Here is a 53,996-nt window from a genome sequence, read left to right as displayed (position 1 = left end):
CAGATGCTCGACCAGAAGGTCATGGTGCCGCAAGCGATGGAATGCGCTGTCGTGGTCCAGGTGTCGGCTCCCGCCGTGACATGACAGTGGACCGCGCGACAATCCCGCCTGGCCTCGATTTGGAGGAAGCCGCCATGCCCCTGCCAAACCGCGTCAAACCCGATGGCACGCTCTTCTCGGACCCGGCGCGCGGGTTGTTCTACGGCAATCGCGGCGGCCGCTTCCACGATCCGGCGACGACAGCCGTGCCGGTACGGCTCTATGCGAACCCGCATTGGCTCTGCTGCCTGCTCGCCTTCAAGGGGCGGAGGCGGCAGCTCTGGGGCAGGGGCTTCACGGAGCTCTTCTTCTGCGACGAGGTCACCGCGCTCGCTGCCGGCCACCGGCCCTGCATGGAGTGCCGGCGGGCGGACGCTCTCGCCTACCGCCGGGCGCTGGTCGAAGGACTCGGGCTGGAGACGACGCCGCCCTTTCCGGAGATCGACCGCATTCTCGATCGCGAGCGCAGGGTCGGGCGGGCGAAGCGGCTGCATCGCCTTGCGGCCGAGGACCTGCCCGATGGCGCGATGATCGAAGCGAGCCCGGGCGAATGGCTGGCCTTGAGCGGAAAGCAGGCGTTGCTCTGGTCGCCGAGCGGGTATCGGGCGTCCCGTCCCAGGCCGTCGGGCATCGTCAGCGTCCTCACCCCGCCAGCGACCTTGGCGGCGCTGGCGAAGGGGTTTCGGCCGCTCTGGCATCCGAGCGCCGCAAACTAAAGATCCGATTTACAGCTTGATCTTTCGATTGCCGGTGAAGGCGTGGAACTTTTTCCCCGAGTGGAGCGTTGCTACGGCACGATTTAACAAACGGGGGTTGCTCCAATGCGCTCGATCGCTCTCTGGTTGCTTGGCGTTCCGATTCCGCTGATCATTCTGCTTTGGTTCTTCATGCGCTGAAGCAGATTATTTCTGTCGATCAACGATGGCCGGGCTTGCCCCGGCCATTTGCGTTCGACTGCTGACAAGAGCTGACAGGCGCGCTCGTGTCTTCTGCCGCGCTCGCGACGCATGACGCCGCCATCGCATCCTCACTCCATTTCGCCTATATCCCCGCCATGTCAGCGATCATCTCAGTTTCGAAACTGTCCAAGACCTATGCCTCGGGCTTCAGCGCCCTGAAGTCGGTCGACCTCGATATCCGCCGCGGCGAGATATTCGCCCTGCTCGGTCCGAACGGGGCCGGCAAGACGACGCTGATCAGCATCATTTGCGGGCTGATCAACCCGAGTTCCGGCACCGTCACCGCCGATGGGCACGACATCATCAAGGACTACCGCGCGGCCCGCGCCCGGATCGGCCTGGTGCCGCAGGAGCTGACGACCGATTCCTTCGAGACGGTCTGGGCGACGACGAATTTCAGCCGCGGCCTGTTCGGCCTGCCGAAGAATCCAGCCCATATCGAGCGGGTGCTGAAGGACCTCTCGCTCTGGGACAAGCGCGACAGCAAGATCATGACGCTGTCGGGCGGCATGAAGCGGCGGGTGCTGATCGCCAAGGCGCTCTCGCACGAGCCGCAGATCCTGTTCCTCGACGAGCCGACGGCGGGCGTCGATGTCGAGCTGCGCCAGGACATGTGGAAGATGGTGCGCCGGCTGCGGGACGACGGCGTCACCATCATCCTGACCACGCATTACATCGAGGAGGCCGAGGAGATGGCCGACCGGATCGGCGTGATCAGCAAGGGCGAGATCATCCTGGTCGAGGACAAGGCCGAACTGATGCGCAAGCTCGGCAAGAAGCAGCTGACGCTCGCCCTGCAGGAGCCGATGGCGGCCGTGCCTCCGACACTGTCCGCCTATGACCTCGCGCTCGGCGCCGGTGGCGAAGAGCTTGTCTACACCTATGACACCAAGGCGGAGCGGACGGGCATCACGGCGCTGCTGCAGGATCTCTCGGCGGCGGGCATCCGCTTCAACGACCTGCGCACCAGCCAGAGCTCGCTCGAGGACATCTTCGTCAGCCTGGTGAGCGAGCGGCATTGACCATGACCATGAATCTTCAAGCCATCCGCGCGATCTACAAATTCGAGATGGCGCGCACCTTGCGCACGCCGCTGCAGAGCGTCGTCTCCCCGGTGATCTCGACCTCGCTCTATTTCGTCGTCTTCGGCGCGGCGATCGGCTCGCGCATGCAGGCGATCGACGGCGTCGCCTATGGCGCCTTCATCGTGCCGGGCCTGATCATGCTCTCGCTGCTGACGCAGAGCATCGCCAACGCCTCCTTCGCGATCTATTTCCCCAAATTCGTCGGCACGATCTTCGAGCTGCTCTCGGCGCCGGTGGCATGGTGGGAGGCGGTCATCGCCTATGTCGGGGCGGCGGCAACCAAATCGATCGTGCTCGGCCTGATCATCCTGGCGACGGCGACGCTGTTCGTGCCGCTCCGGATCGAGCATCCGGTCTGGATGGTGCTCTTCCTGGTGCTGACGGCGACCACCTTCAGCCTGTTCGGCTTCATCATCGGCATCTGGGCCGACGGGTTCGAGCGCCTGCAGGTGGTGCCGCTGCTGATCGTGACGCCGCTGACCTTCCTCGGCGGCTCGTTCTATTCCATCGACATGCTGCCCGGCTTCTGGCGGACGGTGGCGCTGTTCAATCCCGTCGTCTACCTGGTGAGCGGCTTCCGCTGGAGCTTCTTCGGCGTCTCGGAAGTCGGCATCGGCATCAGTCTCACCATGACGCTGGTCTTCCTGGCGGCCTGCATCGCGGGGGTCGGCTGGATCTTCAGGACGGGCTATCGGCTGAAGAACTGAGGGCGATCCCGCCAGCCGGCGAGACCGCCCGTCCGGGCCTTTCGAACCCTCAGATATTGCCGCGCGTGGCGCTCCAGGGCTGCTCGGCTCCGCCGCTCCGGCTGGTGCCGCTGATGCGCCCATCCTCGACGCGTCCGGTGTAGCTGCGGCCGCCCGCTGTGAAGGAGATCTCGGCGCCGTTCATCTTCGCGTCGCTGATCGCCACCGGCTTGCCGCCGAGAGAAAGCGTGCCGCTCAGCGCCTGGAACTTCTGGCTCAGGCGCAGCTCGCCGTCGGGCAGGCGCCAGTTGCCGCCGACCTTAGCGGGCACGATCCACTTATGCGCCCGGCAGAAGGAGGAGCAGTCGTTCGAGATCTCGATGCTCTGGTCGGGCTCCCACTCGTCCATGGTGAAGGTGTTCGAGATGACGCGCGTGCCCGGCTTCATGTCGAGAATGGTCGGGCGCAGCCTGACATTGAGCTCCGGCAGCAGGAACAGGGTCAGCACGGTGGCGTCCGAGAAGTCGGTCTCGAAGATATCACCATGCCGGAAGGTCGCCTTGTCGGTGACGCCTTCCTTCTCGGCATTGCGTTGCGAGAGCGTGACGAGGTCGGGATTGTATTCGATGCCATGGGCGCGGATGCCGCGCTTGGCGGCAGTGATGACGGTGCGCCCGTCGCCGGAGCCGAGGTCGATCACGTAGTCGGTCGGCGTCGCGCCGGCCATGTTCAGCATGGTGTCGATCAGCGCCTGTCGCGTCGGAACCCAGACCACGTCCTTGCCCTCCTGGCCCGAGACCGGCTCGTAGTCCTTGGCGGGAGCCTGCGTCGCCGGGGCGCCGGTCGCGGGGGCAGGAGCCGTCTGGGCCCAGGCCACCCCGAGCGAGAGGAGCGAGGCGGCGCATGCGGCGGTCAGGGTGCGCATCGGTTTCATCGGTCGTGTCCTTTTGGGGTGCGGAGGGGTCAATCGGAGGCGGCGGCAGGCTGGAGCCGGCCCGGGACCGGGACCGGCTCGGAGGCGGGCGCTCCGGCTATCGGCCGCCGGAAGAGCAGGAGAGGGGCGCCGGCCGCGACGACGGCGAGGCCGAGCAGCGCGCCCCTGCCGGTATAGGCGAGGCTCGCATGCAGCATGTAGGCGCAGCTCAGGCAGAACAGGATCGGCGTCAGCGGGTAGAGCGGCACGCGGAAAGGCAGCTCCCGGTCCGGCTCGCGCCAGCGCAGGACGAAGAGCGCGATGCCGACGAGCAGCAGGAAGGCCCAGAAGACCGGCGCCGTGTAATCGACCATCGCCTGGAAGCCGTCGCGCGTCGCCGAGCCCAGCACGACGAGCAGCAACGCGACCACGGCCTGCAGGACGAGGCCGTTCGCCGGCGTGCGGCCGCGCGCATCCCATTCGGCGACGCGCGGCAGCAGCGTCAGGTCGCGCGCCATCGCGTAATAGACCCGCGCGCCGGTGAAGATCGTCGCGTTGAGCGTCGAGAAGGCCGCCGCGACGATGGCGACGCTGACGAGCAGGGCGCCCGGCTCGCCTGCGACCGCGCGCATCATGTCGGTGGCGACGGCGCTGGAGGCGCGCAGCCCTTCGAGGCCCAATATGTCGAGTAGCGCGATATTGGCGAGCACATAGAGCGTGGTGATGACCGCCGTGCCGATCACCAGGACCTGGGCGATCTTGCGTGGCGCGTCGCGCAGCTCGCCGGAGAGGTAGGCCGCCTCGTTCCAGCCGCCATAGGTCAGCAGGACGAAGATCATTGCCATGCCGAGGGCGGCGCCGCCTGTCGAGCCGGGGTCGGAAGCGGGCGGGGCCGCCGCCGGCTCTCCGCCGACGAACAGGCCCAGCAGGATGATCGCGCCGATGGCGCCGATCTCGACGAAGGTGATCGCGATCTGCGTCCGCTTGCTCTGCACGGTGCCGACGATGTTGAGCCCGGTCAGCAGGAGGATGGCGAGCGCGGCATAGATCGCCGTGCTGTGCGGGCCGAGCGGCCAGAGCTGCGTGGCATAGTCGCCCAGCACGAAGGCGACGGCGGCGATCGCGCCGGTCTGGATCACCGAGCCGCGGGCCCAGCCGAACAGCATCGCGACCGGTCGGCCAAAGGCCCGGGACAGGAAATGGTATTCGCCGCCGGCGTGGGGATGGGCGGCGGCGAGCTCCGCATAGCAAAGTGCGCCGATCAGCGTGACGAGGCCGCCGACGAGCCAGGTCGCGATGAAGGCGAACTCGCTCTCGACATTTCCGGCCACCAGCGAAGGCGTCTTGAAGATGCCTATCCCGACGACGATCCCGACCATGATGATGACGGCATCGAACACAGAGAGAATGGGTTGCGGCTCGGATCGACTCGATGGTGGATTCTGCATCAGCGCCTCGTTGTCGGTCGGGCGCTCAGGGTGGACGAGCGAATGCGGCGACAACCTGTCCGTGCAGTCACGGTGCCGTGAGGCCGGCGCGGCCTTCGATCACGGTGTCGTCAGGACGGTCCCGGCCGGCCTCCGTCCGGGGTGCGATCTGGCGAAATCATTGACTTCAAGCGGCGCATCCTGTCTTCACACCGGCCATGACCGATATCTCGACCTTTGACGCTCCGGCGGCGGCCGGCGCCCCGCATGCGCGCCGGCGCACTTTCGCGATCATCTCGCACCCGGACGCCGGCAAGACGACGCTGACCGAAAAGCTGCTCTATTTCGGCGGCGCGATCCAGCTTGCCGGCGAAGTCCGCGCCAAGGCCGGGCGGCGCCAGACCTCGTCGGACTGGATGAAGATCGAGCGCCAGCGCGGCATCTCGGTGGTGACCTCGGTGATGACCTTCGAATATGGCGGGCATGTCTTCAACCTGCTCGACACGCCGGGCCACGAGGACTTCTCGGAGGATACCTATCGCACGCTGACCGCGGTCGATTCCGCCGTGATGGTGATCGACGCCGCCAAGGGCATCGAGGCGCGGACCAAGAAGCTGTTCGAGGTCTGCCGGCTGCGCGACATCCCGATCGTCACCTTCATCAACAAGGTCGATCGCGAGACGCGCGACCCCTTCGACCTGATCAACGAGATCGAGACGACGCTGGCGCTCGACGTCGCGCCGATGACCTGGCCGGTCGGGCGCGGGCGTGAGTTCGTCGGTACGCTCGACTTCGCCTCGAACACTTTTCGCCGCAACCAGAAGGGCGACGAGAGCGATGCCGGCACGCCCGTCGCCGGCGAGGATGATCCGCTCTTCGACGAGCTCTTGCCGAACGGCCTCGCCGAGACCTGGCGCGAGGAGGTCTTCCTGGCCCGCGAGGGGCTGAAGCCCTTCGACCTGGATTCCTTCCGCGAGGGCCATCTGACGCCGGTCTATTTCGGTGCGGCCCTGCGCGACTACGGCGTGCGTGACCTGATCGACGCGCTCGGCCGCTACGCGCCGAGCCCGCGCGCGCAGGTCGCCGACAAACGCGCGATCGAGGCCAGCGAGCCGAAGATGACCGGCTTCGTCTTCAAGATCCAGGCGAACATGGATCCGAACCATCGCGACCGCATCGCCTTCATGCGGGTCTGCTCGGGCAAGCTCTCGCGCGGCATGAAGGCGAAGCTGGTGCGGACCTCGAAGCCGATGCCGCTTAACGCGCCGCAATTCTTCTTCGCCCGCGACCGCTCGATCGCCGAGGAGGCCTATGCCGGCGATATCGTCGGCCTGCCCAACCATGGCACCTTGCGCATCGGTGACACGCTGACCGAGGGCGAGGATATCGTCTTCAAGGGCGTGCCGAGCTTCGCGCCGGAAATCCTGCGCCGCGTCAAGCTCAAGGACGCGATGAAGGCGAAGAAGCTGCGCGAGGCCTTGCAGCAGATGGCCGAGGAAGGCGTCGTCCAGCTCTTCCTGCCGCATGACGGCGCGCCGGCCATCGTCGGCGTCGTCGGCGCGCTGCAGCTCGACGTGCTGAAGGAGCGGATGGAGGCGGAGTATTCGCTCCCCGTGGATTTCGAGCCGTGCCAGTTCGCGATCGCACGCTGGGTCTCCTCCGAGGATCAGGCGGCGCTGGCGAAGTTCGTGGCGTTGAAGCCCTCGTCCATGGCGGACGATCTCGACGGCGACCCGGTGTTCATGGCCTCGTCGCAGTTCACGCTGAAATACGATGCCGAGCGCGCGCCGGAAATCAGCTTTTCCGATGTGAAGGACTATCAGAAAGTCACGAAGGGCTGAGCCAGGCTCAGGGCTTGCGCTCGGCGAAATCGAGCGGAATGGCCGTCGTCGATTTCAGCTCCTCCATGGCGAACATCGAGGTGACGTCGCTCAGGTCGATCCGCGAGATCAGCTTCTTGTAGAGCGCGTCATAGGCGGCGATGTCGGAGACATAGGCCTTGAGCAGGTAATCGATGTCGCCGCTCATCCGGTAGAAATCGACGATCTCTGGCAGGTCGTGCACGGCCGAGTGGAAGCGCTCCAGCCATTCCATCGAGTGCCGCGCCGTCTTGACCGCTATGAAGACCGTGACGCCGGCATTGAGCTGGTCCCTGTCGAGCAGCGCGACGCGGCGCTTGATGTAACCTCCGGCCTCGAGCTTCTGGACGCGCCGCCAGCACGGCGTCGGCGAAAGCCCGACCACCTCCGCGAGCTCGGCAAGCGGCAGGGTGGCATCCTGTTGCAGCTGCTCGAGGATGCGAAGATCGAAGACGTCCAGCTTGCTCATGTGACCTCAATCGCTTCTGGACGCAGTTTCTCTCCTTGGCGAAGGGTTAACAATAATTTTCTCACTTTTTCAAGATATTGAGTAACTGGTTTCATTTTTTCACCAATCGGCCGTGAGATCGCAAACTGCTTTCAGCGCCCGCCGCTATCATGGAATTCACGATGGATTCGATGGAGCGGCGAGATGCAGGGTGTTCTGAGCGCGGAGCGGCGGGGGGCGGTGCTCCGCAACCTGCGGACCGATGCAAGCACTCTCTCGCGCGACTATCTCGCCGCGGCGCGCGGTGTGCTGCAGGAACTCGTGGCCATGCCGGACCTGATCCAGCGCCTGCCGCTGGAGCGCAAGGCGGGCACCTACAGCCGCAATCTGCTGGCCGGCGACGGGGTGGTCAGCGTTTGGGCGATGGTCTGGGGCGAGGGCTCGACCACCTGCATCCACGACCATCATTGCTCCTGCTGCTTCGGCGTCGTCTCGGGCACGGTCACCGAAACCTGGTATCGCGCGATCGACGCCACCCGCGCCGTTCCCACCGAGGAACAGGAGCGCCTCGCCGGCTATGTCGCCTGCATGATCCCGTCGGGACCGAACATTCACCGCATGCGCAATTTCGGGCCGGGCGAGGCGATCTCGATCCATATCTACGGCTACGACCATGAGGCCCATGCCTCTTCCGTCGAAACCGAATATACCGTTGCCGAGGGCTGATCAGTCTCGGCTGCGCGACTGCCGGGGATAGAGGCGCGTCCTTATCCCCGCTGCGCGCGACGGCGCGATGATGGCGCTCCCCCTGTCGTGGAGCAGCCCAGCGATGTCGATATTCGGTTCCACCGCTTCGGCCCTGCCGGAGAGCGCCCATTCCTTCGCGGTGACCCCGGACCGGCTGCGCCGGCTTGCGCCCGGTGGCAAGGCCGCGCTCATCGCGGGCGTCGCCGCGGAATTCGACGGGTTGGCCACGCGCCATGAGGTCACGACGCGCCTGCGCCTCTGCCATTTCCTGGCTCAGGCCGCGCATGAGACGGACGGGTTCAGGACGCTGGAGGAATATGGCGGGCCTGCTTATTTCGCCCGCTATGACGGCCGGCGCGATCTCGGCAACACGCAAGCCGGGGACGGCGCGCGTTATCATGGCCGCGGCGTCTTCCAGCTCACGGGCCGCTGGAACTACCGGCGCTTCGGCAGCCTGCTCGGCATCGATCTCGAGGGCCATCCGGAGCTGGCGAAACGGCCGGACATCTCGCTTGCCATCGCCTTTGCCTATTGGCGCGAGCGCGGCCTCAACGACGCGGCCGACGCCGACGACGTGGTCCGCGTCACGAAGCTGATCAATGGCGGGCGTAACGGCCTGGCAGAGAGGACACGGCTGCTGGCCGTGGCGAAGGGGATTTGGGCGTGACCATAGGGCGTGGGATCCCCTCTCCTGTAAGGAGAGGGGTAGGGGTGAGGTGTCGGCCATTTGACGTTGTCGTTGTGACCTAACGGCGGCTCCGCTTCCAGCTCACGGGTCCAGGGGCCTACACCTCACCCTGCCCTCTCCTTACAGGAGAGGGTTCCCCGCGCGTTTTGCGGTTACCCAGAAGCCAGACTTACGCGTGCCCCGCCTTCAGCGCCTGGTCGAGATCGGCATAAAGGTCCTCGACATCCTCGATGCCGGTCGAGAGCCGGAGCAGGTCGGTGGGACAAGGCGAGCCGGCGCCCTCGATCGAGGCGCGATGCTCGATCAGGCTCTCGACGCCGCCGAGCGAGGTGGCGCGCTTGTAGAGCTCGACCTTGGCCGCGCTGGCAACCGCCGCCTTCTCGCCGCCGGTGACCTGGACCGACAGCATGAAGCCGAAGCCGCCCTCCATCTGACGCGCGGCGATGTCGTGGCCGGGATGCTGCGGCAGGCCGGGATAGAGCACACGCGCGACCAGCGGGTGAGCCGAGAGGCGCTGCGCCAGCGCCATGGCCGAGGTGCTCTGGCGCTCCTGGCGGACGTGAAGGGTGCGCATGCCGCGCATCAGCAGATAGGCCTCGAAGGGGCCGAGGATCCCGCCCTGCATCTTGCGGACCGTCTTCACGCGGTTCCAGAACGCGTCATCGTCGCGGGCGCAAAGCGCACCGGCGACGACGTCGGAATGGCCGTTCAGCACCTTGGTCGCGGCGTGCATGACGATGTCGGCGCCGAGCGTCAGCGGGCGGGTATGGACCGGCGAGGCGCAAGTCGAATCGACCGCGAGCTTGGCGCCGGCGGCATGGGCGATCTCGGCGGCGGCGGCGATGTCGGTGATGGTCCAGAGCGGGTTCGAGGGCGTCTCGGCCCAGACCAGCCTGGTGACGCCCGGCTTCACGGCGGCCTTGAGCGCGACGAGATCGTCGGTCTCGACGAAATCGATCTTCAGGCCCCAGCGCGTCGCTTCCGTGAGCAGCCAGGAGCGCAAAGCCCAATACATCACCTTGGAGGCGACGACATGGTCGCCCGGCGACAGCGCCTGGAAGACGGCGGTCGCGGCCGCCATGCCCGAGCCGAAGAGCAGCGCGCCTGCCTTCGCCTGCTCGAGCATGGCGAGCACGCTCTCGGCCTCGCGCACCGTCTCGTTGTCGGGCCGGCCATAGACGAAGCCGGAGGAATAGGCGTTGTCCTCGTCGCGGATATAGGTCGTGGCGATGTGGATCGGGGTCACGACGCCCTTGGTCAGCGGATCGACCTTGCCCATGGCCTGTGCGGCGAGCGAGCGGGGATGAAGCGGGCGCTTGGTCATGGCGGTGCGACTGGTTCCGAGAGGGACTGCAGGCGCTCATGTGGAACAGGTGCAGGGGCAGAGGCAAGGGCCGGTGCTCTGACGTCGACGCAGACGCGCCATGCCGCGGTCCGGAGACCTTGGAACGGTTCGTCAGCCGAATGCCAGGTCGAAGAGCAGCTTGATGTTGAGCACGATGATGATGGCGGCGACGATCGCCGCGCCCGCCGTCAGCCAGCGCGGCGCGACGAGCTCGCCCATCTTGGCGCGGGAGGCGGTGAGCATCACCAGGGGAACCACGGCGAAGGGAAGCTGGAAGCTCAGGACCACCTGCGAAAGAATGAGCAGCTTGCCGGTCTGTCCTGCGCCATAGATCAGCGTCACCGCGATCGCCGGGATGATGGCGACGAGCCGGGTCACCAGCCGGCGCAGCCAGGCCGGCAGGCGCAGGTCGATGAAGCCTTCCATGACGATCTGCCCGGCCATGGTGGCCGTGACCGTCGAATTGAGGCCGCAGCACAGAAGCGCGATGGCGAAGAGCGAGGGGGCGATCGAGGCGCCCAGCAGCGGCGCCAGCAGTTCATGCGCGCGCCCCAGTTCCGAGACCTCGTGCTGGCCGGTCTTGTAGAAGGTCGCGGCCGCGAGGATCAGGATGCCGGCATTGATGGCCAAAGCGAAGGTCAGGGCCACGGTCGAGTCGAGCGTGGCGTATTTCAGCGCCTCTCGCTTCTCCGGCAGGCTCTCGCCATAGGCGCGGGTCTGCACGATGCCGGAATGAAGGTAGAGATTGTGGGGCATCACCGTCGCGCCGATGATGCCGAGCGCGAGATAGAGCATGTTGGGGTTGGTGACGATGTCGGTCGTCGGCGCGAAGCCGCGGACGACCTGGCCCCAGTCCGGGTCGGCGAGCGCGATCTGGACCGCGAAACAGACGGCGATGACGCCGAGCAGCGTGATGATGAAAGCCTCGATCCAACGAAAACCCTTGGTCTGCAGCCAGAGGATGATGAAGACGTCGAGCGCCGTGATCAGCACGCCGATCTCGAGCGGAATCCCGAACAGCAGGTTGAGGCCGATCGCGGTGCCGATGACTTCGGCGAGATCGGTCGCGCAAATGGCGAGCTCGGCCAGAAGCCAGAGCGGCCAGGCAGCCCAGCGCGGATAGGCGTCCCGGCAGGCCTGGGCGAGGTCGCGCCCGGTCGCGATGGCGAGGCGCGCGCAGAGCGACTGCAGGATGATCGCCATGATGTTGGAGACGAGCGCGACGACCAGCAGCGCGTAGCCGAACTGGGCCCCACCGGCGAGCGAGGTCGCCCAGTTGCCGGGATCCATATAGCCGACGGCGACGAGATAGCCGGGGCCGAGAAAGGTCAGGAACTTGCGCCAGGGAGAGGCCTTGGCCGCGACCGGGATCGACCTGAACACGTCGAGCAAGGACGGCTCGCCGCGCTTGCGAAGCCAATCGGGCTGCTTGGAAGCGCTCGCAGTCTCGATCGCCATGGCGCGCCTCACTTGCAATTCGTTTGCAAGAGCGACGGTGGCACGCTCGCGAAAGGCCGTCAATGCTTTTGCAAACGAATTGCAATAGATGCAAAGCCGCCATGCGATCCGCGTTGATGGCGGCGTGCGGAGGGCTCGCGGCTCAGCCGATCGAGCGTTCGATCACCCGCAGCACGGTGGCGCGCAGCTCGGCGATGGTGAAGGGCTTGGTCATCACCTCCTCGACGATCGCCTCCAGGCTCTTGGCGCGCTCGCGCTGCTCGGCATAGCCGGTCATCAGCATGATCGGGAGCTCGGGGAATTCCTGCTTGGCGGCGAGCGCGAGCGCGATGCCGTCCATCAGCGGCATGCGGATATCGGTGAGAAGGAGGTCGAACCGGCCCTTCTCGGCGATCAGGATCTCCAGCGCCTCGGCGCCATCTCCGGCCATCAGGCAGTCATGGCCATCGAGGCCCAGGCCGCGGGCCACCAGGGCGCGCAGGCTCTCCTCGTCATCTACGACCAGAATTCGCGACATCGCTCAGATTCCCGGCAGGCCGGCCTGGTCGGCCGTCTCGATCACGCCGACATAGGGCAATTGCCGATAGGAATGCGCCACGTCCATGCCGTAGCCGACGACGAAATAGTCGGGGCACTCGAAGCCGACATGGTCGGCCTTGATGTTGACGGCGCGCTTGCCGGGCTTCTCCAGCAAGACGGCCGTCGAGACATGGGCCCCGCGCGCCGCCAGCAGGTCCTTGGCGAAGGCCAGCGTCCGCCCGGATTCGAGAATGTCGTCGACCAGCAGCACCTGGCGATCGCGCACATCGCTCTGCACGTCGCGCAGGATCTCGACCTGGCCCGAGGAGATCGTCGCGCTGCGATAGCTCGAGAGATGGACGAACTCGACCTGGGGCGACATGCCGGCCCGGTGCATCGCCCGGATCAGGTCGGCGACGAACATGAAGCTGCCCTTCAGCACCGCGACGACCAGGAGATCGGCCGGGGCGGATGCCGCGATCGCGCGCGCCATCTCCTCGTTGCGGCGCGCGATGGCCTCTTCTTCGTAGAGCACCCTGATGCGTTGGGGCTGAGTCATTTTGCCTCGTGTTCCTTTTCGGGTCTCGCCGGCAGCCGGCCGCCCGGTTTGGCGCAGCGCGCTGCGCGATCCGATCCTGATCGCAGGTTTATACGATTGCTTCGCAGGGGATAGTGGGGCCGGGCGCCGACATCGACAAGCGCGGGCCAAGTCCGGTTCAGCGCGCGCTGGCGAGTCCGGTCGGCTTGGCCGACGTGAAGCGGACCAGGACCGTTTGCCCCGCCTCCGGAGGCGCGGCGAGCCGCGCGCGGAAGCGGACGAGCTCGGCAGGCTCCAGGCTCTCGCGCGGGGGCTCGGTCGCCCAGGTGTAAAGCGTCTGCCCGGACGCGTCCCTGACGGCGACCTCGATCGGCGGCATCCTGGTCTTGCTGCGGGAGATGTTGGTGACATCGCCCTCGACCACCAGGAAGCGCCCTTGCGCGTCCTGGACCACGCCGCTCTCGATGCCGGTCAGGCTCAGGCCGCGCACATTCACGGGCAGGCCCAGCTTTTCGAAGACGGCGGCGAGCTGAGGCGCGCCCCGCACCGCCATGTCGCGCTTCCAGACGAGAAGGGCGAGGCAGGCGATGCCGCAAGCCGTCAGCGCGGGCACGGCGAAGCGGCGCAAGCCGGTCGATGGCTGCGGCGCCGGCCCGTGCCCCTTGCGCCCGGCCTTGCGTTTGCGCGAGCGGTCGCGCTTGCTGCGCTCCTGTGTCGCGGGGTCGGATTGCTCGCCGCGCTCCGCCGTCAGGGCCGAGACCTGCTCGTCGATTTCGGCGGCACGGCGCAGCTCTTCATCCAGAAGCGCGGTGGTTTCCTCGCTGCTCGGCGCGTCCGGAAAATCAGAGGCTTCCGGGGCGGCCTCGACATGCCAGAGCGTCTCGCATTTGGCGCAGCGCACCTTGCGCCCGGTCGGGCCGAGCTTGGCCGGATCGAGTTCGTAGCGGCTGGCGCAGGACGGGCAGACGATCAGCATGGCTCGGGGACAGGTTCCTTCGCGAGGGCGGCCGCAGCCTGGCCAAAGCCTTCACCGGCGTCGCAGGCCGATTCAAGCATTCGCGCCCAAGTTGAGGAGCCCCACGCCCATTGGTGCGAATTATGGTTAACGCTACGTGAAGAACCCGTGCCGCATGCTGATGAAACATCATCGCGGCTTTCCGTCGGCCCCGGCTTGCAGTGTAGGATCGGCGGTGAGATTCGCAGGCACTCGCTGTCGGGATGCAGAATTCAAAGGGACAGGGTTTGGTTCGGTTCGAGAATGTCGGCTTGCGATACGGCATGGGTCCGGAGGTGCTGAAGGATATCAACTTCAGCATCGCGCCACGCTCGTTCCAGTATCTCACCGGTCCGTCCGGGGCGGGCAAGACGACGCTGATCCGGCTCGTGCTGATGGCGCTTAAGCCGACGCGCGGGCTGGTCAACCTGTTCGGCCAGGACGTGTCGCGGCTGGACGCCACCACCCTGACCGCCTTTCGGCGCCGCATGGGCGTCGTGTTCCAGGATTTCCGGCTGCTCGATCATCTCACGGTCTACGAGAATGTGGCGCTGCCCTTGCGGGTGCTCGGCAAGGAGGAGGCGAGCTACCGCGCCGAGGTGGTGGAGCTCCTGCGCTGGGTGGGCCTCGGCGAGCGTATGCATGCCGTGCCCACTGTCCTCTCCGGCGGCGAGAAGCAAAGGGCGGCGATCGCGCGCGCGCTGATCGGCCGGCCGGAGCTGCTGCTGGCGGACGAGCCCACCGGCAATGTCGATCCTGGCCTCGGGCGGCGGCTGCTGCGGTTGTTCATGGAGCTGCAATCGCTCGGAACCGCCGTGGTGATCGCGACCCATGATCTCGGGCTGATGGAGCTCTACGACGCGCCGCGCCTGGTCCTCGCCGACGGCCATCTCCATGTCGACGACTGAAGCCCGATGACCGAAGCCGAGGATCATGACGCCGATCCGGGCGAGCGCGCCTTGCCGCTCAACCTCCGGCGCGACCAGCCGCTGGTTCCGGTCGATTCGGCGGCCGGGCGGGCGCTGGTGGCGGTGATCGCGATCCTGACCTTCCTCGCCGCGCTCAGCGCCGGCGCCGCCTTGCTCGCGGCGCGGGCCTCGGAGCAATGGCGCGGTGCGGTCGCCAACGAGATGACGCTGCAGATCAGGCCGGATTCGCGCCGCAACATCGATGCCGACGTCGCGCGCGCGGTCGAGATGGCGCGGGGCGTCGCCGGCATCGCCGAGGTGCGCGCCGTGCCGAAGGCGGAATCGGACCGGCTGCTCGAGCCTTGGCTCGGCACCGGGCTCGATCTGGTCGAGCTGCCGGTGCCGCGGCTGATCGTGCTGAAGCTGGGCGGGAGCGGCGGCGCGGATATCGTGGCCTTCAAGGAGGCATTGCGGCGCGAGGTTCCGACGGCGAGCCTGGACGATCATCGGCTCTGGCTGCGCCGCCTCTCGACCATGGCCAACACCATCATCCTCGCCGGCGTCGTGGTCGTGCTGCTGGTGCTGACGGCGGCGGCGCTCGCCGTCGCCTTCGCCACCCGCGGGGCGATGGCGGGCAGCCGCGACAGCGTCGAGGTCCTGCATCTCGTCGGCGCCGACGACGCATTCATCGCGCGCGAGTTCCAGAGCCGCTTCGTCCGGCTCGGCCTCAAGGGCGGCGGAGCCGGCGGGCTTGCGGCTATCGTCGCGATTGCGGTTCTTGGCTGGTTCGCCTCAAACTGGAGCGCGTCCCCCGAATCAGAGCAGATTCAGGCGATGTTCGGCGCCTTCGAGATCGGCTGGTCAGGTTACGGGGCCGTCCTGCTCGTGGCGATGATCGTTGCGGCGATCTCGGGTCTCGTCTCGCGGTTTACCGTACGGCACTATTTGCGGGTGCTCACATAGCGGGTGCTTAATATGTGGGGCTGAAAGCGGTTTTTCGTGCCGCTCTTATGCCCGATTGCCGAAATATCCTGACAAGACATGGTGATGATCGGAAGCAGGGACGGACATCTGCCGGTACGGATCGACGACAGCGGGTCGTCGCCGGGCACGGCCAATGGGTGGAGCTCTTCGCGGCGCTGGGCGGTTCGTCTGGCGCTCGTCGCCGGCGCCGTGCTGACGGCTGCGCTGGGCTTCGGCTATGTCGGGTTCGCCTCCGGGCTCGTGGCGCGCGAGCCCATGACCGTCTCGCGCACCGACGCGATCGTTGTGGTGACCGGCGGCGCGCAACGCATCGGCGATGCGATCGGCCTGCTCGGCGCCGAGCGCGGCTCGCGCCTGCTGATCAGCGGCGTCAATGAAAAGACGAGCCGCGAAGAGCTTGCCAAGCTCAATCCCGCCTCGCGCGAGCTGCTCGGCTGCTGCGTCGATCTCGACTACCGGGCCCGCAACACGATCGGCAACGCCATCGAAGCGCGGCGCTGGGTGCGCCGTCACGAGTTCCGCTCGATGCTGCTGGTGACCTCGAACTACCATATGCCGCGGGCGCTGGCCGAGTTCAGCCATGCGATGCCCGGCGTCCGCGTCGTGCCGCATCCGGTGGTGACCGACCAGATCGACACGGCGGGCTGGTGGAACGACTGGCGGACCGTGAAGATCCTGGTGCCGGAATACGCGAAATACCTGGTCGCCCGCCTGCGCAGCGTGCTGGAGGACGACCCGGAGACGTCACGGCTTTCGGTGATCATCGGCGGGCGCAAGCCGGTCTCGCCGAAACCGGCCAGCCTGCTCGGCCCGGAGAACGAAAAGCGCACGCGCCTGGGAATTGGCGCGCGCGGCGCTTGACGGCGGCAGGCCGGCGCGCTCTTTGCGCGCCATGCTGATCCTGCGCTCGCTCCTCTTCAACATCCTGTTCTATCTCAACCTGGCGCTGTGGATCGTCTTCGGCGCGCTGCCGACGCTCGTCCTGCCACGGCGCTACCTGCTTGCCGTCGCCGTGGGCTGGGCGCGCAGCGCACTCTGGCTGATGCGCGTCACCGTGGGCACGCGCTACGAGATCACCGGCCTCGAGCATATCCCTGAAGGCGGCCTGATGGTGGCCGCGAAGCACCAGTCCTTCTGGGAAACCTTCGTTCTGGTGACGCTGTTCAGCGATCCGGTCTTCATCCTGAAGCGCGAGCTGACCTGGATTCCGTTCTTCGGCTGGTGCCTCTGGAAGCTGCGGATGATCCCCGTCGATCGCGGCGCGCGTGCGCGTGCGCTGGCCGACGTCACGCGGCGCGCCAAGGTCGAGCTCCGGCAGAACGGCCGCCAGCTCCTGATCTTCCCGGAGGGGACGCGGCGGGCGCCGGGCGCGCCGCCAGCCTACAAGTTCGGCGTCGCGCATCTCTATGCCGAGCTCGGCGTGCCTTGCCTGCCGGTCGCGCTCAACTCGGGTCTGTACTGGCCGCGCCGCAAGTTCCTGCGCCGGCCCGGCACGATTCGCGTCGAGATCATGGCGCCGATCCCGCCCGGCATGCCGAAAGCGGCGTTCCAGAGGCTGCTCGAGGAGCGTATCGAAACCGCCAGCGACCGGCTGCTCGCGGTGGGGCGCGACGAGCTGGCGAAGATCGGACGCGACCCGCTCGCATAAACGGGGCGATCCCGCGCCATCATCCGCGGTTTGACCAGGTCTTCGGGCTCCTCCAGCCATGTTTTGTCAGGAGGCCGCACTCGCGCGCCTTGACACAGCGTCAGCATGTTCCCATTTTGTTCCGAACAAAGGAGGAACAGATGGCTGCTCTTGCCTTCAAATTTGACGATTGGGACGCCGCGCCCGCCACGGCTGCTTGCGAGATGCCGCTGCGTAGCGGGGCGGGGCTGGGCGAGCGCCGTTTCACGGCCTGGCGCGGCCGTTCCGGGCGGCGCTATGTCGCCTCGGTCTTCACCATCACGGACGAGCATGCGCTCGGCTTCACCGACGCGGTGCTGCTCGCGGTGTCCTCCGACCGGCGCATCATCGCGGCGCGCGACAGCGGCCCCTTCGGCGTCGAGGCGGCCCTGGGCCGCTGGCGTCGCGCGGTGGCGCTGGCCGGGGCGAGCGAAATCCATGTCCATCTGCTGGCCGAGGACGGGATGACGCGTCGCGCCGCCCTGCTCGACCTGATGCCGGAGGTCTGAGCGCTCAGAGCGCGGGGCGCGGATCGGTCAGTCCCGGAGCGAGCTCCTCGGCGAGCGCCGCCAGGACCGGATCGAAAATCCCCATCTTGTGCAGATGGTCGTGGGTGCGCAGGACATAGTCGGGGTTCTCGCCCGAGCTGCCGCGACCCTGCCGCACCAGCTTGAGCAATTCGCCCGCGGGCAGGCGCCCGGCATATTGCAGGTGCCGCCGGTCGGCGACATAGACCAGCGCCTTGACCCGCCTGCCATCTTCGAGCCTGACCGGCAGGTGCCGCTCCAGATAGACCGAGGTCGCCTGCTCGCGCTCGCGCAGATAGGCCACGGTCTCGCCGGCATGAGCGGCCGCCACCTTGAAGGCGAGGCCGCGGCAAATGCCGCCGCGATCGAGGCCGAGCACCAGCCCGGGCCGCTCCGGCGTGCCGCGATGGACATGGGAGAAGACGCAAAGCGAGCGATGGTAGCCGTTAAGCCTCGCGGCGAGGCTTTCCTCGAAGCGGAAGCCGGGCCGCCAGATCAGCGAGCCATAGCCGAAGACCCAGAGATCGTCAGAAGCGGCATCCGGTGTCATGGCTGTCCCACAGTTTCGCCGTCTCGACCTGTTTGATGGAGCGCCTCGTCAGAGGCGCCGAACCGATGCGCGGCTCTGGCGCTCTCGGCGACCGGGAGCTAACAATCCCGCCGCTCTCGCGCAATGGACCGCCGCCGCATGACCGATCTCCCCTCCGCGCGCCGCAGAAGCCGATTCTGGCTCTATGCGCCCTTCGTCCTCCTCGCCTTGCTGGCCGTGGTCTGGTCCGGGTTCTGGTTCTTCGTCAAGGGCCGCGTCACGGACGGGCTCGACCGCATCGTCGCGCGCGAGGCCCAGATGGGGCGGACCTGGACCTGCGCCGACCGTAGCGTCGGCGGCTATCCATTCCGCATCGAGATCCGCTGCGGGTCGCTCACGCTCACCTCCACGCGCTGGGGCGACGCGGTCAGGCTCCAGACCGGGCCGAGCGTCGGCATCGGCCAGGTCTATACGCCGGGCCTCGTGCTCCTGCAGGTGACCGGCCCGCTGCAGGCCGTGCTGCCCGAAGGCCGCAAGCTCGACCTCGGCTGGACGGGGCTCGAGGCGAGCCTCGCCCTGAATGGCCGCGAGCCCGAGCGTTTCTCGCTGGTGATGAGCGAGCCGAACGCGACGCTGACGGCACCTGGCGCCGCCAACGAGACCTGGCGCGCCAGCCGGTTCGAGGCGCATCTGCGCCGCAACCCGACCCGCCCCGCCCAGGAACAGGTGGCCGACCTGGCGCTGTCGGTAAAGGCATCGGTGCTGCCGGCGCTGGATACGTTGCTCGGCATGAGCGAGCCGGGCGATGTCGATCTCCAGGCCAGCGTGACGCAATCGCTGGCATTCCGCGGCGGATTCAATCCCGACACGCTGGAAGCCTGGCGCAATGCCGGCGGACAGGTCGAGCTGACGAAGCTGGTCACGACCAAGGGAGCGGCGCGGGTCGAATCGAGCGGCCGCCTGTTGCTCGACCAGACGCATCGCGTCTCCGGCCAGATCGACGCCGCCATCGCCGGGATCGACCGCATCGGCGGCATCAGGGTCGGCGGCATCGCGGCCGGGCTTGGCGGGCTGCTGGGCGGCCGGCAGGCTTCGGCCGCGCCCGGCGCCACGCCGGGGCTCACGCCGCTTCCGCCAGTCGTCCTGCGCGAGGGCAGGGTCTATCTCGGGCCGATCAGGCTGCCGCTGCAGCCGCTGACGCCGCTCTACTGAGGCCACGAAAAGGGCGGAAGTCATTCCGGTTGAACGCAAGAGCGTCCGCCCCGTCGGTGTCCCCCGTCGGTGTCCACGTCGACGCCAAGGGCGGGCTGCTGGTCGCCGACGATGTCGGGAATGTCATCTGGCGCGTGACGACGCCGACGAGCCGGTCAAGGCCACCGCCTGGCAACGACAGCCGCCGAGGGCACTCGATTTGATCCGATGGCGGGCTGCGCGATCGAAGAGTGTCGCGCAGGTCAGTCCAGCGGCTGGCTGCCGCGAAGGCCGCGGGAGCCGGGCATCAGCGCAGCCAGCCGGGCCCCTGCGGCCTTCTTGCGCAGGTCGAGATCGAGCGGCCGGCTGGGCGGAAGCGGTGCGTTCCTGACGAGATTCAAGGCCGGGCTTGTGGGCGCGGCGGCTGTCGGCGCGGGAGTGTCCGGCGCGAAAGCCAGCGGCGCGGCAGCGGAGGACGCCGGCACCGGGGAGGAGGTGGTGGTGGCGAGAGGCGCAGGCTCGGAGGCCGCAGCGAGTTGATAGCTCGGCTCCTCGATGCGACGGCGCTCGGGCCGTTCGCCCTTCACATAGAAGGCGTTCCCGCCTGCCACCGTCATGTAATGCATGTTGGGATAGGAAAAGCGCAGGCCGGCCATATGAAAGTGCTTGGCCGTTCCGACCGCCTCGTTGCGCCGGCCGTTGAGGATGTCTTCCGCGACGGCCTCGACCTTCGGCAGATCGCGTGCAGCCATCTGGCGTGTCAGCACGCCGGAGGCGAACTGGCGCGGCGCGCCGACGACGCCGCAGATCGTCTCGGGATATCGCGGCGATTCCACCCGATTCATCACGACCGTGCCGACGCCGAGAAGTCCCGCGTCGCTCGACCGGTTCGATTCGAAATACATCGCGCGGATGAGACATTCCTTCTCGCGCGGGTCGGCCTTGGCCAGGGCGACGGCGCGTTTGCGGGCCTCCTGGGGCTGCTTTGCAAGGGGGGCAGCGGTCGAAGCGGTCTCGACCGGCGACATGCTGCAGGCGCCCAGGGCCGGCGCAGCCAGCAGAATCAGAAGCGGGATCGCTTTGCGACTGTAGCGGCTCATGCCGGTGGAACGGTCAGCATCAGCAGCGATCACGGTCCGCTTCATGCGGCAACCTCCTGATTACGGGATCTGGGCTGCCGCAGGCGGCGGACCGTCGTCACCGGAAAGGAATCCGGAAACTCTTATCAGAAAGTTAATTTCGGAAGGAAGAGGCAAAGATGCGACGGCGGCTTGGCCATCAGCGCGGCGAGGCTGTGGGCCCATTCCTGCTTATAAACGCCCGTCACAGAGTGGTCTCACTCGCTTTCTACGCTCCAAGTTATCGCGACGTTGTCGAAGAGGGGTCTCGCCCGCACCAATTCGCGGCATGGGGCGGTCGCCGGGAAGCGGAGATTCCTGCGGTCAGCCGGCGATTGGGCAGGAACTTGCGAGACCATCATCGGTTGAATGATCGGGGCTGTCGCCGACAGCTTCCGACGACCGCTGGGTGGCTGCCATGATCGAGAGAGACAGCGAGGTATTCCGCTTATTCTCCGAGGATTATCGAAACTATCGGCAGGAGGAGATGAGCCTGCAGGAATACCTATTGGCCTGCCGCGAAGACAAGTCGATGTATGCCTCCGCGGCCGAACGCATGGTCGATGCGATCGGCACGCCGAAATTGTTCGATACGAGCCAGGACGAGCGCCTGGGCCGGATATTCGCGAACAGGACGATCAAGATCTATCCCGCGTTCGCCGATTTCTTCGGCATGGAGGATACGATCGAGAGGATCGCCGGGTATTTCCGCTATGCATCGCAGGGATTGGAGGAGCGCAAGCAGATCCTCTACCTCCTCGGTCCCGTCGGCGGCGGCAAATCCTCCCTCGCCGAAGGGCTCAAGAAGCTCATGGAAGAGCGGCCGTTCTACACGCTCAAAGTCGGGGATCAGGTCAGTCCAGTCTTCGAATCGCCGCTGGGCCTGTTCCGTCCCGACCGGATGGGCGATCTCTTCGAGGACAAGTACGGGATCGCGCGACGGCGATTGAACGGCCTGATCTCGCCTTGGGCGGCGAAGCGGCTCGACGAGCTGTCCGGCGACATCTCCAAATTCAGCGTCGTCAAGCTGAACCCGTCGCGATTGCGGCAGATCGGCATCGCGAAGACCGAGCCGGGTGACGAGAACAACCAGGATGTCTCGGCGCTCGTCGGCAAGGTGGACATCCGCCAGCTCGAAAACTTCAGCCAGTCGGACCCGGACGCCTATTCCTATAGCGGCGGGCTGAACCGGACGACGCAGGGCCTGCTCGAATTCGTCGAGATGTTCAAGGCGCCGATCAAGGTCCTGCATCCCCTGCTGACCGCGACCCAGGAAGGCAGCTACAACGGCACCGAAAACTTCGGGGCCTTTCCGTACCAGGGCATCGTCCTGGCCCATTCCAACGAGTCGGAATGGCTCCAGTTCAAGAACAACAAGAACAACGAGGCGTTCCTGGATCGCATCCTGGTGGTCAAGGTGCCCTATTGCCTGCGCGTCACCGAAGAGCGGCTGATCTACGACAAGCTGCTGCGCGAGAGCGAACTGGCCGGCAGTCCCTGCGCACCTGAAGTGCTCGACCTCCTCAGCCGGTTCTCGGTCTCGACCCGGTTGAGCGAATTCGAGAACTCGCCGCTCTATACGAAGATGCGCGTCTATGACGGCGAGAACCTCAAGGAGCTGGAGCCCAAGGCGAAGGCCATCCAGGAATATCGCGACGCGGCCGGGGTCGACGAGGGCATGACCGGCGTCAGCACGCGCTTCGCCTTCAAGATCCTCTCGCAGACCTTCAACTACGACACCGAGGAGCTCGCCGCCGACCCCGTGCACCTGATGTACATCCTGGAGGGTGCGATCAAGCGCGAGCAGTTTCCCAAGGAGACGGAAGCCGCCTATCTCGACTTCATCAAGTCTGAGCTCGCGATGCGCTACGCCGAGTTCATCGGGCACGAGATCCAGAAGGCTTATCTGGAGTCCTATGGCGAATACGGCCAGAACCTGTTCGACCGCTACATCGCCTATGCCGACGCCTGGGTCGAGGATCAGGACTACAAGGACCCCGATACCGGCCAGCTCCTCAACCGGCAGGTCCTGGACAACGAATTGTCGCAGATCGAGAAGCCGGCCGGCATCGCCAACCCCAAGGATTTCCGCAACGAGGTCGTGAAGTTCACCTTGCGCGCCCGGGCCAGGAACAATGGCCGCAACCCGTCCTGGACGAGCTATGAAAAGCTCCGCGAGGTCATCGAGAAGCGGATGTTCGGGCAGGTCGAGGATCTGCTGCCCATCATCAGCTTCGGCTCGAAGCAGGATAGCGTGACCGAGAAGCGGCACCAGGGCTTCGTGCAGCGCATGGTCGAGCGTGGCTATACCGAGCGCCAGGTCCGGCGCCTGGTGGACTGGTATATGCGCGTGAACAGGGCGGGCTGAACGCGGCCGGAGCGTGCCATGCCGATCTTCATCGACCGCCGCCTGAACCCGAAGGACAAGAGCCTGGGCAACCGGCAGCGCTTCCTGCACCGCGCGCGCGTAGAGCTGAAGCGAAGCGTCCAGGAACAGGTCCGGGCCGGCAAGATCGCCGATGTCGATGGCGAGCATGCCGTTTCGATGCCCGCGAAGGGAACGGACGAGCCAAGCTTCCGCAATGCGAAGGACAGCGGCCGCCGCCAGCATGTCCTGCCCGGAAACAAGCAATTCGCACCGGGGGACAGGCTGTCGAAGCCGGGCCAGGGCGATGGGTCAGGATCATCGCCGGGCCTGCAGGCGCCCGAGGATGATTTCCGCTTCATGCTCTCGCGCGAAGAGGTGCTCGACCTGTTCTTCGAGGATCTCGAGCTCCCCGACATGGTCAAGCTCAATCTCAAGGAAATCCTGGCTTTCAAGCCGCGACGGGCCGGGTTCTCGGCGAGCGGGTCGCCGACCAACATCAATGTCGCGCGTACGATGCGAAACAGCCATGGCCGCCGCATAGCCCTGCAGCGGCCCAAGCGCGAGGAGATCGACGCGATCCTCCGCGAACTGACCAGGATCGAAGCCGGCGGACCCGATGCCGCCGGCGCCGACCTCGCAGCCTTGCGCGCCGAACTCGACCGGCTGGAGCGCCGGCGCCGGGTGATCGCCTTCATCGACCCGGTCGATATCCGCTTCAACCGTTTCGACGCACAGCCTCAGCCGAACGCGAACGCGGTGATGTTCTGCCTGATGGACGTCTCCGGCTCGATGGGCGAACGCGAGAAGGACCTGGCCAAGCGCTTCTTCGTCCTGCTGCACCTGTTCCTGAAGCGGCGCTACGACCGCACGGACATCGTCTTCATCCGCCATACCCACATGGCGCAGGAGGTGGACGAGGAAACCTTCTTCTACAGCACGCAGAGCGGCGGCACCGTCGTGTCCACGGCGCTGGAGGAAATGCGGCGCGTCATCGCGCAGCGCTACCCCAGCCGGGACTGGAACATCTACGCCGCCCAGGCCTCGGACGGCGACAATCTCGCCATGGATTCCGAGCGCTGCCTGAGCCTGATGGACGGCGAGATCATGCGCCTGTGCCAGTATTTCGCCTATGTCGAGATCCTCGACGAGCGCGAGACCGAGATCTTCGGCTCCACGGACAACGGCACCTCGCTGTGGCGGTCCTATCTCGCGGTCAAGGACAGGTGGTCGAATTTCGACATGAGCCGCATCGCCAGGGCCGCCGATATCTACCCGGTCTTCCGGCAGCTCTTCTCCCGCCAACCGGCGCAGCAGCGCAAGTGAGGGAAACGCCGATGCCCAGGCCAGCGCCCGGGTCCGATCTGCTGTTCTCCGGCTCGGACTGGAACTTCGGAACCTTGTCGCATGCTTACGACGTCATCGAGGCGGTTGCGAAGGAGGAGCTCCGGCTCGATGTCTACCCGGTGCAGATGGAGATCATCTCCTCGGAGCAGATGCTCGACGCCTATTCGTCCATCGGCATGCCGCTGATGTATCGCCACTGGTCGTTCGGCAAGCATTTCCTCCACCAGGAACTGCTCTACCGCAAGGCCGGTCGCGGCCTCGCTTATGAGGTGGTGATCAACTCCAATCCCTGCATCGTCTACCTGATGGAAGAGAACACCATGGCCCTGCAGGCCCTGGTGACGGCGCATGCGGCCCTTGGCCACAACCACTTCTTCAAGAACAACTACCTGTTCCAGCAATGGACCGATGCCGGCGCGATCCTGGGCTATCTCGATTTCGCCAAGGGCTTCATCGCTCGCTGCGAGGAAAGGCATGGCGTTGCGGCGGTGGAAGCCATTCTCGACGCCGCCCATGCCCTGATGGAACAGGGCGTGTTCCGCTACCGCCGCCCGCCCAGGCTCTCGTCCGACAAGCAGCGCGAGGGGCTTCGTGAGCGGCTGGAATACGAGGAGCGTTCCTATAACGACCTATGGCGCACGATCCCGCGCCCGGCGGATGACGGCAAGGCCGACGAGAGCGAGGACTCGATCGCCGAGCGGAAGAGGGCGCTCAATCTCCCCGAGGAGAACCTGCTCTATTTCCTGGAGAAGAACAGCCTGATCCTCGAGCCCTGGCAGCGCGAGCTCCTGAGGATCGTCCGGGTCATCGCGCAGTATTTCTATCCCCAGCGGCAGACGCAGGTGATGAACGAAGGCTGCGCGACCTTCGTGCACTACACGGTCATGAACGCGCTGTTCGACCGGGGGAAGATCAGCGAAGGCGCCATGCTGGAGATCCTGCGCAGTCACTCGAATGTCGTCTTCCAGCCGGCCTTCGACGATCCCCGCTTTTCCGGCATCAACCCTTATGCGCTGGGCCTGGACATGATGCAGGATATCCAGCGTATCGCGACCGAGCCTACCAGCGAGGATCGCGACTGGTTTCCCGAGATCGCGGGCAAGGGCGACTGGCGCGCGGTTCTGCTCGACGCCTGGGCCAACCACCGCGACGAATCCTTCATACGCCAGTATCTCAGCCCGGCCCTGATCCGGAAGTGGCGGCTGTTCGTGCTCTCCGACACGGCGAACGACTCGTTCTACAGCGTGGCTTCGATCCACAACGAGCGCGGCTATGAACATATCCGCACCGCCTTGGCCCAGAGATACGACATCGGCGCGAGCCATTCGGATGTCCAGGTCGTGGATGTGGACCTGCTCGGCCAGAGGCATCTGCGCCTGCAGCACAAGGTCAATGACGGCATCGTCCTGGAAAGCGCCAGCTGCGATGCGACGCTGCGCCATGTCCATGAGCTATGGGGTTACGAGGTCAGCCTGGAGGGCATCGACGCGCAGACGGGAGGCACGGTCTACGAACGCTCCAGCCGGCAGCTTTCCGGATAGCGATAGACTACGATCTCAGCGCGCGGGAGACCTGGATCGCCGTGCGTCCTATCGGACGCCAGGTGGCGATCTATCTCTTTGTTTTAGCATCGGATTTTTCCGAAAAGTGGACTCCGCTTTTCGGTTCGATGCTCGAGCTGGCAAAAACACAGGCCTGCATCGCGCAGGCCGACGCCAATTGGCCGAGCCTGCCCCCATAAGCCGGGGACTGATGCCGCTTCCGGCACCAGCCCCCCATTTTTGCTTGGTCTCGATGCCGTTCAGGCCGCGGGCAGGGCGGCGCGCGGCGCCTCGATCCGCGTCAGCGCCTTCTTGACCGCATCCTGAACCTTCTCGAAGGCCCTGACCTCGATCTGGCGGACGCGCTCGCGCGAGACGCCGAACTCCTCGGAAAGCTGTTCGAGGGTGATCGGGTCGTCGGCCAGGCGCCTCGCCTCGAAGATCCGGCGTTCGCGCGGGTTGAGCACGGTCAGCGCCTCGCGCAAAGCGGTGTGGCGGTTGTCGCTCTCCTGCGAATCCGCGAGCCTGCGCTCCTGGCTCTCGCTGTCATCGACCAGCCAGTCCTGCCATTCGCCCTCGCCATCCTCGCGCAACGGCGTGTTGAGCGAAGCGTCGCCGCCGAGGCGGCGGTTCATGTCGACGACATCCTGCTCGTTGACGCCGAGCTTGGTGGCGATGGTCTTGACCTGTTCGGGCCTGAGATCGCCCTCGCCGAGCGCGGAGATCTTGCTCTTGGCCTTGCGCAGGTTGAAGAACAGCTTCTTCTGGTTGGCGGTGGTGCCCATCTTCACCAGCGACCACGAGCGCAGGATGTATTCCTGGATCGAGGCCTTGATCCACCACATCGCATAGGTGGCGAGGCGGAAACCCTTGTCCGGCTCGAAGCGCTTGACCGCCTGCATCAGCCCGACATTGCCTTCCGACACGACCTCGCCGATCGGCAGGCCGTAGCCGCGATAGCCCATGGCGATCTTGGCGACGAGCCGCAGATGCGAGGTGACGAGCTTATGCGCCGCATCGCGGTCGCCATGCTCGCGCCAGCTCTTGGCCAGCATGAATTCCTCGTTCGGTTCCAGCATCGGGAACCGACGAATTTCCTCCAGATAACGTGAAAGTCCGCCTTCCGCGGACATGACGGGCAGCGATGCAATCGCCATGCTCGTTCTCCTTTCCTGGCTCCCGCTTGGCGGCAAGCCAACCGCGCGAAGGACCCTCGCGCAGGTTTTGGATGATGTGCCTGATCCAACGCGCGAACCGTCTGGCGGTTCGCAAGGCCCGGCCCCGTGCGGCGCCCCTTAAGCCATCCGCATCCAAGCCCCATTATATGCCAATCGAGATTGGCGGAAAGTGGGCGAACCGGCCAGATCGCCTCACAGAACCGCGAGTTGCGTTTGCAGATTTGCAAAATCGGCCGGCGGCGGCGATTCGAAGTGCATTTCCTCGCCGGTGACGGGATGCTCGAAACCCAGCACCGCCGCATGCAGCGCCTGCCGGCCGAGCGCTGTCAGCGCGTCGCGCGCGCCCTCGGGCAGGCGGCTCGCCTTGGTCATGTAGCCCGAGCCGTAGAGCTGGTCGCCCAGCAGCGGGTGGCCGAGATGGCTCATATGGACGCGGATCTGGTGGGTGCGCCCGGTCTCGAGCCGGCACTCGATCAGGCTTGCCAGCGCCTCGGTCTCTTCCTGTCCCCTGAGCAAGGGCGGATATCGTTCGAGCAAGGTGAAATGCGTGATCGCCTCGCGTCCGCGGCCCTCTCCCACCACCGCCATCTTCTCGCGGTTGCGGTTGGAGCGTTCGAGCGCGGCCTCGATCGTGCCGTGCGGGCGGCGGGGCGCGCCCCAGACCAGCGCGAGATAGGCGCGCTCCAGCGGGCCGGTGCGGCCATGGTCGGCGAATTGCTTGGCGAGGCCCTGATGCGCCTTGTCGGTCTTGGCCACGACGAGCAGTCCGCTGGTGTCCTTGTCGAGCCGGTGCACGATGCCGGGGCGCCGGACGCCGCCGATGCCGGAGAGGCTCTCGCCGCAATGGGCGATCAGCGCGTTGACGAGCGTGCCGTCCTCATGGCCGCCGGCGGGGTGGACGACGAGGCCGGCCGGCTTGTCGATCACGATCAGCGCGTCGTCCTCGTAGACGACATCGAGCGGGATCGCCTGGCCGATCGGCGCCGCCGGCTTTGCGGCCGGCATGACGAGTGCGAGCTCGTCACCCTCCGCCACCTTGCGGCTCGGGTCGGAGGCAAGGACGCCGTTGAGACACACCCCGCCCTCGCGAATGACCTGCTGCAGCCGGGCGCGCGAAATCTCGCCCGCCAGCATGGCGAGCGCCTTGTCCAGGCGCGCTCCGGCCTGTTCGGCGGTGACGAGGAGGGTGGTGCCTTCGGCTTCAATCGGTTCTGATGACATGAGCAACGCTATACGAGGCGCGGATACACTCCGCACGCCATTTCGGAGGGCTGCGCCTCGTTCTCTCAGCCGAAAATCCGGAACTTGCCCTTCGCCGGCTCGGAAGGCTGCGGCTCGTCCGGCCCCGGATCATCCGGTGCATGCGATACCGGGAAAATCACCGGAGCAGGCCGATTGTCGCGCGCCGCTGCGGCAGGGGGAGGCGGCGCGACCGGCCGCTCGGCGACGGGCGGTGGCTTGGGCTCGGCTAAGGGCGGAGCCTCGGCCTTCTCGACCGGCGGTGGCGCGGGCGCCGGGTCGGGAGCCGGTTTCGGCGTGACCGGTGCGGCCGCTTCTTCCACGACCGCTGCAGCGGATTTAACTGGCGGCAAGGACGGCTTCGCAGGCTCGACGGTGGCGACGGTCTCGGCCCGCGCCTCGAGCAGCGGCGTCGAATCGTCGAGATCGGCGAGGACGTCGTCAATGGCGGGCGCGTGGCTTCCGAGCGTCGCCGGCGGCACGGTCCAGACGAAGGCGTCGAGGCGGCCCGAGATCGGCGAGACCGGCAGCCACTGGTCCGAGACCAGCCCGTCGGCGACCCATGCCGCATCGCGCGGCGCTCGTGTGGCGCGCGACAGCCATTCGCGGACCCGGCCGGCAGCGCCGTGCTCGGCCTCCTCCAGCTCCGCCATCAGCAGGCAGGCGCGCACCGAGGCGCCGCCGGCGAGCAGCGGCTTCAGGGTTTGCCGCGCGCGGGCGAAATCGCGGGCATGGATCGCCGCGCCGGCGAGCGCCAGCACGCCTTCCGGGTCGGCCGGCCGGAGCTTGGCGAGCGTCTCCGCGCGGACGAGACGGTCCTGCGCGCTGTCGCCGGGGCGGACGTCGAGATAAGCGGCGGCGATGTCGGGATGCGAGACCTCGCGCCAGGCGGTTTCCAGCAGCTTGGCGGCCTTGCGGACGTCGCCGCGTTCCGCCAGCATCCGGCCGGCGAGCGCCGCCGCCGGCGTCAGACCGGGCGCGAGCTTGGTCGCTTCCAGCGCCGCGGCCAGCGCCTTCTCGGGCTCCCGGCTTTTCGCATCGAGCGCTTCGGCCGCCAGCAGCACGGCGCGCTGGCGCTTGGCCTCGGCCTTCTCGGCCAGCCGCAAGGCGGCCCGGCGCTCGACGGCGGTGCGTGCCGCCTGCCAGTCGCCGGCGCTGGTATGGAAGTCGAGCAGCGCGTCATTGGCCCAGGCGAGCGAGGGCGAGCGGCGCACCGCGTCGTCGGCGAAGGCGCGGGCCGCCGCCATGTCGCCGCGACGGCGGGCCTCGACGAAGAGGCCGCGCAGGCCGAGCACCCGGGTTTCCGGCTTGTCGAGCATCGCCTTGAAGGCGGCTTCGGCGCGACCACGGTCCCCGGAGAGCTGGGCGGTCTGCGCTTCCAGGAGCAAGGTCAGGGGCTCGTTGCCGGCGAATTTCCGGGCGTCGCCGGCATGGCGGCCGGCGGCGACGGGATCGCCGGCGCCGATCGCGACCATGCCGCGCGAGACGGCCTCGAACCCGCGCGCCCGGCGCCGCGCCCGCGAGGCGAAGCTGAAGGCGGAGGGCAGGCCCAGGAGGAAGCGCGCCGCCGCCCAGGCCAGCATGGCGAGGAAGGCGAGGATGATGACGCCGATGGCGGCGATCGCGACGCTGGTCTCGATGCGGTAGCCCTGCCACAGGACCGAGACCTCGCCCGGCCGGTCTGCGAGCCAGACGGCTCCGGTCGCAAGGCAGGCGATGACAAAGAGATAGAGCAGTACGCGAACCATTGAGCGCTATCCTCCGTCAGCCGCCGGCGCCGAGCGCCGTGACCGCTTCGCGGGCGATCCTGGCGATGGCGGCCTCCGCGGCCGCCCGTTTCTGCAACGCCGTCCCGAAATCGGCGCTGGCGCGTCGCGCCGGTTCGGGCAGCTGGGCCCAGAGGCCGGCGGCGGCGCCGATCTCGTCGCGCGCGAGCGCATTTTCCAGGCGGATCACCAGCGTCGCGGGATCGTTCGCTCCGGTCTCGCCGACCGGGCGGATGGTGACGATGCGGCTGGCCAGGCCGAGAAGCCGGTCCTGCCACCCCGCCGTATCGGGCGTCATCTCACGCACGAACATCGTGCGGTGGCGGCGGAACTGCGTGAGCAGCGCCTCTTGCGTCGCCGCGCCGGTCGTCGCCACGGCGTTGAGCGCGTCGAGCTGCTCGGCCGCACCGCCGCCCTTGGCAAGGGCCGCGACATCGGTCGGAAAGGGCTGGCCGGACTTGAGCGCGCCCTGGATCCGCTCGGCCAGCACGATCCGGGCGGCGGCGAAGGCCTGCGGGTTCGGCGCGGCGGCCGTCTTCGCCAGTGCTTCGACCGAGCCGAGCCGCTGGGTCAGGCCCGCGATCGCCTGGCTGTTATCCACGGCGGCCGGCCCCGGCGTGTTGGAGATTTCGGCCAGCTTCGCGGTCGCGGCCCTGGCTTGCGTGCCGGCTGCCGCGGCGGCCTCCGAAGCGGCGCTCGCCTTGCGGTCGAGCGTCTCCAGGGCAGCCCGCGTCGGCAGCGCGGCGGTCGCGCCCTGCAACGCCTCGATCCGGCTTCTCAGCTCGGCGATCTGCTGGCCGCTGGTGTCCGGCTCGGCGCGGGCGAAGGCCAGCATGACCAGGCCTGCGCCAATGACGCCGCCGACCAGCCCGGTCAACGCGAGCGCCGGCCATGGCACGCGCGGCCGTGGCCCGTCGACGGGCCGAGGGCTGGTTCCGCTGTCCGCCGCGGCAGGCGCCGGTAAGGGGATGTCGCTGCTCGACGGGGCTTCCCTGGACAGGGCCTCGGTCGGCAGGACGGCTTCGGTCTCGGCCTTGGCCGCAGCAGGCGAGGGATCGCTGACCGCCGCCGAATCGTCGCGCGCCTTGGCGTCGATCGTCGGCGGAGTCCGCCGAAGGCGCCCGCGCGGCGTGGATGCTGTCTCCGGCTCGCTCATCGCGCCCCTGTCCGTCTCGACGCCAGCCGGCGCGTTCGCGACCTGTCTAACATCCCCGCCGCCGGGATTGCGAGCGGACACTTGGTCGAGCGCGGCCAGGAGCGCGGCTTCCTCGGGATATTCGGCGACGAGCACCGTGCTGGCCCCGGCCGCGATCAGCGGCGCCGCGACCTGGGCCGAGAGGGTGACATGGGTCAGGTCCAGCGCGGCCTCGGTGAGGCCCGCTTCGTGCGCCAGGGCCAGGAAGACCTGCGCGCCGCGCGGCGAATAGTGCAGGGCCGCCTCGGCACGGCCATCGCGAAGGGCGGAGGCGGCCTCCGCGGGCAAGGCCGCCCTGGCCTCGGCGGCATAGGCCGTCCAGAGCGCGATCTCGTAGCCCGCCTTGCCCAGCCGTTCCGGAACGTCGTCCTGGCGATCCTTGCCGGCGATCAGCAGGAGCCGCGCCGGCGCGGACAGGTTGCGACCGATCAGCGCGATCAGGTCGTTGCGGTCGCCATCGGCGCTGCGGGCATCCTCGAAGCCGGTGTCCCGCGCCTTCGCGGCCGTGCGCGCGCCAACGGTGAAAACCGGCAGGTCGCGCCAGGCGGCGGGCGCATCAGCCAGCGCCGGGACCGCGTTGCCGCTGGTCAGGACGAGCGCGGCGAAATCGCCTTCGGGAGCAGGTTCGGCGAGCCGGACCACGTCGAAGAGCGGTGCCACGATCGCCTCATGGCCATGGGCAGCGAGCGCCCTGGCGCTGCGTTCGGCATCCGCCTGCGGTCTGAACACGAATACGCGCATGCGGCCTCCTGTCGCTTCGTCGCCGCTCAACGAACGGCCGGCTTCGAACGTGGTTTGCAGTTATCGCAAATGATTTGCCGGATCGTGAAGTCACGCGCCGGCGTTTTGCCGCAGGCGAGGCGGCCCGACCCTCGCCTGCATGCCAAAGCTGAGATCTCGGTCATTCTCGTGCGTCTTCCCGGCTCCGGCCACACGCTGCGCGTCTCACGGCCTCTTGGCCTTATGCTCGCCGGCGCACTATACGAGGGAATTCCCGGCATGAAACCGCCGGGGTTTCGCCCACCCGTCCCTCGGCACTTCCGACCGAGACCGTTCGAGACCTGTCGACCATCATGCGCGTTCTGGGGATAGAGACGACTTGTGACGAGACCGCGGCTGCGATCGTCGCGATCGATCGCGCCGGCGACGCCAAGATACTGTCCAACGAGATCCTGAGCCAGATCGCCGCGCATGCCGCCTATGGCGGCGTGGTGCCGGAGATCGCGGCGCGTGCCCATGTCGAGGCGATCGACCGCATCGTCGGGCGGGCCTTCGAGGTCGCCGGGCTCAAGCCGTCCGAGATCGACGGGGTCGCCGCCGCGGCAGGGCCGGGGCTGGTCGGCGGGGTCATGGTCGGGCTGACGACCGCCAAGGCCATCGCGCTGGTGACCGGCCGCCCCTTCATCGCGGTGAACCATCTCGAGGCACATGCGCTGACGGCGCGGCTGACCGACGATCTCGCCTTTCCCTATCTGCTGCTGCTGGTCTCCGGCGGACATACCCAGCTTCTCGCCGTGCGCGGCGTCGGCGACTATCTCCGCCTCGGCGGCACGATCGACGACGCGGTCGGCGAGGCGTTCGACAAGATCGCCAAGATGCTCGGCCTGCCTTATCCCGGCGGCCCCTCGGTCGAGCGCGAGGCCGGGAAGGGCGATCCCGAGCGCTTCGAGTTCCCGCGGCCGATGGCCGGCCGGCCCAATCCGGATTTCTCGCTCTCGGGCCTGAAGACCGCCGTCAGGCTGGTGGCCGAGCGGATCGCGCCGCTGTCGGACCGTGACGTCGCTGATCTCTGCGCCTCCTTCCAGGCCGCGGTCGTCGATGTGCTGGTCGACCGGACGCGGGCCGGCCTGCGCGCCTGCCGGGCGGCCGGCATCATGCCCTCGACCCTGGTCGTCGCCGGCGGCGTCGCCGCGAACCAGGCAATCCGGGGCGGGTTGACGCGGCTCGCGACCGAAGCCGGCTTGCCGATGGTCGCGCCGCCCGTCGCGCTTTGCGGCGATAATGGCGCGATGATCGCCTGGGCCGGGCTGGAGCGGCTGCGGCTCGGCATGATCGACGACATGAGCGCGGTCGCGCGCCCGCGCTGGCCGCTCGACGAGCTCAAGATCCAAGAATGAGCGACATCCAAGAATGAGCGGTGCGGTGCGATACTCCACGATCGGCATCGTCGGCGGCGGCTCCTTCGGCGTGGCGCTGGCGTTGGCGGCCGCGCGGGCCGGGCGCGAGGTTCTGCTCTGGGCGCGCGACGCCGACGCGGTCGCGGCGATGCGCGAGCGGCGCGAGGCGCCGCGCCTGCCCGGCGCAAGGCTGCCCGAGGCCATCGCTCCGGTGACGGGGCTGGAGGAACTGACCCCGGCCGGGGCTCTGATCCTCGCCGTTCCGACCCAGGCGATGCGGCCGGTCTGCGGCGCACTGGCACGGGCCTTTCCGGCGGGGCTCCCGGCGATCTCGGCCGCCAAGGGCATCGAGCAGGGGAGCGGCCTGTTCACGACGCAGATCATCGCCGAAATCTGGCCGGCGGCGAGCCCGGCGATCCTGTCGGGGCCGAGCTTCGCGGCGGATATCGCGCGCGGCCTGCCGACGGCGCTGACGCTGGCGGCGGGCAAGGCGAAGCTGGCGCAGGATCTGGCCGAGGCGCTGAGTTCCGCCGCCTTCCGGCTCTATCACAGCAGCGATCCGCGCGGCGTCGAGATCGGCGGCGCGGCGAAGAACGTGCTCGCCATCGCGGCCGGGGTCGCGATCGGCCTCGGCTATGGCGAAAGCGCGCGGGCGGCGCTGGTGGCGCGCGGCTTCGCCGAGCTGCGGCGTTTCGGAGAGGCCTATGGCGCGAAGGGCGAGACGCTGATGGGCCTGTCCGGCCTTGGCGACGTCGTGCTCTCCTGCGCCTCGCCGCAATCGCGCAATTTCGCTTATGGTCTGGCGCTCGGGCAGGGCAAGCCGCCGGAAGAGGCCGCCGGCGGCAAGCTGGCGGAGGGCGCCTTCACGGCGTCCATCCTGGCGCAGATGGCGCAGGCGCGCGGCGTCGAGACACCGATCGCGGACGCCGTCGCGGCGATCATCGCCGGGCGCATCGATATGCGCGAGGCGGTGGCCGGATTGCTGGCGCGGCCGATCCGGGCGGAAAGCGAAGGAGCGAGCAATGGCCAATGACTGGTCCGATCTGACGAAGCGCGTGGCGCGCGGTATCGCCGAGGTCAGGAAGACGACCGGCGCGGAACTCGTCGCCGAGAGCCAGCCGGTGCCGCTCGCCGGCCGCATCGCCGAGCGGGTGATCGAGCTGCGCCGCCGACGCGCCGAGGATACGCATCGCTTCGTGCTGATCCTGCCCTTCGGCGAGGCCGAGGTCCGGGTCGAGCTCGACCCGCAGGATTACGCGGCGCTGACGCGCGAGATGGTGCGGTTCTGGAACGAACAGGGCGAGGCGGCATCGCGCCCGCCGCAGCCGACGAAAGACGAGGACGAAACCTGATGGCTCACTGGTTGGTCAAATCCGAACCCTCCGCCTGGTCCTGGGACGACCAGGTCAAGGCCGGCGCCAAGGGCACGCATTGGGACGGGGTGAAGAACCACACCGCCAAGCTCAACCTGATGGCGATGAAGACCGGCGACCAGGTCTTCTTCTACCATTCGAACGAGGGGCTCGAGATCGTCGGCATCGTCGAGGTGATCAAGGAGCACTATCTCGCCAATCCGGGCGAGCCCTGGGTCTATGTCGACTTCAAGGCGGTGAAGCCGCTGCCCAAGCCGGTGACGTTGGCGCAGGTCAAGGCGACGCCGGAGCTGGCGAAGATGGCGCTCGTCACCTCCTTCCGCCTCTCGGTGCAGCCGGTGACCGACGCGGAATGGGCGCTGGTCTGCAAGATGGGCGGGTTGTAGCGCCGTCCCTTCCGCCGAAAGTCTTTGAAACCAAAGTGCGAGGGTCGGCCGCTTGCCGCCGGTCTTTCGCGCCTTATGATGCGCGCAATTCGAAAGAAGCGGTTGGCCAAGTGACGGAAATCCGTCACGGATTCCACGAGCCGCGAGCAGGATGGCCCAAGGCCAGCGATCCAAGTCTGGGGAGACGCCTAGAATGTCCGAGAAGATCTATGACGTGCCGGCCGCCTGGGCCAAGAAGGCACATCTGAACGACGCCAAATACAAGAAGATGTATGCGGCCTCGATCAAGGATCCGGAAAAATTCTGGGCCGAGCAGGGCAAGCGGATCGACTGGTTCAAGCCGTTCAGCAAGGTCCGCAATTTCAGCTACAAGCCGGGCAAGGTCGCGATCAAGTGGTACGAGGACGGCACCACCAACGTCGCCTATAACTGCGTCGACCGGCATCTTCCGAACCGGGCCAAGCAGACGGCGATCATCTGGGAGGGCGACGACCCGTCGGAATCCAAGAAGATCACCTATGGCCAGCTCTATACCGAGGTCTGCAAGTTCGCGAACGTCCTGAAGGCGAAAGGCGTCAAGAAGGGCGACCGCGTCACGATCTACATGCCGATGATCCCGGAGGCGACCTATGCGATGCTCGCCTGCGCGCGGATCGGCGCGGTGCATTCGATCGTGTTCGGCGGCTTTTCGCCGGATTCGCTGGCGGGGCGCATCTCCGACGCGACCTCGGATGTGGTGATCACGGCCGACGAGGGCCTGCGCGGCGGGCGCAAGGTGCCGCTCAAGGTCAATGTCGACGCCGCGGCCGAGAAGGCGCCGGTCAAGACGGTGATCGTGGTCAAGCGCACCGGCGGCGATGTCGCCATGAAGGACGGGCGCGACGTCTGGTATCATGAGGAGGCCGCGAAGGTCTCCGGTCATTGCCCTCCGGCCGAGATGAAGGCCGAGGACCCGCTCTTCATTCTCTATACGTCAGGTTCGACCGGCAGGCCGAAGGGCGTGCTGCACACGACGGCCGGTTACCTGGTCTATGTCTCGCTGACGCATCAATACGTCTTCGACTATCATGATGGCGACATCTACTGGTGCACGGCGGATGTCGGCTGGGTCACCGGGCACAGCTACATCGTCTACGGCCCGCTGGCGAACGGCGCGACGACGCTGATGTTCGAGGGCATCCCGACTTACCCTTCGATCTCGCGTTTCTGGGAGGTGGTCGACAAGCACAAGGTCAACACCTTCTACACTGCGCCGACGGCGATCCGCTCGCTGATGGGCGCCGGCGAGGCGCCGGTGAAGAAGACCAGGCGCAAGTCGCTGCGCCTGCTCGGCTCGGTCGGCGAGCCGATCAATCCGGAAGCCTGGGAGTGGTATCATCGGGTCGTCGGCGACGACCGCTGCCCGATCGTCGACACTTGGTGGCAGACCGAGACCGGCGGCATCCTGATCACGCCGCTGCCCGGCGCGACCAAGCTGAAGCCCGGCTCGGCGACCCGGCCCTTCTTCGGCGTCAAGCCGGAGATCGTCGACGCCGAGGGCAAGGTGCTGGAAGGCGCAGCCGAGGGCAATCTCGTCATCGCCGAGAGCTGGCCCGGCCAGATGCGCACGGTCTATGGCGACCACAAGCGCTTCGAGGAGACCTATTTCGCGACCTATCCGAACAAGTATTTCACCGGCGACGGCTGCCGGCGCGATGCCGACGGCTATTACTGGATCACCGGCCGCGTCGACGACGTGATCAACGTCTCCGGCCATCGCATGGGCACCGCCGAGGTCGAATCGGCGCTGGTGGCGCATCCCAAGGTCTCGGAAGCGGCCGTCGTCGGCTATCCGCACGACATCAAGGGCCAGGGCATCTACGCCTATGTCACGCTGATGCAGGGCGAGAAGTCGAGCGAGGCCTTGCGCAAGGAACTGGTCGCGCATGTGCGCAAGGAGATCGGCCCGATCGCCTCGCCGGACCTGATCCAGTTCGCGCCCGGCCTGCCCAAGACCCGCTCCGGCAAGATCATGCGCCGCATCCTGCGCAAGATCGCCGAGGACGAGTTCGGCGCGCTCGGCGACACCTCGACGCTGGCGGACCCGGCCGTCGTCGACGACCTGATCTCGAACCGCCAGAACAAGCGCAAGGCGGGGTGAATCGGCCCGCGGCGATATCCGGCCGGCTTGTCCTCTGTGCCATCAATGACTAATTTGCAATCATTGATGGCATGAGGAGGTCGGCTTGGCGAGCATGACGATTCGCAACATCGAGGATCACCTGAAGGCGCGTCTGCGCGTTCGGGCGGCGGAGCATGGCCGCTCGATGGAGGATGAGGCGCGTGACATTCTCCGCACGGCGCTGGCCGGCCAGGGACGGCAACCCGCCAATCTCGCAGCCAGCATCAGGGCCAGGGTCACCGCGACGGGCGGGGTAAGGCTGGACATCGCGCCGCGCGAGCCGATTCCGGAACCGCCGGATTTCTCCAGGTGATCATCATCGACACCAACGTGATCTCGGAGATGGTCGCCGTCACGCCATCTCCGGCCGTGGAGTCCTGGCTCGCCGCGCAGCCGCCAATGGCGATCTTCACGACGACCGTGACGCAGGCCGAAATCCTGTTCGGGCTTCGCCTCCTGCCGAGGGGTCGGCGACGCAATGATCTGGAGGCGGCGATCCTGCCGATCTTCGATCAGGACTTGTCCGGACGCGTCCTGCCATTCGACAGCGCCGCCGCCGGAGCCTATGCGACGATTGCGGCCGAGCGACGCGAAGCCGGCCGGCCGATCAGTCAGTTCGATGCTCAGATCGCAGCGATCGCCAGCTCACGCGGCGCCGCACTCGCGACACGAAATATCGGCGATTTCGAGGGCATCGGCCTGGAGGTCATCAATCCGTGGACCTGGCGCGGCTGACGAGCAGCGTCCGTCAGGCGCCGCTTTTGGTGCCCTTCCGCCGTCCCGAGGACTTCTTGCGCCCGTAGAGCTCGAGCCGGTGCCGCACGATCTCGTAGCCCAGTTCCGCGGCGATCTTGGCTTGCAGGGCCTCGATTTCCGGCGAGGAGAACTCGACCACCTGCCCGGTATCGACATCGATCAGATGGTCGTGATGCTGCTGATCGGCATGCTCGTAGCGCGAGACGCCGTCTTCGAAGGCATGACGCTCGATCGCGCCCTGGGTCTCGAGCAGCTTCATGGTGCGATAGACCGTCGATAGCGACAGGGTCGGGTCGTGCGTGAAGGCGCGGGTGAAGATGCCCTTGGCGTCGGGGTGGTCGTCGGCCTCGGCCAGCACGCGCAGGATCAGACGGCGCTGCTGCGTCATCCGCAGTCCGGCCCGCCTGAGCTCGCTCTCAAAGGCGGCCACGCGCTGGTCGATTCCCTTCATCCTCCCGAAATAGCAATGCTGAGACGCATTTGCAAAATCGCTTATCGCAAATAATTCGCAATAGCGTTGACAGATGCAAGTGCGTTGCAATAGCGTGAGCGCATCGAGACCGCATCCGCCAGGAGAGAGCATGTTTTCGCGTCGTTACGTCACCCTGACCGCCGCCCTAGCGATAGCGGGCGGCCTTGGCCTGGCGGGCTCCGCCGCGCTGGCGCAATCGACTGCGGGCAAACCGCTGCGTGTCGTCACCACCTTCACGGTGATCCAGGACATCGCCCAGAACGTCGCCGGCACGGCCGCGATCGTGGAATCGATCACCAAGCCCGGCGCCGAAATCCACGACTATCAGCCGACGCCGCTCGATGTCGTGAAGGCGCAGTCGGCCGATCTCGTGCTGTGGAACGGCATGAACCTGGAGCGCTGGTTCGAGCGCTTCTTCGAGAACGTCAAGGACGTGAAGAGCGCCGTGGTGACCGAGGGCATCGCGCCGATGGGCATCAAGGAGGGCCCCTATGAGGGCAAGCCCAATCCGCATGCCTGGATGTCGACGGCAAGCGCGCTGACCTATGTCGAGAATATCCGCAAGGCGCTCAGCGAGGCAGATCCCGCCAATGCCGAGACCTATGCGAAGAACGCGAAGGCCTATTCCGAGGAGATCAAGGCGATCGACGCGCCGCTGCGAACCCGGCTCGCCAAGGTGCCGGAGGACAAGCGCTGGCTCGTCTCCAGCGAGGGCGCCTTCAGCTACCTGACGCGCGACTATGGCTGGCGCGAGGCCTATCTCTGGCCGATCAACGCCGACGAGCAGGGCACGCCGCAGCAGGTGCGCCGCCTGATCGATCTCGTCCGCAAGAACAAGGTCCCGGCCGTGTTCAGCGAGAGCACGATTTCCGACAAGGCCGCCAAGCAGGTCGCGCGCGAGACCGGAGCGCAATATGGTGGCGTGCTCTATGTCGACTCGCTTTCGGCCGAGAACGGGCCGGTGCCGACCTATCTGAAGCTGCTGGAGGTGACGGTCGACACGATCGCGAAGGGATTTGGGCAGTGAATCTGCGCGCAGCCGTTTCCGGCGCGGCGGGCCTTGCGCCCTCGATCACGGTCGAGGACGTGACGGTGCGCTACGCCAACGGTGTCACCGCCGTGCACGACGCGTCCTTTGCGCTCGGCCCGGGCACGATCTGCGCGCTCGTCGGCATCAACGGCTCGGGCAAGTCGACGCTGTTCAAGACCCTGATGGGCTTCCTCAAGCCGGCGCGCGGCCGCGTCGCGATCGCCGGGCTGGAGGTGCGCCAGGCCCTGAAGCGCGGGCTCGTCGCCTATGTTCCGCAGGCCGAGGAGGTCGACTGGACCTTCCCGGTTCTCGTGGACGACGTCGTGATGATGGGCCGCTATGGCCATATGGGCTTTCTGCGCATCGCGCGGCAGGCCGACCGCGAGGCCGTCGACGAGGCGCTGGCCCGCGTCAACATGCTGGAATTCCGGCGCCGCCAGATCGGCGAACTCAGCGGCGGCCAGCGCAAGCGCGTGTTCCTGGCCCGCGCGCTCGCCCAGGGCGGGCAGGTGATCCTGCTCGACGAGCCTTTCACCGGCGTCGACGTCAAGACCGAGGGCGCGATCGTCGACCTGATGCGCGAGCTGCGCGACGAGGGCCGGCTGATGCTGGTCTCGACGCATAATCTCGGCTCGATCCCCGATTTCTGCGACCAGGTCGTGATCATCAACCGCACCGTGCTTGCGGCCGGACCGACCGAGACCACCTTCACGCAGGACAACCTGCAGCGGGCCTTTGGCGGCGCGCTCAGGCATTTCCGGCTGGAGGGTCCGCAGCTTCATGATGATGCCGACGGCCGGCGCGTCACCGTGATCACCGACGACGAGCGTCCGCTCGTGCTCTATGGCGAACGCGACCACGAGACGCTCGTTGGCGGCGAGAAGGATGACCGCCGGTGATCGACCTCCTGCTCGAGCCCTTCGCCTACCAGTACATGCTGAAGGCCATCTGGGTTTCGGCGCTGGTCGGCGGCGTCTGCGCCTTCCTGTCCTGCTATCTGATGCTCAAGGGCTGGTCGCTGATGGGCGATGCGCTCGCGCATGCGATCGTGCCCGGCGTCGCGCTCGCCTATTTGCTGAAATGGCCCTATGCGGCCGGCGCCTTCCTCTCGGGGCTGCTGGCGGCGCTGGCGATGTCGCTGGTCAGGGTGCGCACGCAGCTGCGCGAGGATGCCGTGATCGGCATCGTCTTCACCAGCTTCTTCGCCGTCGGCCTGCTGATCGTCTCGATCAACCCGACCTCGGTGAATGTCCAGTCGATCGTGCTCGGCAACATCCTCGGCATCTCCGACGAGGATGTCGTGCAGGTCGCGATCATTGCCGCCGTCTCGCTGGTGATCCTGATCGCGCGCTGGAAGGACCTGATGCTCACCTTCTTCGACGAGAACCAGGCGCGCAGCGTCGGCCTCTCGCCGACGCGCCTGAAGATCCTGTTCTTCGTCCTGCTCAGCGCCTGCACGGTCGCGGCCCTGCAGACGGTCGGCGCGTGCCTGGTCATCGCCATGGTGGTGACGCCGGGCGCGACCGCCTATCTGCTGACCGACCGCTTCGGCCGGCTCATCGTGATCGCGGTCGCGATGGGCGTGACGACCAGCGCCATCGGCGCCTATGCCAGCTATTTCCTCGACGGCTCCACGGGCGGGCTGATCGTCGTCTTCCAGACCGCGCTGTTCCTGCTCGCCTTCGTCTTCGCGCCCAAGCATGGCCGGCTCGCGGCCCGGAGGGCGGCGCGGGCCCTGCCGGAGCGCGTAGCATGAACCTGATCGAGACCTGGCTGCTCTCGCCCTTCGCGCATGAATTCATGCTGCGCGGGCTGATCGTCGCGATCATGGTCGGCGTCGTGTGCGCGGTCCTGTCCTGTTTCCTCGTGCTCAAGGGCTGGTCGCTGATGGGCGATGCGGTCTCGCATGCGGTCCTGCCCGGCATCGTGCTCGCCCATATCGTCAGCCTGCCGCTGGCCATCGGCGCCTTCGTGGCCGGCTTGGGCTGCGCGCTCGGCATCGGCTATCTCAAGGAGAACAGCCGAGTGAAAGAGGACACGGTGATGGGCATCGTCTTCTCCGGCATGTTTGCGCTCGGCCTCGTCCTGTTCGTCAAGGTCGACAGCGACCAGCACCTGCTGCACATCCTGTTCGGCAACATGCTCGGCGTGCGCTGGGCCGATATCGCCGAGACGGCGCTGATCGCGGTGCCGACCGTCGCGATCATGCTGGCGAAGCGGCGCGATTTCCTGCTGGTCTCCTTCGATCCGGCGCATGCGCGCGCCATTGGCCTGCCCGTCTCGGCGCTGCATTTCGGCCTGCTGATCCTGCTGGCGCTGACGATCGTGGCGGCGCTGAAGGCGGTCGGCATCATCCTGGTCGTCGCGATGCTGGTCGCGCCCGGCGCCATCGGCTATCTCATGACGCGCCAGTTCGACCGAATGCTGCTCGTCGCCATCGGTGTCGCGACCCTGTCGAGCGTGCTCGGCACGATCCTGAGCTTCCATATCGATGCGGCCACCGGTCCCTGCATCGTCGTCGTGCAGGCCGCCTTCTTCCTGGCGGCATTGGCGTTCAGGTTGCGCGCAGGCAGGAGCGCCGCGGCGGAGATGCGACATCCGGCATGAAGCCGGGCGGGGTACGTTCGCCTTTGTGATCGCGAAATCCGCCCTTTGCCGGAATAAAGCCGCGCATGGTGCGTTCCCGTCTGCATGCGAGTTGCGTCTCCCAGGCGAGGCGCCCAATCGGAGGCGAGACGATGACAGAGACTGAGGAGACGCGCCGTTCGCTGCTGCGCCTTGTAGCCGGGGCGATTCCCGCGCTCATGCTCGCCGGAGCGGCAACAGCGATCGCGCCCAGCGTGGCGCGCGCCGATGATGACGACGACGATGACGATCGCCGCCCGCCTCGGCGCTATCGTGATGACGACGACGATGATGATGACGATCGCGCCCGCCGCCGACGGCGCCGGCGCGACCCGGACGATGACGACGATGACGAGTGAGCCATCACCAATGATGGTGGAAGCGCCGCCCGGTTGGGCGGCGTTTTCATGCGCGGCGGGTCGGCGTCAGGCGGCGCTTCTCGCCTTGCCGAGTTCCGGAACGAGGCCTGCCAGAATCTCGTAGGAGCGCTTGCGCTTCTCGTGGTCGTGGATCGGCGCCGTCACCATGACCTCGTCGGCGCCGGTGGCGTCGAGAAAGGCCGCGAGCTGGCGCTTCAGGCTCTCGGGCGAGCCGACGAAGGCGTAACGCAGCATCTGCGAGACATGGGCCTTCTCGGCCGGCGACCAATAGCTCTCGATATCGTCGATCGGCGGCTGCAGCTTGCCGCGCGTGCCGCGGATCATGTCGATGAAGCGCTGCTGGATCGAGGTGAAGAGGTATCGCGCCTCCTCGTCGGTATCGGCGGCGACGACGTTGATGCCGGGCATCGCATAGGGGCGGTCGAGTTGCTCCGAAGGCTTGAAGCGCTCGCGATAGATCGCCAGCGCCTGGATCAGCGCGTCGGGCGCAAAATGCGAGGCGAAGGCGTAAGGCAGGCCGAGCTCGGCCGCGAGCTGCGCGCCGAACAGGCTGGAGCCGAGGATCCAGAGCGGCACTTCGGTGCCGCCGCCCGGGACGGCCTGCACCACCTGTCCGGGCTGGACCGGGGCGAGGAAGGCCTGCAGCTCGAGCACGTCCTGCGGGAATGTATCGGCCGACATGGGGTTGCGCCGCAGCGCTCTTAGCGTGCGCTGGTCGGTGCCCGGCGCGCGGCCGAGGCCGAGGTCGATGCGCCCGGGATAGAGCGCCTCCAGCGTGCCGAACTGCTCGGCGATGACGAGCGGCGCGTGGTTCGGCAGCATGATGCCGCCGGCGCCGAGGCGGATGGTCTTGGTGCCGGCCGCAAGATAGCCGATCACCACCGCCGTCGCGGCGCTGGCGATGCCGGTCATGTTGTGATGCTCCGCCACCCAATAGCGACGATAGCCGAGCGCCTCGGCATGGCGCACGAGATCGAGCGAATTGCGCAGTGCGTCACCGGGCTCCTGGCCCTCGTTCACTGGAGAAAGGTCGAGGACCGAAAACTCTGCCATGCCGGGCTCCTGTTAGCCGTTCGTCGACGCCAGGCTCGAGGCCGCCGCGCCCAACGCAGATGGGAGCGCCAAGGCGTTCCGTCCAGAAATCAGCCGTGCCGGCATGGCGCGAATGCAGACGGGTTCTGACGGGGGCCGGTACCGCCCTGCGCGGGATTGACTCATGTGCCGTTCCGCTTTTACTGACATGCAAGTCAGTAGCGGGGGCGGGATTGGCTGGCACGGCTCACGACATCGTCGTGGTGGGAGGCGGCGGCGCCGGGCTGATGGCCTTGCGGAAGCGCAGGCTCGGGGCTCGAGTTTCCCATCTGATATATGAGGCTGGACGGGTTACGGGGGCTGCGCTAGCGTCTTACGCAACGTCGCGGCCGGGGGAGTGGATCGCGGCGCGGCGTGGCGTGATCTTTGCGTCTGGCGATTTCAGCTCGGCGGAACTCGCCTTCAAGCAGCGCTTCATGAGCGATGCCCTGCTTGAAATCGGCGGAATCAATCCGTCGAGCGCGGGAGACGGCCAGAATATGGCCGAAGCCGTCGGCGCAGGGATTTTGAATGGGGATCTGGCATGGGGACCGAAAATCCGCTTCACGGCACCGCCCCGGCCGAGCCCGGTCGCGCGCTTGCCCGCGAGCCGCTGGTTCGCGCGCTCGCTTTTGCCCGCCATGAAATATCTGCCGCAAAGGCTGCTGCAGCCAATCTCACCAACACGAAAACAAGAACGGGAAAGGACAACCAGATGACAACTTTCAAGGCGATTGCGACCGCGGCGAGCTTCGCGATGGGTCTGGCGCTGGCGCCCCAATCGGCGCTGGCCCAGAACAAGATGGAACTCAACATGGCGACACCCTGGCCGGGCGGCCACTGGCTCGACATCGGCGCCAAGCGCTATGCCGAGATCGTCGAGCAGATCACCGACGGGCGCATCAAGATCAACGTCTTCCCGGCCGGCGCGCTCGGCCCGGCGCTCAAGGTCACGGAAACGGTGCAGAAGGGCGTCGCCGACATGGGCCATGCCTGGCCGGGCTATGACTGGGCCGTCGACCGCACCGGGGCGATCTTCTCCGGCTGGCCAGGCGGGCCGAACCCGGAAGAGATGATGATGTGGCTCTATAACGGCAACGGCACCAAGCTCTGGAAGGAATGGCGCCAGGCCAAGTTCGACGTCGTCGCGATTCCCTGCGGCGTGCTCGAGACCGAAATCTTCATGCATTCGCACAAGCCGGTGCGCACGCCGGAGGACATGAAAGGCCTGAAGCTGCGGACCTCCTCGTCCTGGGCCGAGATTGCGCCGATGCTCGGCGCCTCGACCGTGGTGCTGCCGGGTTCGGAGGTGTTCAGCGCGCTGGAGCGCAAGGTCGTCGACGCGATCGAATGGGGCGGCCCGGGCGGCAATCTCCAGGAAGGTTTCCACAAGGTCGCGAAATATGTCGTGATGCCGGGCCTGCATTCGCCCGGCGCGGCGCATGACTGCATCTACAACAAGAATGTCTGGGCCAAGATCGGCGACAAGGACAAGGCGCTGCTCGAAACCGCCGGCAAGATGACGATGCTCGAGACCTATCTCGGCTACGTCAAGCTCGACATCGACGCCTACAAGCAGATGAAGGCGAATCCGAATGTCGAGATGATCCAGGTCGACAAGAGCCTGGTCGATGCCGTCGCCAAGGTCTCGAAGGAATGGGCCGACAAGCAGTCGACCTCGAACGAGTGGTTCAAGAAGGCCTATGAGGACCAGGCCGCCTTCCTGGCCTCGATCAAGCCGGTCAGCGAATTCCGCTTCGCCGTCGGCTCGCGCTGACCAGGCCGGGGCCGGCGGGGCGCATGGCGCCGCCGGCTTCCTCCCGCTCAAGAGGCTTCATATGCCCATCGTCCAATTGATCGGCCGGCTCTCGCTGTGGTCGGGCCGCCTCGGCGCATTGCTGGTGCTGCCGCTCGTCCTCGCCATGGTTTTCGAGGTCGTCAGCCGCTACGTGTTTTCCGCTCCGACCCAATGGGCGTTCGAGCTCAGCTACATGATGATGGGCTCGATCTTCCTGCTCGGCCTGTCCTATGCGCTGCTGGTCAACCAGCATGTGAATGTCGACTTCATCCACCAGGCCCTGCCGCGCCGCGCCGTCGCGGTGATCGATGCCGTCGGGTACATCCTCCTGACCTGCATGCTGGCCTGGCTGACACGCACGCTGATCAGCAATGTCGGTGACGTCTACCGCACCGGCGAGGGCTCGGGCCTGTCCGCCTGGAACCCGAAGATCTGGCCCTATCGCGTCATCTACGCACTGGGCTTCGGGCTTTTTGCGCTGCAATGCGCAGCCAAGGCCATTGAGAATCTGCTGGTCGTCTTCGGCCGCGCACCCGAAGGCCCGAACACATGACAGCCCAGACCGTTCTATGGATGTTTCCGGCCCTGCTCGGGCTGATCTTCCTCGGCTTTCCCGTCGCCTTCTCGATGATGCTGGCGGCGCTCGGCTTCGGCCTGCTGCGCTTCGGCGACACCCTCGTCCATCAAATGGCGCAACGGGTGGACGACATCGCCACCAATTACGTGCTCGGCGCGATCCCGCTCTTCATCTTCATGGGCTCGATCCTGGAACGGGCCGGCATCGCCGAGCGCCTGTTCGACGCGCTCTATATGTGGACGCGGCGGATGCCGGGCGGGCTTGCGGTCGCGGCCCTGCTGATGTGCACGATCTTCGCCGCGGCGAGCGGCGTCGTCGGCGCGACCGAGACGCTGGTCGGCATGCTGGCGATCCCGGCGATGATCAAGCGCCATTACAACAACAAGCTGATCGCCGGCACGATCTGCGGCGGCGGCTCGCTCGGCACCATCATTCCGCCCTCGGTCCCGGTCGTCGTCCTGGCGCCGATCGCGGCGCTGCCGGTCGGCGACCTCTTGGCGGGCATCCTGCTGCCCGGCCTGCTGATGTCGGCCCTGTTCATCCTCTACATCGTCGTCGCCTGCGCGGTGAAACCCGATCTCGCCCCGCCGGAGACCGAGCCCGACCCGCGCAGCCTCGGCGAGAAGCTGCGCTTCACGGCGACCGCCCTGGTGCCGCCCGGCTTCCTGATCTTCACGGTGCTCGGCACCCTGTTCATGGGACTGGCGACCCCGACCGAGGCCGCCGCCTGCGGCTCGCTCGGCGTGCTCCTGCTGGCGATCCTCTATCGCCGGATGAGCTGGTCGCTGCTGTATCAGGCCAGCATTCAGACGGTCTCGCTGACGGCGATGATCCTGGCGATCGTCCTCGCCGGCAGCATGTTCGCGGGTGTCTTCTTCGCGTCGGGCGGCATGGCGGCGACCAAGGGCATCCTCGACGCCTTCGGATTGTCGCCCTGGTCGGTGATCGCGATCATCCTGTTCGTCGCCTTCCTGCTCGGCTTCATCATCGACCTGATCTCGATCGTGCTGATCGTGGTCCCGATCGCGATTCCGCTGGTGAAGAGTTTTGGCATCGACCCGCTCTGGTTCGCGGTGGTCTTCCTGGTCACGCTGCAGACCAGCTACCTGACGCCGCCGATGGCGCCCTCGATCTTCTACCTGAAGGCGATCGCGCCCCCGAGCATGAAGCTGAAGGACATGTATTGGGGCGTGATCCCGTTCATCTGCTGCCAGATCGCCGTGCTGCTCATCCTGCTCGCCGTCCCCGGGCTGGCGACTTGGATGCCCAAGGTCATGTACGGCAATTGACGCGCTCTCGGCGCGCGCGCCCTTCGTTCATAAGGAGATCGATGTGACGACGGAAACGCCTGGCGACGCCAAGGTTCTCGGGCCGGCTGACGGCAAGAGCTTCTGGCAGCCGGTGCCGGCGAACGGCTTCATCCGCAATCTGTTCAGCGACCAGTCGGTCGCCAGCACCAGCAAGTTCTCGCTGGGCACGCAGACGGTCGCGCCGAAATCCTTCATCCGCGAGCATACCCATGACCGCAACGAGGAGATCATCTTCGTGATCGAGGGCAAGGGCTTCGCCCGGCTCGACGGGGTCGACCACCCGATCGAGAAGGGCTCCTGCGTCTTCATCGGCCATAACCGCAAGCACCATTTCCTCAATCCGAACGACGAGCCCTTGACCTTCCTGTGGCTGTTCCTGCCAGGTGGGCTCGACGGGTTCTTCGAGGAGATCGGCCGGCCGCGGACGCCCGGCGAGCCCGCGCCCGCGCCGTTCCCGCGCCCGGGCGACATCGCCGAGATCGAGCAGCGCACGGTCTTCGGCTGGACCGATGGCAGCTTCAACGAGACGAAATGAGTTGGCTATGATTTACGAAGAACGCGACTACCGCATCGTTGCCGGCAAGCTCGGCCAGTTCGTCCAGATCTATGGCGAGCACGGCCTGCCGCTGCAGAAAGAGCATCTCGGGCAGCTCATCGCCTATTTCACCACCGAGATCGGCGAGCTGAACCATGTCGTCGCGCTGTGGGCTTACGACAATCTCGGCGAGCGCGAGAAGCGCCGCAAGGTGATGCTGGCCGACCCGCGCTGGCAGGACTATCTCAAGCGCGTCGAGGGCCTGATCGACATCCAGACGACCCGGATCCTCAACCCCGTCTCCTATTCGCCGCTGCAATGAGCGCCGCTTCATCCAGCGCGGGGGTTTTCACGGTCCGGACGGAGGACGGAGCGCAGCTGCAGGCGACGGTGGAAGGCGAGGGGCCGGCACTGCTGCTGGTCAGCGGGCTCGGCGGCACGGCCGGCTTCTGGGCCGAGAGCGCGGCGACCTTGGCGCGCTCTTTCCGGATCATCCGCTTCGACCAGCGCGGCATCGGCGCCAGCTCGCGCGGCGACGCCGCCTGCACGATCGACCGGCTGGCGCAGGATTGCCTGGCCGTGCTCGATGCGGCTGGCGTCGATCGCGCGGTCCTGCTCGGGCATTCGACCGGCGGCTGCATCGGCCAGTCGCTGGCGCGGCAGGCGCCGGAGCGGCTGAGCGGGCTGATCCTCAGCGCCACCTGGCTGAGGCCCAGCCACTACATGACGGCGCTGTTCGGCATGCGCCGCGGGCTGCTCGACGAGAACCCGCAGGCCTATGCGGCGACGGCGGCCCTGCTCGCCTATCCCCCCGCCTGGCTCGAAGCGAACTGGGGCGTCTACGAGACGGCGCTGGCCAAGGTGCCGAGCTCCGTTGAGGCGCGGCAGGTCGTGCGCGAGCGCATCGACGCGCTGCTCTCCTTCGACGGGGTCGAGCATGTCGCATCGCTTGCGATGCCGGCGCTGGTCCTTGGCGCGCGCGACGATGTCATCGTCCCGGCTTTCCTGCAGGAAGAGCTGGCGGCGGCATTGCGCGGCGCACGCAAGACGATGCTGGATTCAGGAGGGCATTTCTTCCCGGTCTCGCGGCCGGACGCCTTCACCGCGACGGTGGCGGAGTGGATGGGAGAACTCGGATGAAGGCGCGTCGCGTGGCGCTGATCGGCTTTGGCGCCATCGCCAGCGACCTGGCGGCGGCGCTGATGGCGCGCCCAGTGCCCGGCTATGCCGTGGCCGTGCTGCTCGGCCCCGAATCGGAATCCCGCGCGCGGGTGCCGGCCGAGCTCAGCCTGCTCTCCGGCTGCGACGAGTTACGCGCCTTCGGGCCGGACCTGGTGGTCGAGGCGGCCGGGCATGAGGCCGTGCGCAGCGTCGTGCCGCAATGCCTAGAATTCGGGCTGCCGGTGCTGATCTCCTCGATCGGCGTGCTGCATGACGAAGCCTTCTTCGCCGGGCTGGTCGAGGTCGCGCAACGATCCGGCGGGCGCATCCTGCTGCCCTCCGGCGCGCTCGGCGGCCTCGACTATGTGCGTGCCGTTCGCGAGGCGAAATCGCTGTCGCTGCGCTATCAGTCGCGCAAGCCGCCGGCGGCCTGGCGCGACGAGCTGATCCGGCGCGGCGAGGATCCCGACGCGCTTGCCGGGCCGGTGACCCTGTTCAGCGGGAATGCCCGCGAGGCGGCGGCAGCCTATCCGCTCAATCTCAACGTCGCGGCTGCGCTGGCGCTCGCCGGGCCCGGTTTCGAGGCGGTCAACGTCGATGTCGTCTGCGATCCCGCCGCCAAGGGGAACAGTCACGTGATCACGGTCGAGAGCGAGTTCGGCACGATGTCCGTCGCGGTCGCCAACCGGCCGTCGCCGACCAATCCCAAGAGTTCCTGGATCGTGAGCCAATCGCTGCTGGCCGCGGTCGAGCAGCATTTTTCGCCGGTTGCGATGCTGTGAACGCAGGGCGCAACGGCCGCCGACAGCTTGATCTGACGCGTCGATCTGGCTACTGACATACATGTAAGTAAAGAGCGCTGAACGCGGGCGCCGCGAGGAGAATGCGATGAGACTGGCTGGCAAGATCGCGATCATCACCGGCGCGGGTTCGGGCATCGGGCATGAGGCGGCGAAGCTCTTCGCGCAGGAAGGCGCGACCGTGATCGTGGCCGACCGCGATCTCGCTGCGGCCGAACGCGTTGCCGCCGAAATCAGCGGCGCCGGCGGCAAGGCCGCTCCCCACAAGGTCGATGTCAGCAAGGAGGCCGAGGTCAAGGCGCTGGTCGACAAGGCCGTGGCCGATCACGGCCGGCTCGACATCCTGGTCAACAATGCCGGCTTCGGTTTCGCGGGAACGGTGGTCAACACCTCGGAAGCGGACTGGGACGCCCTGATGGCGGTCAACGTCAAGGGCGTGTTCTTCGGCTGCAAGCATGCGATTCCCGTGATGGAGCGCCAGGGCGGCGGCGTCATCGTCAACACGGCTTCGGCCGTCGCCAATATCGGCATCACCGACCGCGCCGCCTATGTCGCGTCCAAGGGGGCGGTCGCGGCGCTGACGCGTGCCATGGCGATCGACCATGTCGCGGCGAAGATCAGGATCAACTGCGTCGCGCCTGGCACGATCGAATCGCCCTATTTCGCCGAGATCTTCGCCAAATCCCCGAACGCCGCCGAATTGCGCCGCGGCCTTGAACAGCGCCAGGCGATGGAGCGGCTCGGCCAGCCGGTCGAGATCGCCCGCGCCATGCTGTTCCTGGCGAGCGAGGAATCCTCCTTCTGCACCGGAACCACGCTCGTCGCCGATGGCGGCTGGACGGCGCGCTGACACTGCACAGATCATCAGGACGAGAGACGATGTACGGACTTGAAGGACGCAAGGCGATCGTGACCGGCGCCGCGCATGGCATCGGCAAGGCCATCGCGGCGCGGCTGGTCACCGAGGGCTGCGATGTCGGCATCTTCGATGTCGATCTGGCGGCTGCCCGCAAGACGGCGGACGCGATCGGCGCGCCGGGACGCAAGGTCGCGGTCGCGGCCGGCGACGTCTCGTCCAAGGCCGATGTCGAGGCCGGCATCGGCGCGCTGATGGCCGAGCTCGGGCCGATCGACATCCTCGTCAACAATGCTGGCATCTGCCGCATCGGCAAGATGATGGAGATGAGCGAGGCCGACTGGAAGGCGACCTTCGGCATCAATGTCGACGGGCTCTACCACGTCTCGCGGCTGGTCGTGCCGCAGATGATCGAGCGCGGCTCCGGCTCGGTGGTCAACCTCGCCTCCTGGATGGGCAAGTCAGGCGTCGCGGCCTATGGCGCCTATTGCGCCTCGAAATTCGCAGTGGTCGCGCTGACCCAGGCGCTCGCGGCCGAGATCGGCGAGCATGGCGTGCGGGTCAACGCCGTCGCGCCCGGCCTGATCGTCGACACCAAGATGCGTGACGAATCCGAGCTCGACCGCGTCGCGCAGGGCCTGCCGACGGCGCAGGACCGGGCGAAGACCATCCCGATGCGCCGCGCCGGCCTGCCGGAGGACATCGCCAAGGCGGTCGTCTTCCTGGCGTCGAGCCAGGCCGATTACATCACGGGCGAGACGGTCAATGTCACCGGCGGCCTGTGGAACGACTAGAGCAGCGCCAGCGTCATTCCGGGGCACGCCGCAGGCGTGAGCCCGGGGCCCAGAACCATTGATGGAACAAGAGGAAACGCCGCCAAGAATGCAGCTCGAACTGTGTATCTGGGTTCCGGGCTCGATCCTTCGGATCGTCCCGGAATGACGGTGGCGCTGCCTGGCCGAAATCGAACCGCGCGAAGGAAAATGACGATGCCTCGTTTCAAGGATTTCCGTCCCGCTGGCGTGATCCCGGCGACGCTGCTCGCGCTCAACGAGGATATGAGCATCGACGAGCGCCAGACCCGCAAGCATCTGCGCGATTGCGCGCTGGTCGACGGCGTCTCGGCCGTCACGGTCAATGGCCACGCGTCGGAGGTCCATGCCTGCTCCTTCGACGAGCAGCGCCATATCCTGGCGGCCTCGCTGGCGGAGATCGGCGACACGATGCCGCTGATCAACGGCATCTATGCCGACGGCTCGATCGAGGCGGCGCGGCTTGCGGCGATGGCTGCGAAGGAGGGCGCGTCCGCCCTGCTCGTCTTCCCGCCGAACAGCATGGCGATGGGTGGGCAGCTGCGGCCCGAGATGGCGATCACGCATTACAGGCGCATCGCCGACGCCACCGATCTACCGATCATCGCCTTCCAATATCCGATGGCGAGCGGGCTCGGCTACACGTTCGAGACGCTGCTGCAGCTCTTCGAGGCAGTGCCGACGATCCGCGCGATCAAGGACTGGTCGAACGATGCGATGCTGCACGAGAAACATATCCGCACCTTCCAGAACCTGCCGAAGCCGGTGAACGTGCTGACGACGCATTCCTCCTGGCTGATGGCGTCGCTGACGCTCGGCGCCAATGGCTTGCTCTCGGGCTCCGGCAGCGTCATCGCGGATCTTCAGGTCGCCTTGTTCCGGGCGGTTCAGGCCGGCGATCTCAAGGCCGCGCAGGCGGTCAACGACCGCATCGTGCCGCTGTCGCAGGCCTTCTACGCGCCGCCCTTCCTCGACATGCATAATCGCATGAAGGAGGCGCTGGTCCTGCTCGGGCGGCTCGACAAGGCGGTGGTCAGGCCGCCCTTGGTCAAGATCGGCGAGGCCGAGATCGCGCGGATCAAGCGGGCGCTCGACCAGTCCGGCATCGCCCGCGAAGGCGCGCTGCAGCGCGCGGCCTGAGCGGCGCGGCGGGTTAGCCCATGGCCAGCGAAGCGCCGGCGCTGCTCTTCAGCCCGGGCCGGATCGGCCCGCTCGCGCTGAAGAACCGCGTCATCATGGCGCCGATGACCACCCGCAAGGCCGATGCCGAGGGCTTCGTCACCGATGCGACGATCGCCTATTACAGGGCCCGGGCCGAAGGTGGCGTCGGGCTGATCACGGTCGAGATGGCGGCGCCCGAGCCGGCCGGCAAGCATCGCAATTTCGAGCTCGCCCTGCATCACGACCGCTTCCTGCCCGGGCTGGCGCGGCTCGCGGCGGCGATCCACCGGGCTGGGGCGCGGGCGTCGATCCAGATCGGCCATGGCGGCGGGCACACCCGCGTCGACATCGCTGGCGAGACGCCGATCGCGCCCTCCGCGATCCCGCACAGTGTCCAGGAAGGCCATACCGAGATCATCGTGCCGGAGGCGATGTCTCCGGGGCGGATCGCCCGCACGCGTGAGGCTTTCGTGAGTGCGGCGCTGCGCGCGGCGAAGGCCGGCTTCGATGCGGTCGAGATCCATGCCGCTCATGGCTATCTGATCTCGCAGTTCCTGGCGCCGGGAGAGAACCTGCGGCGGGACGATTATGGCGGGGTGATCGAGAACCGGGCGCGGTTCGCGCTCGAGATCACCACCGCGGTCAAATGCGCCGTGCCGCAGCTCGCCGTGATCTTCCGGATGAATGGCGACGATTTCTTCGATGGCGGGATGACGCCTTCGGAAGCCGTTCGGGTCGCGAGCTGGGCTGCCGAAGCAGGCGCCGACGCCATCCACATGACCGGCGGGCATTACCGCTCGCAGCCGAGCGCGGCGATCATGATCCCGCCGATGGCGAGCGAGCCGACGCCGTTCCTCGCCTTCGCCTCAGCGGTCAAGCGACGCGTCACCGTCCCGGTGATCACGGTCGGGCGGTTCGGCGACCCCGACGACGCCAAGGCCGCGCTCGCGCAGGGCAAGGCCGATTTCGTCGCGCTCGGCCGGCCGTTGCTGGCCGATCCGGATTGGGTCGCGAAAGCCTCGCGGCAGCAGCAGGTCCGGCGTTGCCTCGCCTGCAACACCTGCGTCGACGGGATGCGAAGCGGCCGGCAACTCCATTGCCTGGTCAATCCGGCCGCAGGCCGGGAGGTCTCGTATCGCGGCCGGGAGCCTTCGCGGCGCGGCCAGCGCATCGCCGTGATCGGCGCCGGCCCGGCGGGGCTGAGCTATGCGTCGCTGATGGCGGCGGAGAACGACGTCACGCTGTTCGAGCGCCAGCCGGAGATCGGCGGGGCCTTCCGCTTCGCCGGTCATGCGCCGCTGTTCCAGGGTGTCGCGGCCGGCCCCGAGAGCCTCGAGCGCTATACCACCGGCCTGG

The 53,996-nt window shown here is 67.1% G+C and carries 56 protein-coding genes (1 of these 56 cut by a window edge); 40 read left to right on the top strand and 16 right to left on the bottom strand.

The features are described 5' to 3' along the window. Window positions 1–134: 134 nt before the first annotated feature. From ACTIF2_RS06495 to ACTIF2_RS06485, 3 genes are all read left to right on the top strand, one after another. Complete coding sequence (locus tag ACTIF2_RS06495; RefSeq protein WP_439496228.1) at window positions 135–755, top strand: hypothetical protein; 621 nt, start codon at window positions 135–137, stop codon at window positions 753–755. Between the two features lie 338 nt (window positions 756–1,093). Beyond that, on the top strand, window positions 1,094–2,020 hold the full coding sequence (locus ACTIF2_RS06490; RefSeq protein WP_439496498.1) for an ABC transporter ATP-binding protein: 927 nt from the start codon (window positions 1,094–1,096) through the stop codon (window positions 2,018–2,020). An 8-nt stretch (window positions 2,021–2,028) separates the two neighbouring features. Beyond that, on the top strand, window positions 2,029–2,790 hold the full coding sequence (locus tag ACTIF2_RS06485) for an ABC transporter permease (RefSeq protein ID WP_439496227.1): 762 nt from the start codon (window positions 2,029–2,031) through the stop codon (window positions 2,788–2,790). A gap of 49 nt (window positions 2,791–2,839) precedes the next feature. Here ACTIF2_RS06485 and ACTIF2_RS06480 read toward each other — a convergent pair whose 3' ends face one another. After that, window positions 2,840–3,703 carry a class I SAM-dependent methyltransferase gene (locus ACTIF2_RS06480; RefSeq protein WP_439496226.1) on the bottom strand — a complete coding sequence of 288 codons (864 nt, stop codon included), beginning with the start codon at window positions 3,701–3,703 and terminating at the stop codon, window positions 2,840–2,842. 29 nt (window positions 3,704–3,732) lie between these two features. After that, window positions 3,733–5,130, bottom strand: coding sequence for an APC family permease (locus ACTIF2_RS06475; protein ID WP_439496225.1), 1,398 nt, complete (start codon window positions 5,128–5,130; stop codon window positions 3,733–3,735). Between the two features lie 197 nt (window positions 5,131–5,327). Here ACTIF2_RS06475 and ACTIF2_RS06470 point away from each other — a divergent pair, with 197 nt between their 5' ends. After that, window positions 5,328–6,950 (top strand): peptide chain release factor 3, encoded by a 1,623-nt coding sequence (locus ACTIF2_RS06470; protein ID WP_439496224.1) that lies wholly within the window; start codon window positions 5,328–5,330, stop codon window positions 6,948–6,950. 7 nt (window positions 6,951–6,957) lie between these two features. Here ACTIF2_RS06470 and ACTIF2_RS06465 read toward each other — a convergent pair whose 3' ends face one another. Then, window positions 6,958–7,428, bottom strand: coding sequence for an Lrp/AsnC family transcriptional regulator (locus ACTIF2_RS06465; protein WP_439496497.1), 471 nt, complete (start codon window positions 7,426–7,428; stop codon window positions 6,958–6,960). A gap of 192 nt (window positions 7,429–7,620) precedes the next feature. Here ACTIF2_RS06465 and ACTIF2_RS06460 point away from each other — a divergent pair, with 192 nt between their 5' ends. Next, entirely contained in the window at window positions 7,621–8,142 is a 522-nt protein-coding gene (locus ACTIF2_RS06460; RefSeq protein ID WP_439496223.1) for a cysteine dioxygenase, read from the top strand. A 103-nt stretch (window positions 8,143–8,245) separates the two neighbouring features. Then, window positions 8,246–8,830 carry a glycoside hydrolase family 19 protein gene (locus ACTIF2_RS06455; RefSeq protein WP_439496222.1) on the top strand — a complete coding sequence of 195 codons (585 nt, stop codon included), beginning with the start codon at window positions 8,246–8,248 and terminating at the stop codon, window positions 8,828–8,830. A 190-nt stretch (window positions 8,831–9,020) separates the two neighbouring features. Here ACTIF2_RS06455 and ACTIF2_RS06450 read toward each other — a convergent pair whose 3' ends face one another. The 5 genes from ACTIF2_RS06450 to ACTIF2_RS06430 all read right to left on the bottom strand — a co-directional run bounded on the left by ACTIF2_RS06450 (window position 9,021) and on the right by ACTIF2_RS06430 (window position 13,687). Next, on the bottom strand, window positions 9,021–10,175 hold the full coding sequence (locus ACTIF2_RS06450) for a trans-sulfuration enzyme family protein (RefSeq protein WP_439496221.1): 1,155 nt from the start codon (window positions 10,173–10,175) through the stop codon (window positions 9,021–9,023). A 132-nt stretch (window positions 10,176–10,307) separates the two neighbouring features. After that, on the bottom strand, window positions 10,308–11,654 hold the full coding sequence (locus ACTIF2_RS06445; protein WP_439496220.1) for an Nramp family divalent metal transporter: 1,347 nt from the start codon (window positions 11,652–11,654) through the stop codon (window positions 10,308–10,310). Between the two features lie 142 nt (window positions 11,655–11,796). Beyond that, window positions 11,797–12,171: a response regulator gene (locus tag ACTIF2_RS06440; protein WP_439496219.1), complete on the bottom strand. Its 375-nt coding sequence runs from the start codon at window positions 12,169–12,171 to the stop codon at window positions 11,797–11,799. A 3-nt stretch (window positions 12,172–12,174) separates the two neighbouring features. Further along, a complete protein-coding gene (gene hpt / locus ACTIF2_RS06435; protein WP_439496218.1) occupies window positions 12,175–12,732 on the bottom strand; it encodes a hypoxanthine phosphoribosyltransferase in 558 nt (185 codons plus the stop codon). A 157-nt stretch (window positions 12,733–12,889) separates the two neighbouring features. Next, window positions 12,890–13,687, bottom strand: coding sequence for a DUF3426 domain-containing protein (locus tag ACTIF2_RS06430; RefSeq protein ID WP_439496217.1), 798 nt, complete (start codon window positions 13,685–13,687; stop codon window positions 12,890–12,892). Window positions 13,688–13,929: 242 nt separating this feature from the next. Between ACTIF2_RS06430 and ftsE the strand changes: the two genes are divergently transcribed. The 5 genes from ftsE (at window position 13,930) to ACTIF2_RS06405 (ending at window position 17,772) form a co-directional block, all read left to right on the top strand. After that, window positions 13,930–14,613 carry a cell division ATP-binding protein FtsE gene (gene ftsE, locus ACTIF2_RS06425; protein WP_439496216.1) on the top strand — a complete coding sequence of 228 codons (684 nt, stop codon included), beginning with the start codon at window positions 13,930–13,932 and terminating at the stop codon, window positions 14,611–14,613. A 6-nt stretch (window positions 14,614–14,619) separates the two neighbouring features. After that, the gene (locus tag ACTIF2_RS06420) at window positions 14,620–15,576 is read left to right on the top strand and encodes a cell division protein FtsX (protein ID WP_439496215.1); all 957 of its coding nucleotides are present in this window, start codon (window positions 14,620–14,622) and stop codon (window positions 15,574–15,576) included. A gap of 84 nt (window positions 15,577–15,660) precedes the next feature. Then, window positions 15,661–16,458 carry a YdcF family protein gene (locus tag ACTIF2_RS06415; protein ID WP_439496214.1) on the top strand — a complete coding sequence of 266 codons (798 nt, stop codon included), beginning with the start codon at window positions 15,661–15,663 and terminating at the stop codon, window positions 16,456–16,458. 31 nt (window positions 16,459–16,489) lie between these two features. Then, window positions 16,490–17,245, top strand: coding sequence for a lysophospholipid acyltransferase family protein (locus ACTIF2_RS06410; RefSeq protein WP_439496496.1), 756 nt, complete (start codon window positions 16,490–16,492; stop codon window positions 17,243–17,245). Between the two features lie 140 nt (window positions 17,246–17,385). Next, complete coding sequence (locus ACTIF2_RS06405; RefSeq protein WP_439496213.1) at window positions 17,386–17,772, top strand: hypothetical protein; 387 nt, start codon at window positions 17,386–17,388, stop codon at window positions 17,770–17,772. Between the two features lie 4 nt (window positions 17,773–17,776). On the opposite strand, the gene ACTIF2_RS06400 is transcribed toward ACTIF2_RS06405, so the two are convergent. After that, entirely contained in the window at window positions 17,777–18,340 is a 564-nt protein-coding gene (locus ACTIF2_RS06400) for a gamma-glutamylcyclotransferase (protein ID WP_439496212.1), read from the bottom strand. 138 nt (window positions 18,341–18,478) lie between these two features. On the opposite strand from ACTIF2_RS06400, the gene ACTIF2_RS06395 reads away from it, so the two are divergent. Beyond that, window positions 18,479–19,531, top strand: a complete 1,053-nt coding sequence (locus ACTIF2_RS06395) for a DUF2125 domain-containing protein (RefSeq protein WP_439496211.1) — start codon at window positions 18,479–18,481, stop codon at window positions 19,529–19,531. 242 nt (window positions 19,532–19,773) lie between these two features. On the opposite strand, the gene ACTIF2_RS06390 is transcribed toward ACTIF2_RS06395, so the two are convergent. Beyond that, complete coding sequence (locus ACTIF2_RS06390; RefSeq protein ID WP_439496210.1) at window positions 19,774–20,655, bottom strand: cell wall hydrolase; 882 nt, start codon at window positions 20,653–20,655, stop codon at window positions 19,774–19,776. Between the two features lie 391 nt (window positions 20,656–21,046). Between ACTIF2_RS06390 and ACTIF2_RS06385 the strand changes: the two genes are divergently transcribed. The 4 genes from ACTIF2_RS06385 (at window position 21,047) to ACTIF2_RS06370 (ending at window position 26,081) form a co-directional block, all read left to right on the top strand. Then, on the top strand, window positions 21,047–22,996 hold the full coding sequence (locus ACTIF2_RS06385; RefSeq protein WP_439496209.1) for a PrkA family serine protein kinase: 1,950 nt from the start codon (window positions 21,047–21,049) through the stop codon (window positions 22,994–22,996). 18 nt (window positions 22,997–23,014) lie between these two features. Beyond that, window positions 23,015–24,319 carry a YeaH/YhbH family protein gene (locus ACTIF2_RS06380; protein ID WP_439496208.1) on the top strand — a complete coding sequence of 435 codons (1,305 nt, stop codon included), beginning with the start codon at window positions 23,015–23,017 and terminating at the stop codon, window positions 24,317–24,319. Between the two features lie 11 nt (window positions 24,320–24,330). Beyond that, on the top strand, window positions 24,331–25,881 hold the full coding sequence (locus ACTIF2_RS06375; protein WP_439496207.1) for a SpoVR family protein: 1,551 nt from the start codon (window positions 24,331–24,333) through the stop codon (window positions 25,879–25,881). Between the two features lie 62 nt (window positions 25,882–25,943). Then, on the top strand, window positions 25,944–26,081 hold the full coding sequence (locus ACTIF2_RS06370) for a hypothetical protein (protein ID WP_439496206.1): 138 nt from the start codon (window positions 25,944–25,946) through the stop codon (window positions 26,079–26,081). Window positions 26,082–26,141: 60 nt separating this feature from the next. Here the strand turns inward: ACTIF2_RS06370 and rpoH are convergent, their stop codons facing one another. The 4 genes from rpoH to ACTIF2_RS06350 all read right to left on the bottom strand — a co-directional run bounded on the left by rpoH (window position 26,142) and on the right by ACTIF2_RS06350 (window position 32,000). Next, a complete protein-coding gene (gene rpoH / locus ACTIF2_RS06365; protein WP_439496205.1) occupies window positions 26,142–27,038 on the bottom strand; it encodes an RNA polymerase sigma factor RpoH in 897 nt (298 codons plus the stop codon). Between the two features lie 213 nt (window positions 27,039–27,251). Further along, complete coding sequence (locus ACTIF2_RS06360) at window positions 27,252–28,280, bottom strand: RluA family pseudouridine synthase (RefSeq protein ID WP_439496204.1); 1,029 nt, start codon at window positions 28,278–28,280, stop codon at window positions 27,252–27,254. A gap of 65 nt (window positions 28,281–28,345) precedes the next feature. After that, window positions 28,346–30,046 carry a heme biosynthesis protein HemY gene (locus tag ACTIF2_RS06355; protein ID WP_439496203.1) on the bottom strand — a complete coding sequence of 567 codons (1,701 nt, stop codon included), beginning with the start codon at window positions 30,044–30,046 and terminating at the stop codon, window positions 28,346–28,348. A 16-nt stretch (window positions 30,047–30,062) separates the two neighbouring features. Beyond that, the gene (locus ACTIF2_RS06350) at window positions 30,063–32,000 is read right to left on the bottom strand and encodes a uroporphyrinogen-III synthase (RefSeq protein WP_439496202.1); all 1,938 of its coding nucleotides are present in this window, start codon (window positions 31,998–32,000) and stop codon (window positions 30,063–30,065) included. Between the two features lie 332 nt (window positions 32,001–32,332). On the opposite strand from ACTIF2_RS06350, the gene tsaD reads away from it, so the two are divergent. The 7 genes from tsaD to ACTIF2_RS06315 all read left to right on the top strand — a co-directional run bounded on the left by tsaD (window position 32,333) and on the right by ACTIF2_RS06315 (window position 38,031). Then, complete coding sequence (tsaD, locus tag ACTIF2_RS06345) at window positions 32,333–33,376, top strand: tRNA (adenosine(37)-N6)-threonylcarbamoyltransferase complex transferase subunit TsaD (protein ID WP_439496201.1); 1,044 nt, start codon at window positions 32,333–32,335, stop codon at window positions 33,374–33,376. Window positions 33,377–33,389: 13 nt separating this feature from the next. Further along, window positions 33,390–34,409, top strand: coding sequence for an NAD(P)H-dependent glycerol-3-phosphate dehydrogenase (locus tag ACTIF2_RS06340; RefSeq protein WP_439496200.1), 1,020 nt, complete (start codon window positions 33,390–33,392; stop codon window positions 34,407–34,409). Then, a complete protein-coding gene (locus tag ACTIF2_RS06335; RefSeq protein WP_439496199.1) occupies window positions 34,399–34,728 on the top strand; it encodes a hypothetical protein in 330 nt (109 codons plus the stop codon). Before ACTIF2_RS06340 ends, ACTIF2_RS06335 begins: the two co-directional genes overlap by 11 nt. Continuing rightward, window positions 34,728–35,135 carry an EVE domain-containing protein gene (locus ACTIF2_RS06330; protein ID WP_439496198.1) on the top strand — a complete coding sequence of 136 codons (408 nt, stop codon included), beginning with the start codon at window positions 34,728–34,730 and terminating at the stop codon, window positions 35,133–35,135. Before ACTIF2_RS06335 ends, ACTIF2_RS06330 begins: the two co-directional genes overlap by 1 nt. A 193-nt stretch (window positions 35,136–35,328) precedes the next feature. Continuing rightward, window positions 35,329–37,275: an acetate--CoA ligase gene (gene acs / locus ACTIF2_RS06325; protein WP_439496197.1), complete on the top strand. Its 1,947-nt coding sequence runs from the start codon at window positions 35,329–35,331 to the stop codon at window positions 37,273–37,275. 85 nt (window positions 37,276–37,360) lie between these two features. Next, window positions 37,361–37,609, top strand: a complete 249-nt coding sequence (locus tag ACTIF2_RS06320; protein ID WP_439496196.1) for a FitA-like ribbon-helix-helix domain-containing protein — start codon at window positions 37,361–37,363, stop codon at window positions 37,607–37,609. Further along, window positions 37,606–38,031: a type II toxin-antitoxin system VapC family toxin gene (locus tag ACTIF2_RS06315; protein WP_439496195.1), complete on the top strand. Its 426-nt coding sequence runs from the start codon at window positions 37,606–37,608 to the stop codon at window positions 38,029–38,031. The genes ACTIF2_RS06320 and ACTIF2_RS06315 overlap by 4 nt, the downstream gene beginning before the upstream one ends. 13 nt (window positions 38,032–38,044) lie before the next feature. Here the strand turns inward: ACTIF2_RS06315 and ACTIF2_RS06310 are convergent, their stop codons facing one another. Continuing rightward, window positions 38,045–38,503, bottom strand: a complete 459-nt coding sequence (locus ACTIF2_RS06310) for a Fur family transcriptional regulator (RefSeq protein WP_439496194.1) — start codon at window positions 38,501–38,503, stop codon at window positions 38,045–38,047. A 130-nt stretch (window positions 38,504–38,633) separates the two neighbouring features. Between ACTIF2_RS06310 and ACTIF2_RS06305 the strand changes: the two genes are divergently transcribed. The 5 genes from ACTIF2_RS06305 (at window position 38,634) to ACTIF2_RS06285 (ending at window position 42,538) form a co-directional block, all read left to right on the top strand. Continuing rightward, the gene (locus ACTIF2_RS06305) at window positions 38,634–39,551 is read left to right on the top strand and encodes a metal ABC transporter substrate-binding protein (RefSeq protein ID WP_439496193.1); all 918 of its coding nucleotides are present in this window, start codon (window positions 38,634–38,636) and stop codon (window positions 39,549–39,551) included. Then, window positions 39,548–40,453 carry a manganese/iron ABC transporter ATP-binding protein gene (locus ACTIF2_RS06300; protein WP_439496192.1) on the top strand — a complete coding sequence of 302 codons (906 nt, stop codon included), beginning with the start codon at window positions 39,548–39,550 and terminating at the stop codon, window positions 40,451–40,453. The genes ACTIF2_RS06305 and ACTIF2_RS06300 overlap by 4 nt, the downstream gene beginning before the upstream one ends. Then, window positions 40,450–41,310, top strand: coding sequence for a metal ABC transporter permease (locus ACTIF2_RS06295; RefSeq protein WP_439496191.1), 861 nt, complete (start codon window positions 40,450–40,452; stop codon window positions 41,308–41,310). The genes ACTIF2_RS06300 and ACTIF2_RS06295 overlap by 4 nt, the downstream gene beginning before the upstream one ends. After that, the gene (locus ACTIF2_RS06290) at window positions 41,307–42,161 is read left to right on the top strand and encodes a metal ABC transporter permease (protein ID WP_439496190.1); all 855 of its coding nucleotides are present in this window, start codon (window positions 41,307–41,309) and stop codon (window positions 42,159–42,161) included. The genes ACTIF2_RS06295 and ACTIF2_RS06290 overlap by 4 nt, the downstream gene beginning before the upstream one ends. Window positions 42,162–42,226: 65 nt before the next feature. Continuing rightward, window positions 42,227–42,538 (top strand): hypothetical protein, encoded by a 312-nt coding sequence (locus ACTIF2_RS06285; RefSeq protein ID WP_439496189.1) that lies wholly within the window; start codon window positions 42,227–42,229, stop codon window positions 42,536–42,538. Between the two features lie 66 nt (window positions 42,539–42,604). Here the strand turns inward: ACTIF2_RS06285 and ACTIF2_RS06280 are convergent, their stop codons facing one another. Further along, window positions 42,605–43,612 (bottom strand): LLM class flavin-dependent oxidoreductase, encoded by a 1,008-nt coding sequence (locus ACTIF2_RS06280; RefSeq protein WP_439496188.1) that lies wholly within the window; start codon window positions 43,610–43,612, stop codon window positions 42,605–42,607. A gap of 59 nt (window positions 43,613–43,671) precedes the next feature. On the opposite strand from ACTIF2_RS06280, the gene ACTIF2_RS06275 reads away from it, so the two are divergent. The 12 genes from ACTIF2_RS06275 to ACTIF2_RS06220 all read left to right on the top strand — a co-directional run. Further along, window positions 43,672–44,349, top strand: coding sequence for an FAD-binding protein (locus ACTIF2_RS06275; RefSeq protein WP_439496187.1), 678 nt, complete (start codon window positions 43,672–43,674; stop codon window positions 44,347–44,349). Continuing rightward, window positions 44,346–45,407 carry a TRAP transporter substrate-binding protein DctP gene (dctP, locus tag ACTIF2_RS06270; RefSeq protein ID WP_439496186.1) on the top strand — a complete coding sequence of 354 codons (1,062 nt, stop codon included), beginning with the start codon at window positions 44,346–44,348 and terminating at the stop codon, window positions 45,405–45,407. The genes ACTIF2_RS06275 and dctP overlap by 4 nt, the downstream gene beginning before the upstream one ends. A 61-nt stretch (window positions 45,408–45,468) precedes the next feature. Then, window positions 45,469–45,981, top strand: coding sequence for a TRAP transporter small permease subunit (locus tag ACTIF2_RS06265; RefSeq protein WP_439496185.1), 513 nt, complete (start codon window positions 45,469–45,471; stop codon window positions 45,979–45,981). Beyond that, window positions 45,978–47,294 carry a TRAP transporter large permease gene (locus ACTIF2_RS06260; protein ID WP_439496184.1) on the top strand — a complete coding sequence of 439 codons (1,317 nt, stop codon included), beginning with the start codon at window positions 45,978–45,980 and terminating at the stop codon, window positions 47,292–47,294. The genes ACTIF2_RS06265 and ACTIF2_RS06260 overlap by 4 nt, the downstream gene beginning before the upstream one ends. Before the next feature lie 43 nt (window positions 47,295–47,337). Further along, a complete protein-coding gene (locus tag ACTIF2_RS06255) occupies window positions 47,338–47,850 on the top strand; it encodes a cupin domain-containing protein (protein WP_439496183.1) in 513 nt (170 codons plus the stop codon). 7 nt (window positions 47,851–47,857) lie between these two features. Continuing rightward, window positions 47,858–48,172: an NIPSNAP family protein gene (locus tag ACTIF2_RS06250; RefSeq protein WP_439496182.1), complete on the top strand. Its 315-nt coding sequence runs from the start codon at window positions 47,858–47,860 to the stop codon at window positions 48,170–48,172. Beyond that, window positions 48,169–48,990, top strand: a complete 822-nt coding sequence (locus ACTIF2_RS06245) for an alpha/beta fold hydrolase (RefSeq protein ID WP_439496181.1) — start codon at window positions 48,169–48,171, stop codon at window positions 48,988–48,990. The genes ACTIF2_RS06250 and ACTIF2_RS06245 overlap by 4 nt, the downstream gene beginning before the upstream one ends. After that, entirely contained in the window at window positions 48,987–49,793 is an 807-nt protein-coding gene (locus ACTIF2_RS06240; RefSeq protein WP_439496180.1) for an aspartate dehydrogenase, read from the top strand. The genes ACTIF2_RS06245 and ACTIF2_RS06240 overlap by 4 nt, the downstream gene beginning before the upstream one ends. A gap of 106 nt (window positions 49,794–49,899) precedes the next feature. Continuing rightward, on the top strand, window positions 49,900–50,661 hold the full coding sequence (locus ACTIF2_RS06235; protein ID WP_439496179.1) for an SDR family oxidoreductase: 762 nt from the start codon (window positions 49,900–49,902) through the stop codon (window positions 50,659–50,661). Between the two features lie 29 nt (window positions 50,662–50,690). Further along, on the top strand, window positions 50,691–51,461 hold the full coding sequence (locus ACTIF2_RS06230) for an SDR family NAD(P)-dependent oxidoreductase (protein ID WP_439496178.1): 771 nt from the start codon (window positions 50,691–50,693) through the stop codon (window positions 51,459–51,461). A gap of 195 nt (window positions 51,462–51,656) precedes the next feature. Continuing rightward, window positions 51,657–52,619 (top strand): dihydrodipicolinate synthase family protein, encoded by a 963-nt coding sequence (locus ACTIF2_RS06225; RefSeq protein ID WP_439496177.1) that lies wholly within the window; start codon window positions 51,657–51,659, stop codon window positions 52,617–52,619. Between the two features lie 20 nt (window positions 52,620–52,639). Then, window positions 52,640–53,996, top strand: partial view of an oxidoreductase gene (locus ACTIF2_RS06220; RefSeq protein ID WP_439496176.1) — the 5' portion only. 440 nt of this gene lie beyond the right edge of the window; only the first 1,357 of its 1,797 coding nucleotides appear in the window; its start codon is at window positions 52,640–52,642; the stop codon falls past the right edge of the window.

Source organism: Allobosea sp. (assembly GCF_051860145.1).
In the GTDB taxonomy this organism is placed as follows: Bacteria; Pseudomonadota; Alphaproteobacteria; order Rhizobiales; family Beijerinckiaceae; genus Allobosea.
Note: the sequence above shows the minus strand (reverse complement) of the source record. Positions and strands in the feature narration are given on the sequence as shown.

Excerpts from the sequence above, each read along its gene's own strand:
- ACTIF2_RS06495 (WP_439496228.1), top strand. The coding sequence starts at position 135 with ATGCCCCTGCCAAACCGCGTCAAACCCGATGGCACGCTCTTCTCGGAC.
- ACTIF2_RS06490 (WP_439496498.1), top strand. The coding sequence starts at position 1,094 with ATGTCAGCGATCATCTCAGTTTCGAAACTGTCCAAGACCTATGCCTCG.
- ACTIF2_RS06485 (WP_439496227.1), top strand. The coding sequence starts at position 2,029 with ATGAATCTTCAAGCCATCCGCGCGATCTACAAATTCGAGATGGCGCGC.
- ACTIF2_RS06480 (WP_439496226.1), bottom strand. The coding sequence starts at position 3,703 with ATGAAACCGATGCGCACCCTGACCGCCGCATGCGCCGCCTCGCTCCTC.
- ACTIF2_RS06475 (WP_439496225.1), bottom strand. The coding sequence starts at position 5,130 with ATGCAGAATCCACCATCGAGTCGATCCGAGCCGCAACCCATTCTCTCT.
- ACTIF2_RS06470 (WP_439496224.1), top strand. The coding sequence starts at position 5,328 with ATGACCGATATCTCGACCTTTGACGCTCCGGCGGCGGCCGGCGCCCCG.
- ACTIF2_RS06460 (WP_439496223.1), top strand. The coding sequence starts at position 7,621 with ATGCAGGGTGTTCTGAGCGCGGAGCGGCGGGGGGCGGTGCTCCGCAAC.
- ACTIF2_RS06455 (WP_439496222.1), top strand. The coding sequence starts at position 8,246 with ATGTCGATATTCGGTTCCACCGCTTCGGCCCTGCCGGAGAGCGCCCAT.
- ACTIF2_RS06450 (WP_439496221.1), bottom strand. The coding sequence starts at position 10,175 with ATGACCAAGCGCCCGCTTCATCCCCGCTCGCTCGCCGCACAGGCCATG.
- ACTIF2_RS06445 (WP_439496220.1), bottom strand. The coding sequence starts at position 11,654 with ATGGCGATCGAGACTGCGAGCGCTTCCAAGCAGCCCGATTGGCTTCGC.
- ACTIF2_RS06440 (WP_439496219.1), bottom strand. The coding sequence starts at position 12,171 with ATGTCGCGAATTCTGGTCGTAGATGACGAGGAGAGCCTGCGCGCCCTG.
- hpt (WP_439496218.1), bottom strand. The coding sequence starts at position 12,732 with ATGACTCAGCCCCAACGCATCAGGGTGCTCTACGAAGAAGAGGCCATC.
- ACTIF2_RS06430 (WP_439496217.1), bottom strand. The coding sequence starts at position 13,687 with ATGCTGATCGTCTGCCCGTCCTGCGCCAGCCGCTACGAACTCGATCCG.
- ftsE (WP_439496216.1), top strand. The coding sequence starts at position 13,930 with ATGCAGAATTCAAAGGGACAGGGTTTGGTTCGGTTCGAGAATGTCGGC.
- ACTIF2_RS06420 (WP_439496215.1), top strand. The coding sequence starts at position 14,620 with ATGACCGAAGCCGAGGATCATGACGCCGATCCGGGCGAGCGCGCCTTG.
- ACTIF2_RS06415 (WP_439496214.1), top strand. The coding sequence starts at position 15,661 with ATGATCGGAAGCAGGGACGGACATCTGCCGGTACGGATCGACGACAGC.
- ACTIF2_RS06410 (WP_439496496.1), top strand. The coding sequence starts at position 16,490 with ATGCTGATCCTGCGCTCGCTCCTCTTCAACATCCTGTTCTATCTCAAC.
- ACTIF2_RS06405 (WP_439496213.1), top strand. The coding sequence starts at position 17,386 with ATGGCTGCTCTTGCCTTCAAATTTGACGATTGGGACGCCGCGCCCGCC.
- ACTIF2_RS06400 (WP_439496212.1), bottom strand. The coding sequence starts at position 18,340 with ATGACACCGGATGCCGCTTCTGACGATCTCTGGGTCTTCGGCTATGGC.
- ACTIF2_RS06395 (WP_439496211.1), top strand. The coding sequence starts at position 18,479 with ATGACCGATCTCCCCTCCGCGCGCCGCAGAAGCCGATTCTGGCTCTAT.
- ACTIF2_RS06390 (WP_439496210.1), bottom strand. The coding sequence starts at position 20,655 with ATGAAGCGGACCGTGATCGCTGCTGATGCTGACCGTTCCACCGGCATG.
- ACTIF2_RS06385 (WP_439496209.1), top strand. The coding sequence starts at position 21,047 with ATGATCGAGAGAGACAGCGAGGTATTCCGCTTATTCTCCGAGGATTAT.
- ACTIF2_RS06380 (WP_439496208.1), top strand. The coding sequence starts at position 23,015 with ATGCCGATCTTCATCGACCGCCGCCTGAACCCGAAGGACAAGAGCCTG.
- ACTIF2_RS06375 (WP_439496207.1), top strand. The coding sequence starts at position 24,331 with ATGCCCAGGCCAGCGCCCGGGTCCGATCTGCTGTTCTCCGGCTCGGAC.
- rpoH (WP_439496205.1), bottom strand. The coding sequence starts at position 27,038 with ATGGCGATTGCATCGCTGCCCGTCATGTCCGCGGAAGGCGGACTTTCA.
- ACTIF2_RS06360 (WP_439496204.1), bottom strand. The coding sequence starts at position 28,280 with ATGTCATCAGAACCGATTGAAGCCGAAGGCACCACCCTCCTCGTCACC.
- ACTIF2_RS06355 (WP_439496203.1), bottom strand. The coding sequence starts at position 30,046 with ATGGTTCGCGTACTGCTCTATCTCTTTGTCATCGCCTGCCTTGCGACC.
- ACTIF2_RS06350 (WP_439496202.1), bottom strand. The coding sequence starts at position 32,000 with ATGCGCGTATTCGTGTTCAGACCGCAGGCGGATGCCGAACGCAGCGCC.
- tsaD (WP_439496201.1), top strand. The coding sequence starts at position 32,333 with ATGCGCGTTCTGGGGATAGAGACGACTTGTGACGAGACCGCGGCTGCG.
- ACTIF2_RS06340 (WP_439496200.1), top strand. The coding sequence starts at position 33,390 with ATGAGCGGTGCGGTGCGATACTCCACGATCGGCATCGTCGGCGGCGGC.
- ACTIF2_RS06335 (WP_439496199.1), top strand. The coding sequence starts at position 34,399 with ATGGCCAATGACTGGTCCGATCTGACGAAGCGCGTGGCGCGCGGTATC.
- ACTIF2_RS06330 (WP_439496198.1), top strand. The coding sequence starts at position 34,728 with ATGGCTCACTGGTTGGTCAAATCCGAACCCTCCGCCTGGTCCTGGGAC.
- acs (WP_439496197.1), top strand. The coding sequence starts at position 35,329 with ATGTCCGAGAAGATCTATGACGTGCCGGCCGCCTGGGCCAAGAAGGCA.
- ACTIF2_RS06310 (WP_439496194.1), bottom strand. The coding sequence starts at position 38,503 with ATGAAGGGAATCGACCAGCGCGTGGCCGCCTTTGAGAGCGAGCTCAGG.
- ACTIF2_RS06305 (WP_439496193.1), top strand. The coding sequence starts at position 38,634 with ATGTTTTCGCGTCGTTACGTCACCCTGACCGCCGCCCTAGCGATAGCG.
- ACTIF2_RS06290 (WP_439496190.1), top strand. The coding sequence starts at position 41,307 with ATGAACCTGATCGAGACCTGGCTGCTCTCGCCCTTCGCGCATGAATTC.
- ACTIF2_RS06285 (WP_439496189.1), top strand. The coding sequence starts at position 42,227 with ATGGTGCGTTCCCGTCTGCATGCGAGTTGCGTCTCCCAGGCGAGGCGC.
- ACTIF2_RS06280 (WP_439496188.1), bottom strand. The coding sequence starts at position 43,612 with ATGGCAGAGTTTTCGGTCCTCGACCTTTCTCCAGTGAACGAGGGCCAG.
- ACTIF2_RS06275 (WP_439496187.1), top strand. The coding sequence starts at position 43,672 with ATGGGAGCGCCAAGGCGTTCCGTCCAGAAATCAGCCGTGCCGGCATGG.
- dctP (WP_439496186.1), top strand. The coding sequence starts at position 44,346 with ATGACAACTTTCAAGGCGATTGCGACCGCGGCGAGCTTCGCGATGGGT.
- ACTIF2_RS06265 (WP_439496185.1), top strand. The coding sequence starts at position 45,469 with ATGCCCATCGTCCAATTGATCGGCCGGCTCTCGCTGTGGTCGGGCCGC.
- ACTIF2_RS06260 (WP_439496184.1), top strand. The coding sequence starts at position 45,978 with ATGACAGCCCAGACCGTTCTATGGATGTTTCCGGCCCTGCTCGGGCTG.
- ACTIF2_RS06250 (WP_439496182.1), top strand. The coding sequence starts at position 47,858 with ATGATTTACGAAGAACGCGACTACCGCATCGTTGCCGGCAAGCTCGGC.
- ACTIF2_RS06245 (WP_439496181.1), top strand. The coding sequence starts at position 48,169 with ATGAGCGCCGCTTCATCCAGCGCGGGGGTTTTCACGGTCCGGACGGAG.
- ACTIF2_RS06240 (WP_439496180.1), top strand. The coding sequence starts at position 48,987 with ATGAAGGCGCGTCGCGTGGCGCTGATCGGCTTTGGCGCCATCGCCAGC.
- ACTIF2_RS06235 (WP_439496179.1), top strand. The coding sequence starts at position 49,900 with ATGAGACTGGCTGGCAAGATCGCGATCATCACCGGCGCGGGTTCGGGC.
- ACTIF2_RS06230 (WP_439496178.1), top strand. The coding sequence starts at position 50,691 with ATGTACGGACTTGAAGGACGCAAGGCGATCGTGACCGGCGCCGCGCAT.
- ACTIF2_RS06225 (WP_439496177.1), top strand. The coding sequence starts at position 51,657 with ATGCCTCGTTTCAAGGATTTCCGTCCCGCTGGCGTGATCCCGGCGACG.